The organism is Ornithinimicrobium kibberense (assembly GCF_006519705.1).
GTDB lineage: Bacteria > Actinomycetota > Actinomycetes > Actinomycetales > Dermatophilaceae > Ornithinicoccus > Ornithinicoccus kibberensis.
This window is the reverse complement of record NZ_VFXM01000008.1, coordinates 112,955-170,625: the sequence shown is the minus strand read 5'-3', so window position 1 is coordinate 170,625 and position 57,671 is coordinate 112,955. Positions and strand designations below refer to the sequence as shown.

48 protein-coding genes (2 of these 48 running past the window's edge) are annotated in these 57,671 nt (G+C 73.9%); 16 read left to right on the top strand and 32 right to left on the bottom strand.

Going from position 1 to position 57,671, the window contains the following annotated elements; all coding sequences use genetic code 11:
- Positions 1-452: the 3' portion of a DUF488 domain-containing protein gene (locus FJR00_RS08675; protein ID WP_141338361.1), read on the top strand. The gene continues 115 nt to the left of window position 1, outside the view; only the last 452 of its 567 coding nucleotides appear in the window; its start codon lies off the left edge, out of view; its stop codon occupies positions 450-452.
- On the opposite strand, the gene FJR00_RS08670 is transcribed toward FJR00_RS08675, so the two are convergent.
- From FJR00_RS08670 to icmF, 4 genes are all read right to left on the bottom strand, one after another.
- Positions 388-1,737: a glycoside hydrolase family 32 protein gene (locus FJR00_RS08670; RefSeq protein ID WP_141338360.1), complete on the bottom strand. Its 1,350-nt coding sequence runs from the start codon at positions 1,735-1,737 to the stop codon at positions 388-390. The two genes, FJR00_RS08675 and FJR00_RS08670, sit on opposite strands and share 65 nt — an antisense overlap.
- A complete protein-coding gene (locus FJR00_RS08665; RefSeq protein ID WP_158068647.1) occupies positions 1,724-2,392 on the bottom strand; it encodes a VOC family protein in 669 nt (222 codons plus the stop codon). Before FJR00_RS08665 ends, FJR00_RS08670 begins: the two co-directional genes overlap by 14 nt.
- 48 nt (positions 2,393-2,440) lie before the next feature.
- A complete protein-coding gene (locus FJR00_RS08660) occupies positions 2,441-5,815 on the bottom strand; it encodes a DEAD/DEAH box helicase (RefSeq protein ID WP_202876626.1) in 3,375 nt (1,124 codons plus the stop codon).
- Between the two features lie 67 nt (positions 5,816-5,882).
- Positions 5,883-9,170, bottom strand: coding sequence for a fused isobutyryl-CoA mutase/GTPase IcmF (gene icmF / locus FJR00_RS08655; RefSeq protein ID WP_446685931.1), 3,288 nt, complete (start codon positions 9,168-9,170; stop codon positions 5,883-5,885).
- A gap of 233 nt (positions 9,171-9,403) precedes the next feature.
- On the opposite strand from icmF, the gene FJR00_RS08650 reads away from it, so the two are divergent.
- From FJR00_RS08650 to FJR00_RS08640, 3 genes are all read left to right on the top strand, one after another.
- The gene (locus FJR00_RS08650; RefSeq protein ID WP_141338359.1) at positions 9,404-10,795 is read left to right on the top strand and encodes an ABC transporter substrate-binding protein; all 1,392 of its coding nucleotides are present in this window, start codon (positions 9,404-9,406) and stop codon (positions 10,793-10,795) included.
- A gap of 89 nt (positions 10,796-10,884) precedes the next feature.
- The gene (locus tag FJR00_RS08645; protein WP_141338358.1) at positions 10,885-11,865 is read left to right on the top strand and encodes a carbohydrate ABC transporter permease; all 981 of its coding nucleotides are present in this window, start codon (positions 10,885-10,887) and stop codon (positions 11,863-11,865) included.
- A complete protein-coding gene (locus FJR00_RS08640) occupies positions 11,862-12,809 on the top strand; it encodes a carbohydrate ABC transporter permease (RefSeq protein ID WP_075957994.1) in 948 nt (315 codons plus the stop codon). The genes FJR00_RS08645 and FJR00_RS08640 overlap by 4 nt, the downstream gene beginning before the upstream one ends.
- Positions 12,810-12,819: 10 nt before the next feature.
- Here the strand turns inward: FJR00_RS08640 and FJR00_RS08635 are convergent, their stop codons facing one another.
- Complete coding sequence (locus tag FJR00_RS08635) at positions 12,820-14,238, bottom strand: GH1 family beta-glucosidase (RefSeq protein WP_075957993.1); 1,419 nt, start codon at positions 14,236-14,238, stop codon at positions 12,820-12,822.
- A gap of 43 nt (positions 14,239-14,281) precedes the next feature.
- Between FJR00_RS08635 and FJR00_RS08630 the strand changes: the two genes are divergently transcribed.
- Both FJR00_RS08630 and FJR00_RS08625 read left to right on the top strand, forming a co-directional pair.
- Complete coding sequence (locus FJR00_RS08630; protein WP_337678389.1) at positions 14,282-15,721, top strand: UTP--glucose-1-phosphate uridylyltransferase; 1,440 nt, start codon at positions 14,282-14,284, stop codon at positions 15,719-15,721.
- Positions 15,718-16,491: a helical backbone metal receptor gene (locus FJR00_RS08625; RefSeq protein WP_141338357.1), complete on the top strand. Its 774-nt coding sequence runs from the start codon at positions 15,718-15,720 to the stop codon at positions 16,489-16,491. Before FJR00_RS08630 ends, FJR00_RS08625 begins: the two co-directional genes overlap by 4 nt.
- 19 nt (positions 16,492-16,510) lie before the next feature.
- On the opposite strand, the gene FJR00_RS08620 is transcribed toward FJR00_RS08625, so the two are convergent.
- The 4 genes from FJR00_RS08620 to aroQ are packed head-to-tail and all read right to left on the bottom strand — an operon-like array spanning position 16,511 to position 19,761.
- Positions 16,511-16,912, bottom strand: a complete 402-nt coding sequence (locus FJR00_RS08620; RefSeq protein WP_141338356.1) for a hypothetical protein — start codon at positions 16,910-16,912, stop codon at positions 16,511-16,513.
- A gap of 41 nt (positions 16,913-16,953) precedes the next feature.
- The gene (locus FJR00_RS08615) at positions 16,954-18,438 is read right to left on the bottom strand and encodes an aldehyde dehydrogenase family protein (protein ID WP_075957991.1); all 1,485 of its coding nucleotides are present in this window, start codon (positions 18,436-18,438) and stop codon (positions 16,954-16,956) included.
- A gap of 15 nt (positions 18,439-18,453) precedes the next feature.
- Entirely contained in the window at positions 18,454-19,290 is an 837-nt protein-coding gene (locus tag FJR00_RS08610; RefSeq protein WP_141338355.1) for a DUF429 domain-containing protein, read from the bottom strand.
- Positions 19,291-19,314: 24 nt separating this feature from the next.
- Positions 19,315-19,761, bottom strand: coding sequence for a type II 3-dehydroquinate dehydratase (gene aroQ, locus FJR00_RS08605; RefSeq protein WP_141338354.1), 447 nt, complete (start codon positions 19,759-19,761; stop codon positions 19,315-19,317).
- Positions 19,762-19,917: 156 nt separating this feature from the next.
- Here aroQ and FJR00_RS08600 point away from each other — a divergent pair, with 156 nt between their 5' ends.
- Both FJR00_RS08600 and FJR00_RS08595 read left to right on the top strand, forming a co-directional pair.
- Positions 19,918-21,468, top strand: coding sequence for a sodium-dependent transporter (locus tag FJR00_RS08600; protein ID WP_141338353.1), 1,551 nt, complete (start codon positions 19,918-19,920; stop codon positions 21,466-21,468).
- Positions 21,465-21,647, top strand: coding sequence for a methionine/alanine import family NSS transporter small subunit (locus FJR00_RS08595; protein ID WP_141338352.1), 183 nt, complete (start codon positions 21,465-21,467; stop codon positions 21,645-21,647). The genes FJR00_RS08600 and FJR00_RS08595 overlap by 4 nt, the downstream gene beginning before the upstream one ends.
- Positions 21,648-21,687: 40 nt before the next feature.
- On the opposite strand, the gene FJR00_RS08590 is transcribed toward FJR00_RS08595, so the two are convergent.
- From FJR00_RS08590 to FJR00_RS08575, 4 genes are all read right to left on the bottom strand, one after another.
- Positions 21,688-23,229: a phytoene desaturase family protein gene (locus FJR00_RS08590; RefSeq protein WP_141338351.1), complete on the bottom strand. Its 1,542-nt coding sequence runs from the start codon at positions 23,227-23,229 to the stop codon at positions 21,688-21,690.
- 14 nt (positions 23,230-23,243) lie between these two features.
- On the bottom strand, positions 23,244-24,593 hold the full coding sequence (gene gdhA / locus FJR00_RS08585; protein ID WP_141338350.1) for an NADP-specific glutamate dehydrogenase: 1,350 nt from the start codon (positions 24,591-24,593) through the stop codon (positions 23,244-23,246).
- A 115-nt stretch (positions 24,594-24,708) separates the two neighbouring features.
- Entirely contained in the window at positions 24,709-26,901 is a 2,193-nt protein-coding gene (locus tag FJR00_RS08580) for a DEAD/DEAH box helicase (RefSeq protein ID WP_141338349.1), read from the bottom strand.
- Positions 26,902-27,112: 211 nt separating this feature from the next.
- The gene (locus FJR00_RS08575) at positions 27,113-29,218 is read right to left on the bottom strand and encodes a DNA gyrase/topoisomerase IV subunit B (RefSeq protein WP_141338348.1); all 2,106 of its coding nucleotides are present in this window, start codon (positions 29,216-29,218) and stop codon (positions 27,113-27,115) included.
- A gap of 226 nt (positions 29,219-29,444) precedes the next feature.
- On the opposite strand from FJR00_RS08575, the gene FJR00_RS08570 reads away from it, so the two are divergent.
- Both FJR00_RS08570 and FJR00_RS08565 read left to right on the top strand, forming a co-directional pair.
- Positions 29,445-29,660: a DUF7455 domain-containing protein gene (locus tag FJR00_RS08570; protein ID WP_141338347.1), complete on the top strand. Its 216-nt coding sequence runs from the start codon at positions 29,445-29,447 to the stop codon at positions 29,658-29,660.
- Between the two features lie 105 nt (positions 29,661-29,765).
- A complete protein-coding gene (locus FJR00_RS08565) occupies positions 29,766-30,248 on the top strand; it encodes a DUF456 domain-containing protein (RefSeq protein ID WP_141338346.1) in 483 nt (160 codons plus the stop codon).
- 57 nt (positions 30,249-30,305) lie between these two features.
- On the opposite strand, the gene FJR00_RS08560 is transcribed toward FJR00_RS08565, so the two are convergent.
- From FJR00_RS08560 to FJR00_RS08540, 5 genes are all read right to left on the bottom strand, one after another.
- Positions 30,306-30,776, bottom strand: coding sequence for a DUF3040 domain-containing protein (locus FJR00_RS08560; RefSeq protein ID WP_141338345.1), 471 nt, complete (start codon positions 30,774-30,776; stop codon positions 30,306-30,308).
- Between the two features lie 65 nt (positions 30,777-30,841).
- On the bottom strand, positions 30,842-32,101 hold the full coding sequence (gene dinB / locus FJR00_RS08555; protein ID WP_141338344.1) for a DNA polymerase IV: 1,260 nt from the start codon (positions 32,099-32,101) through the stop codon (positions 30,842-30,844).
- The gene (locus tag FJR00_RS08550; protein WP_141338343.1) at positions 32,095-36,003 is read right to left on the bottom strand and encodes a DNA polymerase III subunit alpha; all 3,909 of its coding nucleotides are present in this window, start codon (positions 36,001-36,003) and stop codon (positions 32,095-32,097) included. The genes dinB and FJR00_RS08550 overlap by 7 nt, the downstream gene beginning before the upstream one ends.
- Positions 36,004-36,112: 109 nt before the next feature.
- Positions 36,113-36,595: an SAV_6107 family HEPN domain-containing protein gene (locus FJR00_RS08545; protein ID WP_181409554.1), complete on the bottom strand. Its 483-nt coding sequence runs from the start codon at positions 36,593-36,595 to the stop codon at positions 36,113-36,115.
- A 91-nt stretch (positions 36,596-36,686) separates the two neighbouring features.
- Positions 36,687-37,049, bottom strand: coding sequence for a DUF6504 family protein (locus tag FJR00_RS08540; protein WP_083664263.1), 363 nt, complete (start codon positions 37,047-37,049; stop codon positions 36,687-36,689).
- Between the two features lie 328 nt (positions 37,050-37,377).
- On the opposite strand from FJR00_RS08540, the gene FJR00_RS08535 reads away from it, so the two are divergent.
- Positions 37,378-38,469, top strand: coding sequence for a polyprenyl synthetase family protein (locus FJR00_RS08535; RefSeq protein ID WP_237770255.1), 1,092 nt, complete (start codon positions 37,378-37,380; stop codon positions 38,467-38,469).
- 30 nt (positions 38,470-38,499) lie between these two features.
- Here FJR00_RS08535 and FJR00_RS08530 read toward each other — a convergent pair whose 3' ends face one another.
- Entirely contained in the window at positions 38,500-38,862 is a 363-nt protein-coding gene (locus FJR00_RS08530; RefSeq protein ID WP_075958919.1) for an Rv2175c family DNA-binding protein, read from the bottom strand.
- Positions 38,863-39,029: 167 nt separating this feature from the next.
- Here FJR00_RS08530 and FJR00_RS08525 point away from each other — a divergent pair, with 167 nt between their 5' ends.
- Together FJR00_RS08525 and pknB are read left to right on the top strand one after the other, a co-directional pair.
- On the top strand, positions 39,030-40,322 hold the full coding sequence (locus FJR00_RS08525) for a LysM peptidoglycan-binding domain-containing protein (RefSeq protein WP_181409553.1): 1,293 nt from the start codon (positions 39,030-39,032) through the stop codon (positions 40,320-40,322).
- A gap of 52 nt (positions 40,323-40,374) precedes the next feature.
- Entirely contained in the window at positions 40,375-42,420 is a 2,046-nt protein-coding gene (gene pknB, locus FJR00_RS08520; protein ID WP_075958917.1) for a Stk1 family PASTA domain-containing Ser/Thr kinase, read from the top strand.
- A 3-nt stretch (positions 42,421-42,423) separates the two neighbouring features.
- Here pknB and FJR00_RS08515 read toward each other — a convergent pair whose 3' ends face one another.
- Genes FJR00_RS08515 through FJR00_RS08500 form a run of 4 tightly spaced genes read right to left on the bottom strand, consistent with a single transcriptional unit; the run spans position 42,424 to position 46,336 of the window.
- Positions 42,424-43,023, bottom strand: coding sequence for a molybdopterin-dependent oxidoreductase (locus FJR00_RS08515; protein ID WP_238330396.1), 600 nt, complete (start codon positions 43,021-43,023; stop codon positions 42,424-42,426).
- Between the two features lie 14 nt (positions 43,024-43,037).
- Entirely contained in the window at positions 43,038-44,099 is a 1,062-nt protein-coding gene (locus FJR00_RS08510; RefSeq protein WP_141338341.1) for a threonine aldolase family protein, read from the bottom strand.
- A complete protein-coding gene (locus tag FJR00_RS08505; protein ID WP_141338340.1) occupies positions 44,100-45,473 on the bottom strand; it encodes a class II 3-deoxy-7-phosphoheptulonate synthase in 1,374 nt (457 codons plus the stop codon).
- A 35-nt stretch (positions 45,474-45,508) separates the two neighbouring features.
- A complete protein-coding gene (locus FJR00_RS08500) occupies positions 45,509-46,336 on the bottom strand; it encodes a lysophospholipid acyltransferase family protein (RefSeq protein ID WP_141338339.1) in 828 nt (275 codons plus the stop codon).
- Between the two features lie 97 nt (positions 46,337-46,433).
- On the opposite strand from FJR00_RS08500, the gene FJR00_RS08495 reads away from it, so the two are divergent.
- The gene (locus tag FJR00_RS08495) at positions 46,434-46,949 is read left to right on the top strand and encodes a hypothetical protein (RefSeq protein WP_141338338.1); all 516 of its coding nucleotides are present in this window, start codon (positions 46,434-46,436) and stop codon (positions 46,947-46,949) included.
- 7 nt (positions 46,950-46,956) lie between these two features.
- Here the strand turns inward: FJR00_RS08495 and FJR00_RS08490 are convergent, their stop codons facing one another.
- The 3 genes from FJR00_RS08490 to FJR00_RS08480 all read right to left on the bottom strand — a co-directional run bounded on the left by FJR00_RS08490 (position 46,957) and on the right by FJR00_RS08480 (position 49,713).
- Positions 46,957-47,658, bottom strand: a complete 702-nt coding sequence (locus FJR00_RS08490; protein WP_181409552.1) for an endonuclease/exonuclease/phosphatase family protein — start codon at positions 47,656-47,658, stop codon at positions 46,957-46,959.
- A gap of 82 nt (positions 47,659-47,740) precedes the next feature.
- A complete protein-coding gene (locus FJR00_RS08485) occupies positions 47,741-48,754 on the bottom strand; it encodes an ROK family glucokinase (protein WP_141338336.1) in 1,014 nt (337 codons plus the stop codon).
- The gene (locus tag FJR00_RS08480) at positions 48,751-49,713 is read right to left on the bottom strand and encodes an ROK family glucokinase (RefSeq protein ID WP_141338335.1); all 963 of its coding nucleotides are present in this window, start codon (positions 49,711-49,713) and stop codon (positions 48,751-48,753) included. Before FJR00_RS08480 ends, FJR00_RS08485 begins: the two co-directional genes overlap by 4 nt.
- A 137-nt stretch (positions 49,714-49,850) precedes the next feature.
- Here FJR00_RS08480 and FJR00_RS08475 point away from each other — a divergent pair, with 137 nt between their 5' ends.
- A complete protein-coding gene (locus tag FJR00_RS08475; RefSeq protein ID WP_141338334.1) occupies positions 49,851-51,659 on the top strand; it encodes an AMP-dependent synthetase/ligase in 1,809 nt (602 codons plus the stop codon).
- Between the two features lie 57 nt (positions 51,660-51,716).
- On the opposite strand, the gene FJR00_RS08470 is transcribed toward FJR00_RS08475, so the two are convergent.
- Positions 51,717-52,016 (bottom strand): hypothetical protein, encoded by a 300-nt coding sequence (locus FJR00_RS08470; RefSeq protein WP_141338333.1) that lies wholly within the window; start codon positions 52,014-52,016, stop codon positions 51,717-51,719.
- 105 nt (positions 52,017-52,121) lie between these two features.
- Between FJR00_RS08470 and FJR00_RS08465 the strand changes: the two genes are divergently transcribed.
- A complete protein-coding gene (locus FJR00_RS08465) occupies positions 52,122-53,876 on the top strand; it encodes a DEDD exonuclease domain-containing protein (RefSeq protein ID WP_141338332.1) in 1,755 nt (584 codons plus the stop codon).
- A 48-nt stretch (positions 53,877-53,924) separates the two neighbouring features.
- Here FJR00_RS08465 and FJR00_RS08460 read toward each other — a convergent pair whose 3' ends face one another.
- From FJR00_RS08460 to qcrC, 5 genes are all read right to left on the bottom strand, one after another.
- Positions 53,925-54,206, bottom strand: coding sequence for an Lrp/AsnC family transcriptional regulator (locus FJR00_RS08460; protein ID WP_075958909.1), 282 nt, complete (start codon positions 54,204-54,206; stop codon positions 53,925-53,927).
- Positions 54,207-54,242: 36 nt separating this feature from the next.
- Positions 54,243-54,578: a metallopeptidase family protein gene (locus FJR00_RS08455; protein WP_075958908.1), complete on the bottom strand. Its 336-nt coding sequence runs from the start codon at positions 54,576-54,578 to the stop codon at positions 54,243-54,245.
- 103 nt (positions 54,579-54,681) lie between these two features.
- Positions 54,682-56,496 carry a cytochrome bc1 complex cytochrome b subunit gene (qcrB, locus tag FJR00_RS08450; protein ID WP_141338331.1) on the bottom strand — a complete coding sequence of 605 codons (1,815 nt, stop codon included), beginning with the start codon at positions 56,494-56,496 and terminating at the stop codon, positions 54,682-54,684.
- Positions 56,493-57,569: a cytochrome bc1 complex Rieske iron-sulfur subunit gene (gene qcrA, locus FJR00_RS08445; protein WP_141338330.1), complete on the bottom strand. Its 1,077-nt coding sequence runs from the start codon at positions 57,567-57,569 to the stop codon at positions 56,493-56,495. Before qcrA ends, qcrB begins: the two co-directional genes overlap by 4 nt.
- 1 nt (position 57,570) lies before the next feature.
- Positions 57,571-57,671 carry the 3' portion of a cytochrome bc1 complex diheme cytochrome c subunit gene (gene qcrC / locus FJR00_RS08440; RefSeq protein WP_141338329.1) on the bottom strand. The gene runs 703 nt beyond the window's last position, so 101 of the gene's 804 nt are visible here — the last part of the coding sequence; the start codon falls outside the window, past its right edge; its stop codon occupies positions 57,571-57,573.

Below are 57,671 nucleotides of genomic sequence, written 5' to 3'. Positions count from 1 at the left end.
ACCCGGGCAGCAGGACCAACCCGGCGGCCAAGCGCCCCGCGCTGGAGGAGACCCTCCGGCAGGTGGGGGTGGCCTACCGGTGGGACGAACGGCTCGGCGGGCGGCGCCGGCTGACCCCCGACGAGCGGGCCGACAACCCCGACGTCTGGTGGCGGGTCGAGCAGTTCCGCGCCTACGCGGCCTGGACGAGGGACCCGCAGTTCCGGGAGGGGCTGGCCGAGCTGCTGCGCGACCTGGGTGGCGACCGGCACGGCCGGACGGCGGTGATGTGCTCCGAGTCGGTCTGGTGGCGCTGCCACCGCCGGATCGTGGCCGACGTCGTCCTGGGCGAGCACGGGGTTGCGGTCGGCCACCTCATGCACGACGGCCGGGTCACCCCGCACACGCTCAGCGAGGGGGCGCGCCCCGGACCTGACGGTCTGCTGGTGTGGTCGGGGGACGCAGCCGGCTGACGTCGACCGCACGCACCTCGACGACCTGCCCCGCAGGACCGGCCCGCCCGGGTCGGACCGTCAGCGCCCACGGCCGGGGGTGACGGTGCGTGGTCGGCGGCCCCTGCGCCGGGTAGACCTCCAGCACGTCCGCGTCGACGAGGACCAGGTCACCGGCCGCCAACGGCACCTCCGGCAGCTCGGCGTGGGTGAGCCGGGCCCCCTCCGCGAGCGCCTCCACCCGCAGGGGCCGGTCGAGCTCCTGGTGCGCCGTCACCTCCTCCGGCGGCCCCAGCGGCAGACCGGCGGCCACCCGCGGGTCGAGCACCAGCCGCACCGCACCCGCGTGCGCCCCGTGGTCGTCGGGGACCACCCGCCGCGGCAGGGTCAGGCAGCCGGCGTGGTCGGGCCCGTCGACAGGCCCGTCGGCAGGCCCGTCGAGGTGCCGGTCCTCCTCGCGCACCCACCCCAGGAGCCAGGCACCGGGGTCGGGGTCGGCCGCGACCTGCGGCGCGTAGAACGAGGTGCCCACGTCCAGCACGGCCACGCCCGACGGCTCGAACCGGGGCGTGCCGTCGTCATCGACCACGTGCCCGCCGACGCCCACCACCTGGGTGAGCCGCCCCCGGTCGTGCAGCGAGAGGACCAGCGACGCCTCCCCGGTCCCGCCGTCGAGCAGGACCAGCTGGGGGCACTCCCACACGTCGGCCGGGCCCGCGGCGGCGAGGTCGGCCCGGTCGCCCCGCAGCCAGACGCCGGCGTAGCGCCAGTCGGCGAGGTCTTCGGCGTCGTAGAGCAGCACCGCCGGTGTCCCGTCGGCCAGCCCGGCCCCCAGCAGGGCCCACCGGCGGCCGGCGTGCTGCCAGACGAACGGGTCGCGCATCACCCGCACGGGCGGTCCGGGCTGCGCGGCGACGACCCGGGGGCCGGACCAGCGCACCAGCTCCTCGTCCCCCCGCCGCAGGCACACCGTGCTCACCTGGGACTCGTCCACCACCCCGGTGTAGAGCGCCACCGCGCCACCGGGCGTCGGCAGCAGCACCCCGCTCCAGCAGCCGAACGCGTCGGGACCGCCCTCGGTCGGACCGAACGCGACCGGGTGGTGCTCCCACCGGACCAGGTCCTCGCTGCTGGCGTGCCCCCAGGCGATCCGGTCGTGCCGGGCCGCCTGCGGGTTGTGCTGGTAGAAGACGTGCCACCGTCCCTGGTGGAACACCATCCCGTTGGGGTCGTTCAGCCAGCCGCTCCGCGGCCTCAGGTGGTATGCCGTGCCCGCCGGCCCGGTCGTCCGCTCACCACCGGTCACGGCAGCACTCCCCCAGCTCGACGAGGCCCTCCGGGCTGTCGAGGACCGCGTGCAGCCGGGGATGGGGGCCGTGGTGCACCTCGACGTCGACGTCGAGGACGGCCAGGGCCCGTTCCACGGCCTGCGGGTCGGGATGGTCGACGGCCAGCTCGACGAGCTCGAGCGTGGGCATCGACCCGTCCGTGGGGTGGGGGCCGTCCCAGGCGATGAGGAAGGGCTGGACGCCGCCGTGCGCAAGGGGCCGGGGCACGGCCAGCCGCCAGGCCAGCCGGGTGCCGTCGGGCAGGTCGCGACCGGCCCGCACCGCGCGTCCCGTGTCCACCCCCGCGGCGGCCGCGGCGGCCAGCGTGGCGTCCAGGTCGCGGGTCCGCACGGCCCACGCGTGCAGCCGGGGCACGAACTCCGCGCCCAGGGCCCCCAGCCCGAGCATCGTCTCCTCCGGCGCGACGGGCGGCTGGTCGGGGTCGGGGGCCAGCAGCTCCAGGTAGCACCGACGCTCCCCCTGCCAGGTCAGCCCGACGAGGGCGTTGCGGGTCCCCCGCCCCGGGTGGCTGCCGCCGGACACCGGCTGGACGCCCGTGCGTCGGGCGAGGTCCAGGACCGCGCCCTCCAGGTGGGGCACGGCCAGGACGAGGTGGTCGAGCGCGGCGGGCATGAGGGCCATCCTGGGCCATCGACCTCGCGACCGCCACCATCGCCGCGCCTATCGCTCCAGCAGCCCGCGGATGTCCTCGGCCGTGATGGTCCCGGAGCGGAACTCCCCGGCGTCGACGACCGTGCGGAACAGGTCGCGCTTGCGCTCCTGGAGGGCCACCACCTTCTCCTCGATCGTGCCGGTGGAGACCAGCCGGTAGACGTTGACCGGGCGGGTCTGGCCGATCCGGTGGGCCCGGTCCACCGCCTGCGCCTCGGCGGCCGGGTTCCACCACGGGTCGAGCACGAAGACGTAGTCGGCCTCGGTCAGGGTCAGGCCGACGCCGCCGGCCTTGAGGCTGATGAGGAAGACCGGGTCGTCGCCCTCGCGGAAGGCCGCGATCCGGGCCGGACGGTCCCGGGTCCGCCCGTCCAGGTAGGAGGTGCCGATCCCGGCCTCGGTGAGGGCCTCCCGGACCAGGCCCAGGTAGCCGGTGAAGCTGGAGAAGACCAGCGCCCGGTGGCCCTCGGCCGCCAGCTCGCGCACCTGGTCGACGAGCACGGCGACCTTGGCCGAGGTGGCCGCCCCGGCGTGCTGCTCGTCGACGAGCCCGGGGTCGAGGGCCAGCTGGCGCAGCATCGTCAGCGCCCGGAAGACGGCCATCCGGTTGCGGTCCAGGTCCTCCAGCAGGCCCAGCACCCGCTGACGCTCCCGCTGCAGGTGCCGGTCGTAGATCTTCTGGTGGGTCGGGTGCAGCGGGACCGGCAGCACCTGCTCGATGCGCTCGGGCAGCTCGGTGGCCACCTCGTCCTTGGTGCGGCGCAGCAGGAACGGCCGCACCCGGCGCCGCAGCCGGTCAAGAGCCTCCGGGGAACGACCCTGCTCGATCGGCCTGCGGTAGTGCTCGGTGAACGCCTCCGGTCCGCCGAAGAGCCCCGGCGCCGCGAGCGAGGTCATCGACCACAGGTCCATGACGGAGTTCTCCAGCGGGGTGCCGGTCAGCACGAACGTCCGTGGGCTGCCCAGCTCCCGCACGGCCCGGTAGGTCACCGACCGGTGGTTCTTGACGAACTGCGCCTCGTCGAGCACCACCCCGCTCCAGGGCAGCGCGCGGTAGTCGGCCGCCTCGAGCCGCAGCAGCGTGTAGGAGGTCACGACCAGGTCGGCCGACCCCACCGCGTCGGCGAGGGGGCCACCGCGGCGCCTGCGGGTCGAGGTCACCGCCGTGGTCCGCAAGCCCGGGGCGAACCGTCGGGCCTCCGCCTCCCAGGTCGCCACCACGCTCGTCGGCGCGACGACCAGCACCGGCCCCTCCGCCAGGTCGCCGCGCTCCTCGGCCCGCAGCACCGTGGCCAGCACCTGCAGCGTCTTGCCCAGCCCCATGTCGTCGGCGAGGATCCCGCCGAGGCGGGCGTCCCACAGGGTGCTCAGCCAGCGGAAGCCCTGGAGCTGGTAGTCGCGCAGGGTGGCGGCCAGCGAGCCGGGCACCTGGGCGGTCCCCCGGTCGGCGTCGCCGAGGTGGCGGAGGGCCTCGACCGAGTCGCGCCAGCGCTGCGCCTGCTCCCCCACGACCCCGAGCTCGACGAGCTCCTCCCACAGCCCTGCCTGGTAGCGGGTCAGCCGCACCGCGTCCGGCCCGTCGGCGTCGGCGAGCGCGCGGGCCTCCTCGATGAGCCTGCGCAGCTGCTGCAGCTCGGGGGTGTCCAGGGAGAACCACGTGCCCGAGGGCAGCATCATCACCGCGTCCCCCCGGACGAGGGCGGCGAAGAGCTCCTCGAAGGGCACGGGTATGCCGTCCACCGTCACCGTCACGTGCAGGTCGAACCAGTCCTGTCCGCCGTCGTCGTCCTCGACCTCGCTCGTGCCGAAGGTGACGACGGGGGCGTCCTGGGCCTCGGCGTAGTCAGGCAGCTGCCCCTCCACCCGCACGACGACGTCGTCGTGGTCCTCGAGGGTCGGCAGGACGGCCGTGACGAACAGCGCGGTGTCCCGCCCGGCGAGGGTGCGCGGCTCGGGCCGCGGCGGGTAGCCCCAGGGGTCGACCAGCACCGGCATGGCGGCGGACAGCAGGTCGCCGACCTCGGCGAGGATGCGGTCCTCGGCGTCGACGGCGCGCGGACCGTCCGCCGGCGAACGTCGCAGCGGCAGGACGACACCGCCCGTGCCGTCCTGACCCTCACCGTCCGTGCCGCCCCGCTCGCCGCCCCCGTCCGGCTCGGTGCGGTAGAGGAAGTTCCAGGCCAGGTCCAGCCGGTGGTCCTCGCCGGGGGTCAGCTCGAGCAGGAGGACCGGCCGGGCCGGCCGCAGGTCCGTCGCCGACCCGTCGGGGGAACGGACCGGGACCGCCCTGCTCAGGTGGGGGAAGTAGAGCGTGCGAAAGCGGTCGACGTCCTCGGGCGGGACCTCGACCGGTCGGTCCCGCTCGAGCAGCGGCAGGAGCAGCTCGGGGATGCTCGTGCGGACCGGCCACAGCCGCAGCCGTCCGTCGGCGTCCACCCGGCCGATGCCGTGCGCCGGCCGCCCCAGCGGGAGCAGGCGCACGTCGTCGGTGTCGTCGCCTTCGTCGCTCGCGTCGTCGCCGTCGCCCTCCACCAGCAGGCGGGGTGCCAGGGTCAGCCGTCCGTCGTCGTCGCGGCGGACGTCGAGGACCACCTCGGCGGACCCCTCGCCCAGCTCGACGGCCGTCAGGCCGGCGCCGGGGACCAGCTCCACGCCCACGCGCAGGCACCGCTCCAGCACCGGCCAGGCGAGCGGCCCCACGTCCCCGAGGGAGAGCTCGGTGGCCGAGTAGTGGCGGTAGGACAGCCCTTGCGCGGCGACGTGCAGCTGGCTGACCGCGGCCCGGTGGACGGGCTCGACCCCGGGGCTGGCCCACGGGCTGGACAGGTCGCGCCAGGTGACGCCCGACCGCGCCCAGCGTCCGCCGCCCCGCAGGCTTCGGCGGACCGGCCGCACGACGAGCCGGGGCGCCTGGTCCCAGACGTCCCGGCCCGAGGGCAGGCTCAGCTCCAGCCCGAGCCGGTGCGTGGCGTCCTTCGGACCCTCGCCGTCGCCACCGCCGCCCGCGGCCGGCGCCCGCACGACCGGGGCGAGGGCCCGCTCCCAGTCGTGCCGGTCGGTGTCCGCGCCCTGCTCCCGCAGCCGGCGCGCGGCGACGAGCAGGACGGCCACGGCGTGCTTGCAGTCGACCACCACGGGGCAGGAGCACCGGCCGAACCAGGCGCCCGAGCCGTCGTCGGGCTCCACGATCGTCTGGTAGAGCCCGCGGGCGGACCCGCTGACCGTCGCCAGCAGCTGGCCCCGCGGACCGGCCACGAGCGTGCGCACCCGGTCGCTGGCGGCATACCCCTCCGCCCGGGACAGGGTGACCACCCCGACGTCGCGCACGAGGCCGTCCCTGCTGAGCTCGAGCACCCAGCGCGCGGGGGTCAGGTCGGTCGCCACCCCGACACCGTAGGGGCTGGGTCCGACAGACCGGGCCGCCCGTCCACAGGCGGCCCGGCCGGCGGCCTCAGACGTTGCGGCGGTACTGCCCGCCCACCTCGAAGAACGCCTCGGTGACCTGCTGCAGGGTGCACACGCGCGCGGCGTCCATGAGCACGGCGAACACGTTGTCCCCGGCCAGGGCGGCCTCCTTGAGCCGGGCCAGCGCCTCGGCCGCCTCGTCGGCGTGCGCCTCCTTGAACTCGGTGACCCGTCGCAGCTGGGACTGCTTCTCGGCCTCGGTGGCCCGGGCCAGCTCGACCTCGACCTCCTCCCGCTCGGACTCCGGCCGGCGGAAGGTGTTGACCCCGACGATCGGCAGCGACCCGTCGTGCTTGCGGTGCTCGTAGAGCAGCGACTCGTCCTGGATCTTGCCGCGCTGGTAGCCGGTCTCCATCGCCCCGAGCACGCCGCCGCGCTCGGAGATCCGGTCGAACTCGGCCAGCACGGCCTCCTCGACGAGGTCGGTGAGCTGGTCGATGATGAACGAGCCCTGGAGCGGGTTCTCGTTCATCGCCAGGCCCCACTCCTTGTTGATGATGAGCTGGATCGCCAGCGCCCGGCGCACCGACTCGGTCGAGGGCGTGGTGATCGCCTCGTCGTAGGCGTTGGTGTGCAGGCTGTTGGCGTTGTCGTAGATCGCGATGAGCGCCTGCAGCGTGGTCCGGATGTCGTTGAAGTCCATCTCCTGGGCGTGCAGCGAGCGCCCGGAGGTCTGCACGTGGTACTTCAGCTTCTGGCTGCGCTCGTTGGCGCCGTACTTCTCCCGCATCGCCACCGCCCAGATCCGGCGCGCGACGCGACCGATGACGGAGTACTCCGGGTCCATCCCGTTGGAGAAGAAGAAGGACAGGTTGGGCGCGAAGTCGTTGACGTCCATCCCCCGGGCCAGGTAGGACTCCACGTAGGTGAACCCGTTGGCCAGGGTGAAGGCCAGCTGGCTGATCGGGTTCGCCCCGGCCTCGGCGATGTGGTAGCCGGAGATGGACACCGAGTAGAAGTTGCGCACGCCGTTCTCGATGAACCACTCCTGGATGTCGGCCATCATCCGCAGCGAGAACTCGGTGGTGAACAGGCAGGTGTTCTGCCCCTGGTCCTCCTTGAGGATGTCCGCCTGCACGGTGCCGCGCACGGTCGCCAGGGCGTGCGCGCGCAGCTCCTCGGCCTCGGCGCCGGAGGGCTCGCGGCCCTCCCGCTCGCGGAAGGCGTCCAGCTGCTGGTCGATCGCGGTGTTGAGGAAGAACGCCAGCACCGTGGGGGCCGGGCCGTTGATCGTCATCGACACCGAGGTCGTCGGCGAGAGCAGGTCGAACCCGTCGTAGAGGACCTTCATGTCGTCCAGGGTGGCGATGGAGACCCCGGAGGTGCCGACCTTGCCGTAGATGTCGGGCCGCTCGCCCGGGTCGCGGCCGTAGAGGGTGACCGAGTCGAACGCCGTGGACAGCCGGGTCGCCGGCAGCCCCTCGGAGAGCAGCTTGAACCGGCGGTTGGTCCGGAACGGGTCGCCCTCGCCGGCGAACATCCGGGCCGGGTCCTCGTTGTCGCGCTTGAAGGAGAACACCCCGGCCGTGTAGGGGAAGGCGCCGGGCAGGTTCTCCCGCCGCCAGAAGCGCACCATGTCGCCGGCGTCGCGGAAGGCCGGCAGGGCCACCCGCGGCACCTTGGTGCCGGAGAGGGACTCCCGGGTGAGCTTCGTGGTGATGTCCCGGTCGCGCACGCGCACCGTGTGCTCGTCCCCGGAGTATGCCGTCACGATCCCCGGCCAGGCCTGCTGCAGCTGGTGCACCTCCTCGGGGAGGTCCTGGCGGGCCTGCTCGAGCAGCTCGTCGACGCCGTGGTCGGTGCGGCCCAGCGCGGCCAGCTCGTCGTCGACGGCCTCCAGCCGCTGGATCCGGGAGGCGGCGTCGGCCCAGCGCTCGGTGTCGGCGTGGTAGCCGCGGATGGTCTCGGTGATCTCGGACAGGTAGCGCACCCGGGTCGGCGGCACCACCTGCCGGATGGTGCTGGAGTGCCGCACGTCCACGCGCGGCAGTGTGCCCTCGGACACCTGCAGCCCGTGCCCGCCGAGCAGCTCGAGCAGGTGCTGGTAGAGCGCGGTGACGCCGTCGTCGTTGAAGGTGGCCGCCGAGGTGCCGAAGACCGGCATGTCCTCGGGCCGCTTGCCGAAGGCCTCCCGGTTGCGGACCAGCTGGCGGCCCACGTCCCGCAGGGCGTCCATCGCCCCGCGCCGCTCGAACTTGTTGATCGCCACCACGTCGGCGAAGTCGAGCATGTCGATCTTCTCCAGCTGCGAGGCGGCGCCGAACTCCGGCGTCATCACGTAGAGGGAGGTGTCCACGAACGGCACGATCCCTGCGTCGCCCTGCCCGATGCCGGGGGTCTCCACGATGACCAGGTCGAAGCCGGCGGCCTTGAGGATGTCGATCGCCGCCGGGACCGCGTCGGGCACCTCCCGGTCCCCGCGGGTGGCCATCGACCGGAACAGCACCCGGTCGCCGTCCAACGCATTCATCCGGATGCGGTCGCCCAGCAGCGCCCCGCCGCCCTTGCGCCGGGTCGGGTCGATGGCCAGCACCGCGACGCGCAGCCGGTCGCCCTGGTCGACCCGGATCCGGCGGACCAGCTCGTCGGTCAGCGAGGACTTGCCCGACCCGCCCGTGCCGGTGATCCCCAGGACCGGCACGGTCCGGGCGGCGGCGGCCTCGGCATACCTGCTGCGGTCCTGCTCGGGCAGGCGCCCGGTCTCGGCACCGGTGATGGCGCGGGCCACGGCGGTCCGCTCCCCCGCCAGCACCGCGTCGACCTCGGCGGCCCCGACCTCCCACAGGTCGTAGTCGCAGTCGGCGACCACCTGGTTGATCATCCCGGGCAGGCCGAGGCGCTGGCCGTCCTCGGGCGAGAAGATCGTCACCCCGGAGCCACGCAGCCGCTCGATCTCCTCGGGCACGATGACGCCCCCACCGCCGCCGACGACCCGCACGTGCCCCGCCCCGGCCTCGCGCAGGCTCTCCACGAGGTACTCGAAGTACTCCACGTGCCCGCCCTGGTAGGAGGAGACGGCCACACCGTTGGCGTCCTCGTCGAGCACGGCGTCGACGACCTCCTGCACGGAGCGGTTGTGGCCCAGGTGGACCACCTCGGCGCCCTGGGTCTGCATGATCCGCCGCATGATGTTGATCGAGGCGTCGTGCCCGTCGAACAGGCTGGCGGCGGTGACGATCCGGACCGGGTTGACCGGCACGTGCCGCTCCGGGGTCGCCGGGGCCGCCTGCTCGGTCTGCTCGTCGCTCGTCCGGACGTCGGTGTCGGTGCTCACGGCCTTCTCCTCGTCGAGTGCGGGGTCCTGCCCCGATGGTAGGGGATGCGCCGCTCCCGGTTGACGTTCGGGTCAACCGGACCCCGGTGCCCGCGACCCGCCCGCAGGCCGCTGAGCAGTGGGGATCGTTACCAGGATGTGACCGCAGGGCCCTTGCCTGCGCGACCGGTCGCTCTGGAATAGTGGCCGTGGAGCGTCCGTTCCGGACCCCGCGAAGAAGGAGAGCTGCAACGATGCGCACGACCCGCAACCCCCGCCGGATGAAGCTGGCCCTGGCGGCGAGCCTCGCCGCCACCCTGACCCTGGCCGCCTGCGGAGGTGACGACGGCGGCGGTGACGCGGGCGAGGACGACGGCGCGACCGCCGGCGGCGACACCGACTGCTCGGCCTTCGAGCAGTACGGCGACCTGGAGGGCAAGTCCGTCTCGGTCTACACCTCGATCATCTCCCCCGAGGACCAGCCGCACATCGACTCCTACATCCCGTTCGAGGAGTGCACCGGCGCCACCGTGGAGTACGAGGGCTCCCGCGAGTTCGAGGCCCAGCTGCTGGTGCGGCTGGAGTCCGGCAACGCCCCCGACATCGCCTACGTGCCCCAGCCGGGCCTGATCGAGCGCATCGCCAACGACTTCCCCGACCAGATCACCGAGGTCGGCGAGCAGGCCCAGTCGAACATCGACGAGTACTACAACGAGGCCTGGCGCGGCTACGGCAGCGTCGACGACACCCTCTACGGCGCTCCGCTGGGCGCCAACGCCAAGTCGTTCGTCTGGTACTCCCCGTCGGCGTTCGAGGAGAACGGCTACGAGATCCCCGAGACCTGGGACGAGCTCATCGCCCTGAGCGACCAGATCGTCTCCGACCACCCGGACGTCAAGCCGTGGTGCGCGGGCATCGAGTCCGGCGGCGCCACCGGCTGGCCGGCCACCGACTGGGTCGAGGACGTCATGCTCCGCACCGCCGGTCCGGAGGCCTACGACCAGTGGGTCGAGCACGAGATCCCCTTCGACGACCCGCAGGTCGTCGAGGCCGTCGACACCGTCGGCGAGATCCTGCGCAACCCGGACTACGTCAACGGCGGCCTGGGCGAGGTCCAGTCCATCGCCACCACCCCGTTCGGTGAGGCGGGGCTGCCCATCCTCGACGGCTCCTGCTTCCTGCACCGCCAGGCGTCCTTCTACCAGGCCAACTGGCCCGAGGGCACCACCGTGGCCGAGGACGGCGACGTGTTCGCCTTCTTCCTGCCCGGGCAGAGCGCCGAGGACCGCCCCGTCCTGGGCGCGGGCGAGTTCACCGTCGCGCTGGCCGACCGGCCCGAGGTCGCGGCGCTGCAGGCCTACCTGACCAGCCCGGAGTGGTCCAACGAGAAGGCCAGGGTCACCGGCCCCGGCTGGGTGTCGGCCAACTCCGAGCTCGACCCGGCCAACCTGGAGTCGCCGATCGACCAGCTGGCCTACGAGCTGCTGACCGACGAGAACGCCACCTTCCGCTTCGACGCCTCCGACCTCATGCCGGCCGCGGTCGGTGCAGGCACCTTCTGGTCGGAGATGACCGCCTGGATCGCCAGCGGCAAGGACACCCAGGAGGCCCTCTCGGCCATCGAGAGCTCCTGGCCCTCCGAGTGACCCACCGGCGGTCGTGACCGGGTGAGGGGTGGGGCGCACGCCGCTGCACCCCTCACCCGGTCGCGCCGCCTGCGAACGAAGGAACCGCAATGGACTACCTCCTCGGAGCCGACTCCTCCACCCAGAAGCTCGTCGTGATGGTCGTGGCCATCCTGCTCTTCGTCGGCGTCATGGCCCTGGTGCTCTTCGTCGCCGAGCTGCCGAAGATGCCCCGGTGGGCCACCGTCGCCTTCTTCCTCGGCCCGGCCCTGCTGCTCATCGCCTTCGGCCTGGTCTACCCGGCGATCAACACGGTGCTGAGCTCGTTCAAGAGCCCCAACCTGCAGGAGTGGGTGGGCACGGACAACTACGTCGAGGTCTTCACCAACCCCTCGATGAGACGGGTCCTGCTCAACACCCTGCTGTGGGTGCTGCTGGTCCCGACCGTCTCCACGGCGATCGGCCTCGTCTACGCCGTGCTCGTGGACCGCACCCGGTTCGAGAAGCTGGCCAAGACGCTGGTCTTCCTGCCGATGGCCATCTCCATGGTCGGGGCGAGCATCATCTGGAAGTTCGTCTACGACTTCAAGCCGGCCAGCCGGCCGCAGACCGGCCTGGCCAACCAGTTCCTCGTCTGGCTGGGCCTGGACACCCAGCAGTTCCTGCTCAACTGGCCGTGGAACACGCTCTTCCTCATCGCCGTCATGGTCTGGATCCAGGCCGGCTTCGCGATGACGGTGCTGTCGGCCTCGATCAAGGCGATCCCGGACGACATCATCGAGGCCGCCAAGCTGGACGGCGCGAGCAACTTCCGGATGTTCCGGTCGGTGACCGTCCCCTCCATCCGCCCGGCCCTGGTCGTGGTCCTCACGACCGTGGCCATGGCCACGCTGAAGGTCTTCGACATCGTGTACTCGATGACCGGCGGCAACTTCGGCACCTCGATCGTGGCCAACGAGTTCTACATCCAGACCTTCCGCACCGCCCAGCGCGGCGTCGGCGCCACCCTGGCCGTGCTGCTGTTCGTCATGGTCGTCCCGATCGTGGTCTACAACGTGCGCCAGATGAAGCTTTCCGAGGAGCAGCGATGACCAGCAACGCCCCGGTCGCCCCGGTCAAGGACCTCGACGGCGACGGACGCTCCGAACCGGTGCGCCCCCGCAAGCTCACCAAGGCCGAGAAGCGGGCGATCGACACCAAGAACCGGCTGTCCTCACCCTGGGCCTCGGCGATCGCGATCGTCATCGCGCTGCTGTGGACGGTGCCGACCTTCGGCCTGTTCGTCACCTCGTGGCGACCGCCCGCGGACATCCGCACCAGCGGCTGGTGGACCTTCTTCGGCGACCCGGAGGTGACGACCGAGAACTACGTCGAAGTCTTCACCGGCGGCAGCACCGACTTCGCCTCGGCGTTCATCAACACCGTGGTCATCACGCTGCCGGCGGTGATCATCCCGATCACGCTGGCGCTGCTGGCGGCCTACGCCTTCGCGTGGATGGAGTTCCGCGGACGCAACATCCTGTTCGTGGCGGTGTTCGCCCTGCAGATCGTGCCGATCCAGGTCACCCTCATCCCCCTGCTGACGCAGTACAACAACTGGGGCCTGGTCGGATCGTTCTGGCCGGTGTGGATCTCGCACACGATCTTCGCCCTCCCGCTGGCGATCTTCCTGCTGCACAACTTCATGATGGACATCCCCCGGACCCTCATCGAGGCGGCCCGGGTGGACGGTGCCGGGCACGTGAAGATCTTCTTCCAGGTGCTCCTGCCGCTGCTCGTGCCGGCGATCGCCGCCTTCGGCATCTTCCAGTTCCTCTGGGTCTGGAACGACCTGCTCGTCGGCCTGGTCTTCGGCTCCGGCCCGGACGTCTCCCCGCTGACGGTCCGCCTGGCCGACCTGACCGGCACCCGCGGCACGGCCTGGCACCTGCTGTCCTCCGGCGCGTTCGTGGCGATGGTCGTCCCGGTGACGGTCTTCCTGCTCCTGCAGCGCTACTTCGTCCGCGGCCTGCTCGCCGGCGGCGTCAAGGGCTAGGGCCCGGGGTTCAGGTCCCGGGAAGGACGCCGGTCGAGGCGAGCCGCGCCCACCAGCGCGCGCTCGCCTTCGGCGTGCGCCGCTGCGTGTCGTAGTCGACCCGCACGATGCCGAACCGCTTGGCGTAGCCGAAGGCCCACTCGAAGTTGTCCATCAGCGACCAGACGAGGTAGCCGCGCAGGTCGGCCCCCTGCTCGATCGCCTCGTGGGCGGCCCGCACGTGCGCGTCCAGGTAGGCGATGCGTTCCTGGTCGTCGACGAACCCGTCCGCGTCCGGCCGGTCGTCGCAGGCCATCCCGTTCTCGGTGACGACCATGGCGATCCCGCGCGGACCGGTGTAGTCCCGCTGCAGCCGCAGCAGCAGCTCGCGCAGGGCGTCGGCCGAGATCTCCCACCCCATGTCCGAGACGGGTATGCCGCGACGCACCGCCCGCACGTGCTCGGAGCCGACGTTGGGCGAGGGCTCGTCGAAGGCGCGGGCCTGCCTCGCCGCCTCGGCTGCCCGCTCCGGGTCCGGTCCGGTCACCGCCTGGGTGGCGTAGTAGTTGACCCCGAGGACGTCGATCGGCGTGGCGATGGTCTCCAGGTCCCCCTCCTGCACCAGGTCCTCCGGCCAGACGTCGGCCAGGTCCGTCAGCACGTCCTGCGGGTAGGCGCCCCGGGTGACCGCCTCGACGAAGAACCGGTTGGCCGTCCCGTCGACACGGCGGGCGGCGTCCCGGTCCCCCTCGCGGTCCGGGTCCAGCGGCACGGTGTCGGTGAAGTTCAGCGTCAGGCCCAGGCTGGCGTCGGGGTCGCGCTCGCGCAGCGCCCGGACCGCCTGCCCGTGGGCCAGCAGGAGGTGGTGGGCCGCCCGCAGGGAGGCGACGGGGTCGGCCTGCCCGGGGGCGTGGTGGGCGCCGGCGTAGCCGTGGAAGGCCGCGCACCACGGCTCGTTGAGGGTGGCCCAGTGCCGCACCCGGTCGCCGAGGGCGTCGTGCACCGCGAGCGCGTAGTCGACGAACCGGTCCGCGGTCTCGCGGGCCGGCCAGCCTCCGCGGTCCTCCAGCGCCTGCGGCAGGTCCCAGTGGTAGAGCGTCAGCCACGGCGTGATCCCGCGGTCCAGCAGCGTGTCGACCAGCCGGGCGTAGAAGTCCAGCCCCTGCCGGTTGACGGTCGTGCCGTCCGGCACCACCCGGGCCCACGAGATGGAGAAGCGGTAGGTGCCCAGGGACAGCTCCCGCATGAGGTCGACGTCGTCCTCGTAGCGGTGGTAGTGGTCGCAGGCCACCGATCCGTCCTGGCCCTGCCACACCGCCCCGGGCTGCCGGGCGAAGACGTCCCAGATCGAGTCGGCCCGGCCGTCCTCGGAGGCCGCCCCCTCGATCTGGTAGGCCGCGGTGGCCGCGCCCCAGCGGAAGCCGTCGGGAAACTGCACCTGTGCGTTCATGCGTCCCATCCTGTCGCATCGACTCCCGTGGCAGGCTGGGACCGTGGCAGAGACGACGGACGACGGGAAGAACGCCGACCACCCGGGCCGGGCCGAGGCGGTGGCCCGGATGCGGGCCGCGGGGGTGAACGAGCCGGCGGTGCGGGCGTTCGTCCGGCACCACGAGGCCCTGGTGTCCGGAGCGACCGGGCTCGTGCGCGAGGCCGACGTCGAGCCGGCCTCCCCGCAGGTCTTGCTGGACGACCTGCCCGACGACCCCGACGCCGGCCGCGCCGCGCTCGACGCGACGGCCGTAGCCGTGCTCAACGGCGGGCTGGGCACCTCGATGGGCCTGTCCGTCCCCAAGTCGCTGCTGCCGGTGCACGACGGCCTGACCTTCCTGGACGTCACCGTGCGCCAGGTGCTGGCGCTGCGCGAGGCGACGGGGGCCCGGCTGCCGCTGCTGCTCCTGGACAGCTTCGCCACCCGCGACGCCACCCTGGCGCGGCTCGCGGCATACCCGGACCTGGCCGTGGACGGCCTGCCCCTGGACGTCCTGCAGAGCCGGGAGCCCAAGCTGCGCGCCGACGACCTCTCCCCCGTCGACCACCCGGGCGACCCGCGGCTGGAGTGGTGCCCGCCGGGGCACGGCGACCTCTACCCCACGCTGGCGGCCTCCGGGGTGCTCGACGCGCTGCTCGAGCAGGGCTACCGGCAGCTGTTCGTCTCCAACGTCGACAACCTCGGCGCGGTGCCCGACGCCCGCCTGGCCGCGTGGTTCGCCGCGGAGGGCGCCGGCTACGCCGCCGAGGTCTGCCCCCGCACCGAGATGGACCGCAAGGGCGGCCACCTCGTGCGGCGGCGGGCCGACGGGCGGCTGCTCCTGCGCGACACCGCCCAGACCGCCGAGGAGGAGCTGGTCCACTTCACCGACGGCGACCGGCACCCCTGGGCGCACACCAACAACCTGTGGCTGGACCTGATCCGGCTGCGGGAGCTGCTGGAGCGGCACGGGGGGTCGCTGCCGCTGCCGCTCATCCGCAACCCCAAGACGGTCGATCCGACCGACCCCACCTCCACGCCGGTCGTCCAGGTCGAGAGCGCGATGGGCGGGGCGGTCGAGCTGTTCGACGACGCCGTGGCCGTCGGGGTGGGCCGGGACCGGTTCGTGCCGGTCAAGGGCACCGACGAGCTGCTCCTGCTCCGCTCGGACGCGTATGCCGTGGGGCCGGGCACGGGGTACCGCCTCGTCGCGCAGGCCGACCCGCTGCCCGTCGTGACCCTCGACCGGCGGCACTACCGCTTCGTGCACGACCTGGACGCCCGGTTCCCCGCGGGGGCGCCGTCTCTGCGGGAGGCGGCCGGCCTGGAGGTGGAGGGCGACTGGACGTTCGGGGCCGACGTGGTCGTCCGCGGACGGGTGCGGCTGGCCGACGAGGGCGGGGCCCGGCGGGTGCCGGACGGGACCGTGCTGGAGGGGTCCTCGGCGGAGGGGGCCCCGTGAGCCGGGTCGTGGTCGACGACCTGGGCGCCGAGGTCGCGCTGCCGGACGGGCCGGTGACCCGGGTGGTCTCGCTCGTGCCGTCGCTGACCGAGGCCGTGGCCGTGACGCGGCGGGAGGCGCTGGTCGGGGCGACCGACTGGTGCACCCACCCGCAGGACCTGGACGTGACCCGGGTCCGCGGCACGAAGAACCCCGACCGGGCCGCCGTGGCGGGGCTGCACCCGGAGCTCGTCCTGGCCGTCCAGGAGGAGAACCGCGAGCTGGACGTGCGGCGGCTGCGCGCGGCCGGGGTGCCGGTGTGGGTCGGCGTCGTCGAGTCGGTCGACCAGGCGGTGGACGCCATGGAGCGGATCTTCGGCGAGGTCCTGGCGTGGGGCGTCCCGGACTGGCTGGCCCGGGTGCGGGAGCTGTGGGCGCAGGCGGGCGGCTCCCCGCCGGCGCCGCGGGCCCGCGTGGCGGTGCCGGTCTGGCGGGACCCGTGGATGGTCGTCGGCTCGGCCACCTTCACCGGGGACCTGCTGGCGCGGGCGGGGCTCATCAATGTCTTCGCCGACCACCCCGAGCGCTACCCCGCCCTGCCGGTGGAGGAGGTCGACGGCGCCGGGGCCGACGTCGTGCTGCTGCCCGACGAGCCTTACGAGTTCACCGCCGACGACGGGCCGGAGGCGTTCGGGCGCACCCCGACCCGGCTGGTCAGCGGCCGGCTGCTCACCTGGTACGGCCCCGCCATGGCGCAGGCGTGGGACCACCTGGCCGCGGTGGAGGTCTGAAGCACGGCCGGGGAAGGGCTCAGTGCCCCTGGAGGCGGGCCGGGTCGATCCGCTCCAGCCGCATGCCCGGCTTGCGGACCGCGAGGGTCCCCAGGGCCACGGCCGCCAGGAGGAAGAGCACGCCGACGACGATGTGCACGAGCCGCAGCTCCATCTCGCCGAGCGCGACCTGGGCGACGGCGAGCACGAGGACGCCGACCGCGTGCATGAACAGGCCCTTGTTGGCCGAGGCCCGCATCCAGACGAAGGCCACGACCGCGGTGACGAGGGCGACCACGACCGTGGTGTTGCCGATCGTCCCGTGGGCGCCCACCCAGGTGCCCCCGACGAGAAGGAACCCGAGGACGGCCTGCAGCACCCCCAGAAGGGCGGTGAGGACGGCGGTGATCTTGAGCAGGACCAGGGTGGTGTCGGACGTCATACCTCCCAGTGTCCCAGATGCGGGACGTGTCACCGGCCGCCTCAGAGGCGGACGTTGACCTGCTGGATCTGGGTGAACCCCTCGAGCATGCCCTCCAGGGAGAACTCCCGCCCGTGGCCGCTGGACTTCATCCCGCCGTAGGACTGGCCGACCTGCTGGCCGCCGCCCTGGTTGACCTGCACCCAGCCCGACTCGATCCGGTGCGCGGTGCGCAGCGCGGCGGAGACGTCGCGGGCGAAGACGAACGCCGCCAGGCCGTAGGACGTGTCGTTGGCCATCCGCACGACCTCGTCCTCGTCGCGCCAGCGCAGCACCGACAGCACCGGGCCAAAGATCTCCTCCCGGGCGATCCGCCAGTCGTTGGACACCTGGGACAGGATCATCGGCGCGTGGTAGAAACCGGGCTCCCCCACCTGCAGGGCGGGGCGCCCGTCGTAGGCGACGTGCACGCCCTCGGTGGACAGGCCGTCCTCGACGTAGCCCTGCACCCGGTCCCACTGCCGCTGGTTGATGATGCAGCCGATGTCGGTGGCCTCCTCGCGGGGGTCGCCGACCGTCAGCCGGGAGACCCGGTCGACCAGCTTCTCCAGGAAGCTGTCGTGCACGTCCTCGTGGAGGAACAGCCGGGAGCCGGACGTGCAGCTCTGCCCCTGCCGGGCGAACCGGGTGGCCAGCAGCACCTGCTCGACCACCTCGTCGGTGTCGGAGTCGGGGAAGACGATGCAGGGCGACTTGCCGCCCAGCTCGAGGGAGACGTGGGCCAGCCGCTCCCCGGCCCGGGCCGCGACGCCCGCCCCCGTGACGGTGGAGCCGGTGAAGGAGACCTTGTCGACGTCGCCGTGGGTGACGAGGGCCTCGCCGACCTCGGGGCCGTAGCCGGTGACGACGTTGATCGCCCCGGGCGGCAGGTGCCGCTGGCAGACCGCGGCCAGTTCCAGGATCGTCGTGGGCGCGTCCTCGGCGGCCTTGAGCACGACCGTGTTGCCGGCGACCAGGGCGGCCGGCAGCTTGAAGGCGGCGATCATCAGCGGGGAGTTCCACGGCAGGATCGCCGCGACCACGCCGAGCGGCAGCCGACGGGTGTAGGACAGCGCGTCGTCGCCCGTGGGCAGGGTCACCCCCTTGGTCTCCCCGGCCAGCCCGGCGAAGTAGCGGAACGCGGTGACCAGCAGGGCCGCCTCGGGGCGGGCCTGGGTGCGGATCGCGTTGCCGGTGTCGACCGCGGTGAGCCGGGCCAGGTCCTCCACGAGGGGCTCGAGGTCGTCGGCGATCCGCAGCAGCGCCCGCTGCCGCTCGACGAAGGGCAGCGCGGCCCAGCCGGGGTATGCCGCGCGCGCGGCCCGGACCGCCCGGTCGGCGTCCTCGGCGCGCCCCCGGGGCACGCGGGCCACGACGCGGTGCCGGTCGATGGGGGTGATGACGTCGATCGTCTCCCCCGACGCGGCGGGCACCTCCTCGCCGCCGATGAGCATCCCGTAGTCGCGGGGCCGGTCGGTCTCGAGCGTGGGGAAGGGCTGCGAGGTCATGCGGTGCTCCTGGGGTCAGACGTGGATGGCGGCCGGGATGCCGTCGGAGAAGGTCTGCGGGTCGTCCGGGAAGGTGCGGGCCGAGCCGGTCTTGACCCGGTGGGCGGTCCACGCGGCGGCGCAGGCGTCCAGCATGTCGTCGGTGCCCACGCCGGTGGGCGCGGTGGTCGGCACGTAGATCCCGTGCCGGGCCAGGACCTCCCGGCGCTCGGCCGAGCCCTCGGCGGTCCGCTTCTTCGACGCGACCGGCGCACCGGCCATCTGCGCGAACGAGGCCTCCGGGTGGCACTCGGCGACGAGGAAGGACAGGTCCTGGCGGACCCAGGCGTCGACCTCCTTGATCCGCCGCCGCAGCTCGAAGGCCTGCTGGGAGACCCCCGACCCGACCTTCTCCCGGTTGACCGCGTTGGCCTGGCCGTAGGACTCGGCGTAGACGGCCTCGCGCACGGGCGTGGTGAACACCGAGGAGGACTTGCCGGGCAGGAACGCCCGGGTCTGCACGTCGGCCTCGCGGCGGGCGTCGTCGGGCAGACCGATCGGGATGTCCACGGCCACGACGGCCACGTCGCCGGCCTTCTCCACGACCTCGGCGACGCTGGCGCCGGTCAGCAGCATGGGGGTGCCGTGGCCCGAGGCGTCGAGCAGCGCGCCGACCCAACCGCCGCGGGAGACGTCCACGCCCAGGACCGGCAGCGAGGCGTCCGGCGTCGAGGGGCGCCTGCCCGGGCGCCCCGAGGGCATCGCCGCCGTCGCCGGCCGGGGCCGCGCGGGGGCACCGCCCCTGGCCTGCTCACCCCCGGCCTTCGCGCCGCGCTTGCCGGTCAGCTGCTGCCACCACTGCGTCAGACCCATGAGGACACGATAGGCGCCGGCCGGTCAGCCGCCGTAGCGGGTCGCCAGCAGCTCCACGGCCCACCGGTAGCCGTCGACGCCAGCGCCCGCCACGACCGCCTCGGCGACCGGTGAGAGGTAGGAGCGGTGGCGGAAGGGCTCGCGGGCGTGCGGGTTGCTCAGGTGCACCTCGACGACCGGCAGCCGCACGGCCTTGACGGCGTCCAGCAGCGCCACGGAGGTGTGCGTGTAGGCGCCGGCGTTGAGGACCACGCCGACGACGTCGCCGGCGGAGCGCGCCTCGTGCAGGGCGTCGACCAGCCCGCCCTCGTGGTTGGTCTGCCGGCAGGTGGCCTCCAGCCCATGGCGCCGGGCCTCCTCGCGGCAGAGGTCGTCGACGTCGGCGAGCGTGGCCGACCCGTAGATCTCCGGCTCCCGGGTGCCGAGCAGGTTGAGGTTGGGGCCGTTGAGCACGAGGATCCGCCGGGTCATGGGACCAGCGTGGCACAGGGGACGGGCGTGGCCACTACCCAACCGCGCGGATGTGGACTAGGTTGCCAACCGTCCGGGCCTGCCCCGGCAGCGGGGCGGGCGCCGCCCGACCTGCGGCACGTTCATACCGCACCATCCTTTCCAAGGAGGTCCGCCGTGGCTGGCACGAACACCGCCCCGGCCGCCGAGCAGCGCGACACGTGGACCCACAACACCGGGTTCATCCTCGCGGCGATCGGCTCGGCCGTCGGCCTGGGCAACATCTGGCGGTTCCCGGGGGTCGCCTACGAGAGCGGGGGCGGGGCCTTCCTCATCCCCTACCTCCTGGCGCTGCTGACCGCCGGCATCCCGATCCTGTTCCTCGACTACGCGATCGGCCACCGCTACCGGGCGGCCGCCCCGCTGGCCTACCGGCGGATGGCCAAGCCGGCCGAGACCCTGGGCTGGTTCCAGATCGGCCTGTCGTTCGTCATCGCGGTCTACTACGCCGCGGTGGTCGCCTGGTCGTTGAGCTACTTCGTCTACGCCTTCGACCTGCGGTGGGGCGAGGACACGCTCGGCTTCTTCACCGGCGAGTACCTCCAGGTCGGCGACCCGGAGATCTCGACGACGATCGTCTCCTCCGTGGCGATCCCCCTCGTGCTCGTGTGGGCGGCGATCCTCGTCGTGCTGGCCCTGGGCGTCAGCCGCGGCGTGCAGCGGGTCAACGTCATCTTCATCCCGCTGCTGGTCGTGGCCTTCCTGGGCCTGGTCATCCGCGCCCTGACCCTGCCCGGCGCCGCCGACGGGCTCGACGCACTGTTCACCCCCAACTGGTCGGCGCTGCTGGACCTGAACGTGTGGATCTCGGCGTACGCGCAGATCTTCTTCTCGCTGTCCATCGCCTTCGGCATCATGGTCACCTACGCCTCCTTCCAGCGGCGCAAGGCGAACATGACCAGCTCGGGCCTGGTGGTGGCGTTCGCCAACTCCTCCTTCGAGATCCTCGCCGGCATCGGCGTCTTCGCCACCCTGGGCTTCTTCGCCCACCAGCAGCAGGTGGCCGTCGCCGACCTCGAGGGGCTGACCGGTCCGATCCTGTCCTTCGTCACCTTCCCGGCGGTCATCTCCGAGATGCCGGGCGGGAACATCTTCGGCGTGGTGTTCTTCGCCGCGCTGGTCCTGGCCGGCTTCACCTCGCTCATCTCGATCCTGCTCGGGGTGGCCGCCTCGATGCAGGAGAAGTTCGGGCTGGGCCGGCGCACCGCCGCGCTCGCGGTCGCCGTCGTCTCGGCGTCCATCTCGATCGCCCTGTTCTCGACCACCTCGGGCCTGCTGGCCCTGGACACCGTCGACCAGTTCGCCAACAACGTGGGCATCGTCCTGTCGGCGATCGTCATGACGGTGGTCGTGGTGTGGGTGTTCCGGCGCGGTGAGGTGCTGCGACAGCACCTCAACGCCGTGTCCACCTTCAAGGTGGGCCGCGTCTGGATCTTCCTGCTCGGCCTCCTCGTGCCGGCCTTCCTGGTCGTCATGCTGGTACAGAAGCTGATCACCCTGGTCACCGAGGGGTACGAGGGCCTGCCAGGCTGGTACGTCGGCCTCTTCGGCTGGGGCATGCTCGCCCTCGTCATCCTGGCCGCGGTGGTGCTGACGGCCCTACCCTGGAAGGGCCGGGACGACCCGGACTTCCGTGCCTGGCCCGACCTGGAGGAGGAGAAGCGATGACCACGTCCGCGATCGTCATGATGCTCGTGGCCATGGTCGTGGTCTGGGGAGGGCTGACGGCGAGCATCCTGTTCCTGCGCAGCCGCCCCGAGGTGACCGACGGCCTGCACGAGGACCCCGACCTGGTCCGCGACGACGAGCGGCGCGAGCACGAGCCGCACCCCTTCCGCGACACCTGAGCCGCCGCGCCGGCGTCCCCGCTTGAACCGCCCGCCCGGGTCAGTCCTCCAGGACGGCCCGGGCGGCGTGGTACCCGCCCAGGCCGCTCACCCCGCCGCCTCGGCGGGAGCCCGCACCGGCCAGCAGCACCCCGGGGTATGGGGTGTCCACGCCCCACCGGCGGGCGGGGGTGTCCAACGGGGCCTCGTCGTCGGCCCACGGCCAGGTCAGCGGCGCGTGGAAGATGTTGCCGCCGGGCATGGCCAGGGCGTCCTGCAGGTCCCGCGTGGTCTTCGTCTCCACGCAGGGCCGCCCGTCCCGGTCGCGCAGGACGACGTCCTCGACCGGCTCGGCCAGCACCGAGGACAGCGAGTCCAGCGTGGCCTGCTGCAGCTGCTCGCGGGTCACCTGGCCGTCGTCCAGCAGCCGGTCGGGCGTCTGCAGGGTGAACACGGTCAGGGTGTGGGCGCCGGAGGCCCGCAGCTGCGGCGACAGGATCGAGGGGTCGGTCAGGGAGTGGCAGTAGATCTCCGCCGGCATCGGGTCCGGGACCCGCCCGGCCAGGGCCGCGGCGTAGGCCTCCTCCAGCTGGCCGTAGGTCTCGTTGATGTGGAAGGTCCCGCCGAAGGCGGCGGCCGGGTCCACGGACCGGTCCCGCAGCCGGGGAAGCCGGGAGAGCAGCAGGTTGACCTTGACCTGGGAGCCCTCGACCCGCTCGTGCGGGGCACCGACCAGGTCGGCCAGCACCGACGGTGCCGCCGCCCACAGCACCCGGCCCGCGGTCGCCCGGTGCTCGACGCCGGCGTCGTCGACCCAGGTGACCGCGCCGTCCTCCACCCCGGTGACGGTGGCCCCGGTGCGCAGCTGCGCGCCGGCGGAGCGGGCGGCCCGCTCCAGCTCGCCGGAGACCTGGCCCATCCCGCCGACGGGCACGTCCCAGTCCCCCGTCCCGCCGCCGACGACGTGGTAGAGGAAGCAGACGTTGTGGCGCAGGTCGGCCTCGTGGGCCGAGGCGTAGGTGGAGATGAGCCCGTCGGTGAGGACGACCCCGCGGACCAGGTCGTCGGCGAAGGTGGCCTCGACGACCTCGCCGAGCGGCCGGTGCAGGAAGTCGCGGACAAGCCCCGGGTCGCCCACGCGCTCGGCCAGCTCGGTCGCCCGCGGCAGCGGCTCGGTCATCGTCGGCCAGACGGCCTGCGCCAGCCGGCCGACCCGGTCGTAGAACGCCTCCCACCGGGCGGCGTCGTCCGCCGCCCCGACCGCCGCGAACGAGGCGGCGGTGGCCCGCGGGTCGCCGTTGTCGATGAGCAGCCCGGTGTCCCCGCCCGGCACGGGCGTGTAGGAGGAGTAGCGCCGGCGGGCCAGGTCCAGCCGCAGGCCGAGGTCGTCGACGATCCGCCGGGGCAGCAGGCTGACCAGGTAGCTGTAGCGCGACAGCCGGGCCCCGACGCCCTCGAACGCCTCGGCCGAGACGGTGGCCCCGCCGAGGGCGTCCTGCCGCTCCAGCAGCAGCACCGAGCGGCCCGCGCGGGCCAGGTAGGCCGCGGCGGTCAGGCCGTTGTGGCCCCCGCCGACGACCACGACGTCGTGGCTGGTGGTCACCGCGGGCCCCTTCCTCAGATGACGCCCATGGCGAGCATGGCGTCGGCGACCTGGGTGAAGCCGGCGGCGTTGGCGCCGAAGACGTAGTCGCCGGGCCGGTCGTAGTCCTCGGCGGTGGTGACGACCCGCTCGTGGATGCGGCGCATGATCTCGGCCAGCCGCTCCTCGGTGTGCTCGAAGGTCCAGGAGTCGCGGGAGGCGTTCTGCTGCATCTCCAGCGCGGAGGTGGCCACGCCGCCGGCGTTGACCGCCTTGCCCGGTCCGAAGAGCACCCCGGCCTCGGCGAAGACCCGGACGGCGCCGGGCGTGCAGGGCATGTTGGCCCCCTCGGCGACGATCTCGGTGCCGTTGGCCGCCAGCACCCGGGCCGCGTCCTCGTCCAGCTCGTTCTGCGTCGCGCACGGCAGGGCCACGTGGCAGGGCACGTCCCAGACCCGGCCGCCCTCGACGAAACGGGCGGAGGGCCGGGCCTCGGCGTAGGCCGCGATCCGCTCGCGGCGGTGCTCCTTGACGTCCTTGAGCAGGTCCAGGTCGATCCCCTGCTCGTCGACGACGTAGCCGGAGGAGTCGGAGCAGGCGAGCACCTTGCCGCCGAGCTCGTGCACCTTCTCGATCGCGTAGATCGCCACGTTGCCCGAGCCGGAGACGACCACGTCGTTGCCCTCGAAGCCGACCCCGGCGTGCCGGGCCATCTCCTGGGCGAAGTAGACGGTGCCGTAGCCGGTGGCCTCGGTGCGAGCCTGCGACCCGCCCCAGGCCAGGCCCTTGCCGGTGAGCACGCCGCCCTCGTAGCGGTTGGTGATCCGCTTGTACTGCCCGAACAGGTAGCCGATCTCGCGCGTGCCCACGCCGATGTCCCCGGCCGGGACGTCGGTGTACTCGCCCAGGTGGCGGTACAGCTCGGTCATGAACGACTGGCAGAAGCGCATGATCTCGGCGTCCGAGCGGCCCTTGGGATCGAAGTCCGAGCCGCCCTTGCCGCCGCCGATCGGCAGCCCGGTGAGGGCGTTCTTGAAGATCTGCTCGAAGCCGAGGAACTTCACCGTGCCCAGCAGCACGCTGGGGTGGAAGCGCAGGCCGCCCTTGTAGGGGCCCAGCACCGAGGAGTACTCCACCCGGAAGCCGCGGTTGATCTGCACCTGTCCGGCGTCGTCGGTCCACGGCACCCGGAAGATGATCTGCCGCTCCGGCTCGCACAGCCGCTCGATGACGCGCTCGGCCAGGTAGTGCGGGTGGCGCTTGACCACCGGCCCGAGGGAGCCGAGGACCTCCTCGACGGCCTGGTGGAACTCGTGCTCCCCGGGGTTGCGGCGCAGCACCTCACGGTAGGCGTGCTGCAGGGCGGGGTCGATGGAGTCGGACATGGAGCCTCCGGTCGGGTCGGTCGGACGGCCGCCGCCCGGGCAGGGGACCCGGGGCGCGGCGACCGCCCGACATCTTATGCCCGTGGGTGCATAGGTATGCCCTCGCCCCGCCGGGTCAGCGCGGGGACCAGTCCCGTCGCCCGTCGCCCCTCGGCGCGTCGGGGTCGCGACGAGGCCGCCCGCCGGAGCGGTCGCCGCCGTCGCGGCCACGGCTCCCGCCCTTGTAGCCGCCGCGGCCGCCCTGGCCGCCGCGCGCTCCATACCCCCCGCGTCCTGCGGGGCGTCCGCCCCGGCCGGCGGGACGGCGCGGCCGCAGGACCGCGTCGAGGGCCGACTGCGGGATCGGCTCCCCCTCGGCGACCCGGCCGCCGGCGGTCTCGATGATCGCGGTGTCCTCGGGGGCGACGGTGCGCGGGTCGGTCTGCACCCCCGCGGCGTCGAGCAGCCGGCCGACCTGGCGCTTCTGGTGCGGCAGCGCCAGCGTCACGACGACGCCCTCGTCCCCGGCGCGCGCGGTGCGGCCCGAGCGGTGCAGGTAGTCCTTGTGGTCCGCGGGGGGGTCCACCTGGAGCACGAGCGAGACGTCGTCGACGTGGATGCCGCGGGCGGCGACGTCGGTGGCGACGAGGACCGGCAGGGTGCCGCCCTTGAAGGCGTCGAGCACCCGGGTCCGCTGGGCCTGGTTGAGCCCGCCGTGCAGCGCCGCGGCGAAGACGCCGGACTCGCGCAGCTGCAGGGCCACGCGGTCGGCCCCCAGCTTGGTGCGGCAGAAGACGATGGTGCGGCCGGGCCGGTTGGCGATCGCCGCCGTGATCGGCCGCTTGTGGTGCGGGTGCACGAGGAAGAGGTGGTGCTCCATCGTCGTCACGCTGGCGGCGACGTCGTTGGTGGAGTGGGTCACCGGGTCCTTGAGGTAGGTCTTGGCCACCTGGTCGACCCCGTGGTCCAGCGTCGCGGAGAACAGCAGGCGCTGGCCGTCGGTCGGGGTCAGGTCGAGGATCTGGCGGATCGCCTCGACGAAGCCCATCTCGGCCATGTGGTCGGCCTCGTCCAGGACGATCATCTCGACCTCGGACAGGTCGGCGGCCGACCGGTCGATGAGGTCGATGAGCCGGCCGGGCGTGGCGACGAGGACGTCGACGCCGCGGTCGAGCGCGGTCAGCTGCGGCGTGTAGGACATGCCGCCGGCCACGAGGACGAAGCGCTTGTCGATCGCCCGCATGAGCGGGGCGAGGGCGTCGACGATCTGCATCGCCAGCTCGCGGGTCGGGGTCATGATGACCGCGCGGGGCCGGTGCGGGACCGCGCGGGGGCGGCCCGCGAGCCGGTGCAGCATCGGCAGCCCGAAGGCCATCGTCTTGCCGGACCCGGTCTGGCCGCGGCCGAGCAGGTCCCGGCCGGCGAGCGCGTCGGGGATGGTCGCCGTCTGGATGGGGAACGGCTGGGTGATGCCGGTGCGGGCCAGGGCGTCGACCAGCTTGGGGTCCAGGCCCAGGGCGGCGAAGCCGTTGTCCTCGGTCACCTCGGCCTCGACCTGCTTCGCGGCGCTGGCGGCCAGGTGCTCCTGGTATGCCGCCTCGGCGGCCTCGCGGTCGTCGTCGCCGTGGTGCTCCTGGACGGGGGCGGCATCACGACGCCGGTCCTGCCAGCCGCGGTCGTCGCGCCGGCGGTTCTCGTCCCAGCTGCGGCCCTCGTGACGGCCGCGCTCGGTGCTGCGGCCCTCGCGCTCCTCGCGGTGGGCACGCCAGGTGTGCTCGCGGGGACCGCGGCGGTCCTCACGGGCGTCCCGCTCGCGACGGTCGTCCCGGCGGTCGTCGCGCTGCTCGTCCGCCCAGCGGGGCCGGTCGTCGCGGCGTGGGTAGCCGCCGCCGCTGCGGTCGTCGCGACCGCGGTAGCCCCCGCCCTGACGCTCGTCCCGGCCTCGGTAACCGCCACCCGGGCGGTCGTCCCGGCGGGGGTAGCCGCCCTGACGGTCGTCGCGGCCGCGGTAGCCACCCTCGCGGTCGTCGCGGCCACGGTAACCACCCCCGCGCTCGTCGCGGCCGCGGTAACCACTGCCCTGGCGGTCGTCCCGGCGGGGGTAGCCGCCCTGACGGTCGTCGCGCCGCGGGTAGCCGCCGGTGCGCCGGGCCCCGTCGGCGGACGGCTCGTCCCGTCGCTCGGGACGGTCCCCGGACGGGCGCTCCCGGCGGCCCTTGAGCTGGGCCCGGGCCTGCTTCTCGCGGGCCATGCGGGCGGCCTTCTTCTGGGCTGGGGTGTGGCGGGGCTTCTTGGCTCCGGAGGCACCGGTACGGACAGGCTTGGCCATGGGGTCACTGCTTTCGTCGGATCGTCGAGGGTGGTGCTCGCCTCGACGCCTAGAAACGCGCGACCGGACCAACCTCCAGGCGCTCACGTGGCGCCCGTACGTCCCCCGGGGCCGGATCGCCCTCAGGGTCTGAGCTGCCGCTCCTCGCAGACGGAGGGCGGCGGACGTACAAGTCTAGCGGACGCGGGACCCTCCTCCCGACGGGTGCCCCTCAGGCGTCGATCCGCTCCCGGTCGAGCTGGTCGGCGGACCCGACGATGAAGTCCTTGCGGGGCGCCACGTTGCTGCCCATGAGCAGGTCGAAGACGCCGTCCGCGCGGGCGGCGTCGGCGAGGGTGATCCGCCGCAGGGTGCGGTGCCGGGGGTCCATCGTGGTCTCGGCCAGCTGGTCGGCGTCCATCTCCCCCAGTCCCTTGTAGCGCTGCATCGGCTGCTTGACGGTGCGGCCCTTCTTCTGGAGCGCGGCCACCGTCCGGCGCATCTCCGGCTCGGTGTAGGTGTAGAGGTACTCCTTGCCCGCCCGTCCGCGCCCGCCGGTGACCTCGATCCGGTGCAGGGGAGGCATCGCGGCGTAGACGCGGCCGGCCTCGACGAGCGGGCGCATGTAGCGGAAGAACAGCGTCAGCAGCAGGGTGCGGATGTGGGCGCCGTCGACGTCGGCGTCGGTCATGATGATGACCTTGCCGTAGCGGGCCATGTCGAGGTCGAACGAGCGGCCCGAGCCGGCCCCGATGACCTGGATGATGGCGGCGCACTCGGCGTTGGAGAGCATGTCCGAGACCGAGGCCTTCTGGACGTTGAGGATCTTGCCGCGGATGGGCAGCAGCGCCTGGTGGTCGCTGGAACGGGCCAGCTTGGCCGTGCCCAGGGCGCTGTCGCCCTCGACGATGAACAGCTCGCTGCGCGCGGTGTCGTTGGTGCGGCAGTCGGCCAGCTTGGCCGGCAGCGAGGAGGACTCGAGCGCGTTCTTGCGGCGCTGGGTCTCCTTGTGCAGCCGGGCCGAGATGCGCGACTTCATCTCCGAGACCACCTTGTCCAGCAGCAGGCTGGCCTGGGCCTTGTCGCCCCGGTGGGTGGAGGTCAGCCGCTCGGTCAGGCCCTTCTCCACGACCCGGGAGACGATGGCCCGCACGGCGCTGGTGCCGAGCACCTCCTTGGTCTGCCCCTCGAACTGGGGCTCGGCGAGCCGGACGGTGACGACCGCGGTGAGGCCGGCGGTGATGTCGTCCTTGTCGACCTTGTCGTTGCCCACCTTCAGCCGGCGGGCGTTGACCTCCAGCTGCTTGCGGAAGACCTTCATCAGCGCCTGGTCGAAGCCGGCGACGTGGGTGCCGCCCTTGGGCGTGGCGATGATGTTGACGAAGCTGCGGCTGGTCGTCTCGTAGCCCGTCCCCCAGCGGACCGCCACGTCGACCTCGCACTCGCGCTCGACCTCGGTGGAGACCATGTGGCCCCGGTCGTCCAGCACCGGCACGGTCTCGGTGAAGCTGCCCGAGCCCTGCAGCCGCCAGACGTCGGTGAGCGCGGCATCCGGGGCGAGGTACTCGGCATACTCGGTGATCCCGCCCGAGTAGGCGAACACCTCCTCGTGGGGGCCGTCCTCCCCGGCCGTGCCGGGCAGCCCGCGCTCGTCCCGGACGACCATGGTCAGCCCGGGGACGAGGAAGGCGGTCTGCCGCGCCCGCGAGACCAGCTCGTCGTAGGTGAAGCTGGCGTCCTTGACGAAGATCTGCGGGTCGGCCCAGTAGCGGACCCGGGTGCCGCTGCGGCCGGCCCTTACCTTGCCGGCGACCTGCAGCTCGCTGCTGCGCTCGAACGGCGTGAACGGGGCGTCCGGCGACGGTGCCCCGCCCTGGTCGTCGAAGACGCCCGGCTCCCCGCGGCGGAAGCTCATCCTGTAGGTCTTGCCCTTGCGGTCGACCTCGACGTCCAGCCGCGAGGACAGGGCGTTGACCACCGAGGCGCCGACCCCGTGCAGACCCCCGGAGGCGGCGTAGGAACCGCCGCCGAACTTGCCGCCGGCGTGCAGCTTGGTGAAGACGACCTCGACCCCGGAGAGCCCCGTGCGCGGTTCGATGTCGACCGGGATGCCCCGGGCGGTGTCGCGCACCTCGACCGACCCGTCGGCGTGGAGCACGACCTCGATCCGGTCGCCGTGACCACCCAGCGCCTCGTCGACGGAGTTGTCGATGATCTCCCACAGGCAGTGCATCAGGCCCCGGGAGTCGGTGGAGCCGATGTACATGCCGGGCCGCTTGCGGACGGCCTCCAGGCCCTCGAGGACCTGCAGGTGCCTGGCCGAGTAGTCCTGCGCCACGGGTGGTTCTCCTTACGGGGACGGGTCGTGCGCAGCCTAGCCGCGGCGTCCGACGCGCCCGGTCAGGCGCGACGGGCCCGGGGATGCGGGCCTGCATTCCCGGCTACGCGCTGAGCGAAACACCCCTCGCCCGGGGCACAAAGTCCCGGCCACGGGACGTTGTCGTGCTTGACTGAGAGGCACCAGGAGGGGACCGACCACCCTGGGGCCAGGAGAGGAGACCGACGTGAACGCCACGCTGACCCCCGAGCTGACCGCTTCCGACCGCTGCGACCGTTGCGGTGCCCAGGCCTACGTGCGTGCGCGCCTGGGTGACGGCCTCGAGCTGCACTTCTGCGCCCACCACGGCCGCGAGCACCTCGACAAGCTGCGCCACCTGCAGGACGTCGACATCCTCGACGAGACGCACCGGCTGCACGCCGAGGAGAGCCCGGTTCTCTGAGCCACCGCGGTCGCGACGACCGCACGCGGACCGCCCGCGCACGCCCCGAGCGTGCGCGGGCGTCCTGCGTCCCGGGCCCTCCCCTGGCTGGCAGACTGGCTGCCCATGACCGTGCTGGAGATCGTGCTCGCCCTGCTCATGGCCGTCGGCGTGCTCGGCATCGTCGTGCCCGTCCTGCCCGGTCTGCTGCTCGTGGTCGTCGCGGTGCTCATCTGGGCGCTCGAGTCGCCGAGCACGAGCGGGTGGGTGGTGCTGGGCGTCACCCTGGTGCTGTTCCTGGCCGGGACGGCCCTGCAGTGGCTGGTCCCCGGTCAGCGCATGCGGCGGGCGGGGGTGGGCACCAGCACCCTGGTGGCCGGCGTGGTCGCGGCGATCGTGGGCGCGTTCGTCATCCCCGTGGTGGGGCTGTTCGTCGGGTTCCCGGTGGGAATCTTCCTCATCTCGCTGGCCCGCACCCGGGATCGCACCGAGGCCTGGTGGGCCACCCGCCACGCGCTGCGGGCGGTGGGGACGAACATCCTCATCGAGCTGGCCACGGCCTTCGCGATCATCGCGGTGTGGGCGGTGACGGTGCTCTTCGTGCGCTGACCCTGGGGGGCCGGGCCGGGTGCGGCGGGCGGGCCTGGGCCTGGTGCGCCGGGCCGCTCAGAAGGGGCCCTGCTCCTTGCGGCGGTCCCACTGCTGCTCCATGCGGTCCATGAACGAGCCGCCCTTGGGTCCGCGGGGTGCCTTCGGTCCACGGCCACCGCCACCACCGCCACCACCGCCCCGACCGCCCCGTCCGGGGCCGCCGCCGCGCGGCCTGCCGTCGGGACCGACGGCGGTGAGGGTGGGGCCGGCGGCATGGCCCGGCGTCGCCGCCCACGCACCGCCCAGCACCATCGCCAGGAAGCCCACGGCACCGACCCAGATCATCTGCGACATGACGCCGACGACGACCAGCGCGAGCCCGCCGACGGCGGCGAGGACCCCCAGGGCCATGCGGCGGCGGTCCAGGCCCCGCCCGCCACCGCGGGACGCGGTGCTCTTCAGGGTCGTGGCCAGGCGGGGATCCTCGGCGTAGAGCGCCTTCTCCATCTGCTGCAGGACGCGCTGCTCGTGTTCGGAGAGGGGCACGGGGACCTCCGGTGGTGGTAAGGCGGGCCTCGGCCGGGGTGCTGCCGACGCCCATGTCTTGGGGATCAGGATATGACGCCAACGCGCGAATCACTAGCGGGAGTTCCCGCACGCCCCGACGGAGGGGTCGGACGGCGCGCGGGGACGTCCCGGGGACGCTCCGGGAGCAGGCTCGCGGGGCGGACCGCGTGCCGGCCGAACCGGGCCGCGGCGCGGTCCACGGCCCGTTCGGCCTCCCGCCACCCCTTCTCCGGCTCGTCCAGCCGGCCCTGGACGAGCGTGGTCCCGGCGTCGGTGATCCCCTCGACCCGCACGCCGAGCATCCGGACCCGGGCCCGCTGCAGCCCGAGCGCGTCGTAGAGCGCGCAGGCGGTGGCGTGCACGTCCCGGGTCACGTCGGTGGGCACCGCGACGGTGCGCGAGCGGGTGATCGTGGTGAAGTCGGAGAACCGGACCGTGAGCACCACGGTGCGGCCCAGGACGCCGGCGTGCCGCATCCGGCTGGCGGTCCGCTCGGCCAGGTGGAGCAGCTGGCGACGCACCACCACCGGGTCGTCGACGTCGTGGGCGAAGGTCTCCGAGGACCCCACGCTGCGCTCCCGGCGCGCCGGGGTGACCGGGTCGTCGTCGCGCCCCCAGGCCAGGTCGAGCAGCCGGTGGGCCGTCTGCTCCCCGAACGCCCGGCGCAGGGTCGCGACCGGCACGTGGGCCAGCTGGCCCACCGTGTGCAGCCCGAGCCGGTGCAGCTCGGACTCGGTGGCCTCCCCCACGCCCCAGAGGGCACCGACCGGCAGCGGGTGCAGGAAGGGGACCACCTCCCGGCGGGAGACCAGCCGCATCCCGTCGGGCTTGGCCGCCCGGGAGGCCATCTTGGCCACTGTCTTGGTCGGTGCCCCGCCCACGGAGCAGGTCAGCCCCTGCTCGTCGGCGACGGTGTCCCTGATCCACTGGCCGATCTGCCGGGGCGTCCCCCACTGCCGGGCGGTGGCGGAGACGTCGAGGAAGGCCTCCTCCATCGACACCGGCTCCACCCGGGGGGTGACCTCGGCGAAGACCGCCATCACCGCCTCCGACACCCGGGCGTAGCGGTCGTGGTCGGGGCGGACGACGACCGCCGCCGGGCACAGCCGGCGCGCGGTGGCCATCGGCATCCCCGAGCGCACCCCGAACGCCCTGGCCTCGTAGGTGGCCGAGAGCACCACGCTGCGCCATCCTCCGCCGACGACCACCGGCCGGCCGCGCAGCTCGGGCCGGTCGAGCAGGGACACCGCGGCGTAGAAGGCGTCCATGTCCACGTGCAGGACGTCCACCGTCGGCCTCACCATCCCGAGCTCCCCGGGCTGGAGTGCCACAGCTTGGCCGCGGGGGTTCCCCGGGCGTGGCCGCCGGCGGGCCGGACGTCGGCGTAGGGCGACTGCCGGAACCCCGAGGCGTGCACGAGGACCCGTCGGTCGGGCGCGGCGCCGTCGGCGGCGGCCGCCAGCGCCCGGGCCTGCTCCTCGACGGCGGCCATCGCCGCGCGCACCCCCTCGACCCCGTCCCGCTCCCACGCCTGGGACAGGGGGCCCAGCTCCCACGCCCCGGTGGCGCGGACCGAGACCCCGCGCGGCCCGGTGCGACGCACCACCCCGCGCACCAGCAGCAGCCAGGAGTGGAAGATCGTCGTGGCGTACGGACCCTGCACGTCCTCGAAGAAGGTCGCGTCGGCCGGGCCGGTCCCGTCGTCGAGGGTGAGGAAGACCACCCGGCGTCCGGAGCGCACGGGCGGGGTCTGGGTGGCCACCTTGGCCCCGGCCAGCAGCACCTCGGCGGCGTTGCGCCGGGAGAGCAGGTCGCGGGACCGGGTCACCCCCAGCTCGGCCAGCATGGGTCCGTAGGCGGCGACGACGTGCTGGCTGACGTCCAGGCCGAGGACCTCCAGCTCGGCGTGCAGCTGCTCGGCCGGGGTCATCTCCGGCAGCCCGCTGCCCACGACCGTCGGCTCGTCGCCCAGGTCGAGGGCCAGCTGGGTGGCGGGCCCGGCCTGCTCGTGCCAGCCGCGCCGCCCCACGGCCTGGGCCCGGGTGCGGGCGGCGACCTCCCCCTCGACCACGGGCGCCGGTCGCCGGCGTCCGGCGCGGCTGCGTCCCGAGGCGGTGTCGACGTGCCGGCTCCACCGGTCCAGCTCGCGCACGTGCAGCAGCAGGTCACGGCGGGTCAGCCCGCCCCGCCCGGCGGCCCGGCGACCCACCCGGTGCAGGGCGTCGAACCCGCCCGCGAGGACGAGCCGTTCGGCCGTGGGCCGGCTGGGCCGCGCCCGCTGCCACAGGTCCGACAGCGAGGAGTAGGGCTGCCCGGCGACGATCCGCCGCACCTCGTCCTCGCCGATGCCCTTGACGTCGGCCAGCGAGAGCCGGATGCCGTAGCGGTGCGCCCGCCGCTCCACCGCGGCCATCACCCGGTCGACCCGGTCGGGACCCCGGCCCAGGACGGGCCGCGCACCGCCCCGGACGTCCTCCTCCGCGACGTTCCCGTCGCCGGCTCCGCCCTCCGCGCCGACCCCGGCGGTTCCGTCCTCCGCGACCCGCTCCACCCGGTAGACGTCGGTGGAGGCGTTGACGTCCAGCCCCAGGACGTGGACCCCCATGCTGCGGGCCTCGTCGAGGATGAGCCGCTTGGGGTACATGCCCGGGTCGTGGGTGAGCACCCCGGCCAGGAACGCGGCCGTGTGGTGTGTCTTCAACCAGGCCGACTGGTAGGTCGGCAGCGCGAACGCCGCCGCGTGCGCCTTGCAGAAGCCGAACGAGGCGAACGCCGCGAGCACCTCCCAGATCCGGTCGACGTCCTCGGGGCGGTAGCCGCGGTCGGCCGCCGCGGCCCGCCACCACAGCTCGACCTCGGCCTGGCCCTGCGGCGTGCCCATGGCCCGGCGCACCTCGTCGGCCTGCGCCAGGCTGACCCCGGTGGTCTCGGCCACGATCTGCAGCACCTGCTCGTGGAAGACCACGACCCCGCAGGTCTGCTCCAGGTAGGGCTCGAGACTGGGGTGCAGGTACTCCGGCTCGCCCCACCCCTGCCGGGCGTGCAGGAAGGGACGGATCATGTCCGACTTGACCGGCCCGGGCCGGAACAGCGAGATGTCGATGATGATGTCGGAGAAGGTCTCCGGGGCGAACTTGCCGACCAGCTCACGCTGGCCGGGCGACTCGATCTGGAAGCAGCCGAGGGTCCGCGTGGACTGGATCAGGGCGTAGGTGTCCTCGTCGTCCAGCGGTACCTGGGCCCGGTCGTCCAGGTCGACCCGGACCTCGTCGACGCGGGCGACCTCCTGGACGGCGTGGGCCATCGCCGACTGCATCCGGATGCCGAGCACGTCGAGCTTGAGCAGCCCCATCTCCTCGACGTCGTCCTTGTCGAACTGGCTCATCGGGAACCCCAGCCAGCTGGCCTCCACCGGGGTGCGGTCCAGCAGGGCGGTGTCGGACAGGATCACCCCGCACGGGTGCATCGCGATGTGCCGGGGCAGCCCGTCGAGGGACTCCACCAGCTCCAGCAGCAGCTGCATCCGGGGGGCGTCCAGGCCGGCGGTGCGCAGCTCGGGCAGGTCGCGGACGGCGGCCCGGGCGTCCCGGGCGCGCACGTGCGGGAACGCCTTGGCCAGCACGTCGACCTCCCCGGGCGGCATCCCCAGGGTGGCGGCGACGTCGCGGACGGCGTGCCGCACCCGGTAGGTCTCGGCCATCGAGACGGTGGTGACCCGCTCGGAGCCGAACCGCTCCAGGATGCGTTCGTACATCTCGGTGCGCCGGGCCGACTCGACGTCGATGTCGATGTCGGGCAGCTGCGCGCGCAGCGGCGAGCAGAACCGTTCCATCAGCAGCCCGTGCTCCATCGGGTCGACGCCGCTGATGCCGAGCAGGTAGGTCACCAGGCTCCCGGCCCCCGAGCCCCGGGCCGCGACACGGACCCCGTGGTCGCGGATGAGGTCGCACACGGCGGCGACGGTGAGGAAGTAGGTGGGGTAGCCCAGCCCGGCGATCACGCCCAGCTCCTCGTCCAGCCGGCGACGGACCCGCTCCAGGTATGCGGTGCCCGCGCCGGGGTAGCGGGCCGGCACCGCGTCGGCGCACCGCCGGGTCAGGACCTCGTGGGCCTGGCCGACCCCGGCCACGCCGAGCACCTGCGGCTCGGGCAGGTGGACCGACCCGATGCCCAGGTCGGAGCGGGCGTCCTGGGAGCACTCGCCGGCCAGCGCCAGGGTGTCCCTCAGCAGCGTCCAGGCGTCGGCACCGGCACCGGCCGCCTCGGCCAGCGACCGGGCACGCGCGTGCATGGTCGCGGTGGTGGCCAGGTGGCCGGCGGTGCTGACCCGGTCGAGGTGACGCTCGTCGAGGGCGACCATCCGGCGGGCGGCGTCGAGGACGTCGACCACCCGGGCCTGCTCGGGGACGGCGTGCCGGACCGCCGCCGTGAGCACGGCGGGGACGTCGCACTCGCGGGCCAGCGCCCAGGCGCGGGCGGCGTGCCCCAGGCTGCCGGGGGTGCCCTCGGGGCCGCCGTGGACGACGAGCTCGACCCGCAGCGCACCCGGCGGCAGCAGGCGTTGCCACGCCTGCAGCCGGGCCCTGGCCAGGTCGCGGCGCCGGGCCAGCACGGCGCGGCCGACGTCGGAGTCCGGCCCCAGGAGCACCACCACCGGCGCGACGCCGTCGACGGGGGCGGCCGCCCGGGCGAGGAGGTCGGGCCGGGTGCGCGGCGCCCCCCGCTCCCCCGCGAGGTGGGTCTGGGTGACCAGCCGGCACAGCCGTGCCCACCCGGTGCCGGGGGCCAGCCCGGGGCGCTGGCCCCGGGCGAGGACGACGACCCGGGGCCGCTGGTCGTCCACGAGGCTGCCGCCCTTGGCCGGGGAGGCCCGCCCGGGGGCCCCCAGCTCGATCCGGGCCGGGCCGGACAGGTCGTCGTCCGACCGTCCACGGGCGTCGGGCCCGGATACGGCTCCGGTGCCGGGCCCGGCACCCTGCCCCAGGGCCAGGTCGACCCCCAGCACCGGGGTGAGCCCGGCCGCCGAGCAGGCCCGGACGAACCGGACCGCGCCGTAGAGCCCGTCCCGGTCGGTCAGGGCGAGCACGGACTGGCCCAGCTCGACCGCCCGGTCCACCAGCTCGTCCGGGTGCGAGGCGCCGTAGCGCATCGACGCGCTGGAGGCCACGTGCAGGTGGACGAAGTCGTCGGGCGGGGGGACGGGCATGGGGATCACGGGTCCTGTCACGGGAAGGGGTGGGACGCACCGGCACGGGGGCCGGGAAGTGTCTGCGGGCCCGGCCGGCCAGACGAGGCTCGGCCGGGCCGGACGGGGCTCAGCTCGGCCGGACGGGGCTCAGCTCGGCCGGCAGCGGCAGGCCGCACGGCAGGTGCAGGCTGGCCCGGACCAGCTCCAGGAACCGCTCGCCGGAACGGACCAGGTCGTCGGCGTCGCGCGCGGTCACCACGTCGGCACCGCGCTCCAGCGCCAGCCGCCGGCGGCCGGACCCGGCGAAGAAGACGGCCCACTCGGTCAGCTCCGGCGCCACCGTGGGCAGCACCTCCCACACGCTGCGCGGCCTGGCCCGCCGGCTCGGCGCGCTGCGGGCCGCCAGCAGGGCCGCCCCCGCCCGCAGCGCGGCCAGGTGGGCCTGGGTGTAGCGCTCGGACGCCGTGCCGCTGTGGCAGGCCAGCAGCAGCCCGCCACGGGCCCGGTCCAGCAGGTCCAGCACGGTGCCGGCGGTGCCGGTCGGCCCGTCCGGCTCCGGGGAAGGTCCTCGGACGGTCTCGCTGGTGGTGCCGATGGTGGTGGTGCTCATGGTGTTCTCCTCGTCTCGTCGTCGCCGTGGGGTGGTGCTCGTCGTGTCGTCGTCGTGCTCGTCGTCGTGGTGCTCGTCGTCGTGGGCGCCGTCAGTCGCTGACCCGTTCCAGCCGCCACCGCTCGTCCTGCACCAGGTCGTAGACCCCCTGCCCGAGGGTCCGGCCGGCCGAGGCCTCCACCCGCCACACCTGCTGCTCGAGGACCTCCGCGGACGGTCCGCCCGAGACCCCCTCCTCCTGCCGGCGCCACCACGGCACCCGCTGCGTCCACTGGGCCAGGACGCCGCGCACCACGTGGACCCGGCCCTGCCACAGGAACGTCGTCGGGACGTGCGTCGGGCCCCCGTCCGGGCCGGTCAGCGTCCCCCGGCGCCACCCCGGCTCGAGCCGGACCCGGTGCTCCTCCGGGTCGCCCAGCCTGACCTCGACCTGGTCCTGGTACCACCTGCTCATCGACCTACCTCCGCCCATGTGTTCGAACCCGTGTTCGATACGGACAAATGTACGAGCCAGCACCGACAAGCTCAACCCCTCCGGTGCCCGCCCCGGACGATCCCCAGGTGGGAGGCGCACCACCGGTCCGACCGACCGACCCGTCCGGTCCCCTGTGGACGAAGGACCCGGGCCGGACCCCCGGTCCGGGCAGGATGGCCACCGGCCCGGGCCAGGGGCGGGGATGGCCCGGGCCGACGGGGGCCGTCCGGGGCCGGGCACCCCCGCGCCACCCGTTAGGCTCGTCGGGACGGACGGACCCCCGGTCCCCGAGCTGAGGAGATCACCCGTGGCGCACGCCCACCCGTTGGACGGCGTCGACCTGCGGCCCCGTGTGCAGCGGGCCCTGGACGACCACCTCGCGCACCAACGGGAGGTGCTGGCCGAGCTCGGCGCACCCATGGGCCCGCTGGTGGACGCGGTCGCCGACCTGCTCGCCGGCGGGAAGCGGCTGCGGGCGGCCTTCCTCTACTGGGGCTGGCGCGCCGCGGGGCGTCCTGACGACGAGGCCGCGGTCCGGGCCGCGAGCTCGATGGAGGTCTTCCAGGCGGCCGCGCTCCTGCACGACGACGTCATGGACAACAGCGACCGACGCCGGGGACGACCCACCGCCCACCGCGCCTTCGCCACCCAGCACCGCGGGCAGGCCTGGAACGGCGACCCCGAGCGGTTCGGCCACGCCGCCGCGATCCTCGCCGGCGACCTGTGCCTGAACTGGACCGACGAGCTCTTCTCCACGAGTGGCCTGCCCGTCGACGCCCTGACCCGGGCCCGCCCCGAGTTCGACCGGATGCGGACCCAGCTCATGGGCGGCCAGTTCCTCGACATGCTCGAGGCCGTGGTGGGGTGGGCCGACCTGGGCTACGCCGAACGGGTCGAACGCTCCCGCACGGTCATCCGCTACAAGAGCGCCCGCTACTCGGTGCAGCAGCCCCTGCTCGTCGGCGCCCGCGCGGGGGACGCCGGCCCCGGGCTCCTGGCCGCGCTCGCCGAGTACGGCGCCCAGCTGGGCGAGGCCTTCCAGCTGCGGGACGACGTCCTGGGCGTCTTCGGCGACCCCGGGCACACCGGCAAGCCCGCGGGGGACGACCTGCGGGAGGGCAAGCACACCGTGCTCGTGGCGCACGCGCTGGAGCTGGCCGACGAACCGGGGGCCGAGCTGCTCGCCGCCAGCCTGGGCGACCCCGACCTCGACGAGGCCACGGTCGAGGCCTGCCGGCGGGTGCTGCGCGACAGCGGCGCCCTCGCCCGCACCGAGGAGATGATCGACGCCGCCGCGCGGGCCTCCCTGGAGGCCCTGGGGTCGGCGCCCGACCTGGACGACGTCGCCGCGGCGGCCCTGGCCGAGCTGGTCGTCATCTGCACCGACCGGCACCTCTGAGCCCGGGCCGGGCCGGTCGCCCCCTCCTGGCTAGAAGGCTTCCTCCTGGGCCCGACGCCGGACCTCGGTCTTGGCCCCGGCGTGCAGCGAGGCGACCGGGCTGCCGCCGGGCAGGCTGTCGTCGGGCCGGTGCAGCCACCCGATGATCTCCTCGTCGCTCATCCCGCCGTCGGCGAGCACGGTGATCGTGCCCCGCAGCGGGCCCAGGGGACCGTCGTCGTCGAGGAAGCCGGCGGGGACCATGACGGCGTTGTTCGGCCCCCTGCGCAGCCCGATCAGCTCACGGTCCTGCAGCCAGCGCCGCACGGTGAGCAGGGGAGCGCCCGTCCGCTCCATGATCTCGGGGACGCTGAGCCAGTCGTCGGTCGGAATTACATCGGTGCCATTTACCACATCTTCTAGTCAATCACATGGATCGACACGCCGTCAGGGTGGTGCGGCGTCCCGGAAGCGAGTACTGTCCCTCGTGCCTCAGTGTTCACGGTCCTTCCCCTGGGTCCCTGCACACCCTGTGGCACCGGTCGTCCCACCCGCACTCCCCTGTCCCGGAGGTCTCCCCCGTGAGCCCGCTCTTCGCCGCCATGCCACCTGCCGACCTGCCGGCCATGGCCTACGCCCCCACCGCCCTGCACACCTCCGAGCTGACCACGGCGACAACGACCAGGACCACCTACACCGTGCGCTCGGGCGACACGGTCTACGGCATCGCCGCCCGGCACGGCGTCAGCCCGGAAGCGGTCGTGCGGGCCAACGGGCTGAGCCAGGGCGGCCGGTGGATCCTGCCCGGGGCCACCCTGGTCATCCCGCGCGAGGGGGCCGCGGTGCCGGCACCGGCTCCGGCGCGGAGCACCCCCCGGGCCGCCTCCGGCACGGTGACGGTCCGCTCCGGGGACACCCTGTCGCAGATCGCCCTGCGTCACGGGACCACCGTCGAGGCGCTCGTGTCGGCCAACAGCATCACCAACTCCCGGCTCATCTACCCCGGCCAGGTCCTCACCCTGCCGGGTTCCTCGACGGCACGGACCTCGACCTCGAGCACCGCCGACCGTCCCAAGCCGTCGCCGAAGACGTCGTCCCCCACCACGTCGGCCCCGAAGGCGTCGTCCTCCTCGGCCGGCGGCACGGTGACCGTGCGCGCCGGCGACACCCTGTGGGGCATCGCCCACCGCAACGGCACCACGGCCTCCGCCCTGGCCGGGGCCAACGGCATCTCCAGCTCGGCCTTCATCCACCCCGGACAGACGCTGCGCCTGCCCGGCACCGGGGGTTCCGGCCAGGCCGCCCCCGCTCCCGCCCCCTCCGCCCCGAAGAAGGCCGCTCCCACCCGGGCCTACGACGAGAGCTCGGTCGGCGACTACCGCAAGGGCGAGAAGGTCGAGGACACCTTCCTGCACTACCGCTACAGCGACGGGGTGGCCCGGTCCGCCGCGGCCAACCGGGACTACCTCGCCGGAGTCGAGGTGCCCTCCGCGGCCCAGATCAAGGCGTTGATCACCGAGACCAGCCGCCGGCACGGCGTCGACCCCACGCTCATGCTGGCGCTGTCCTACCAGGAGTCGGGCTGGAACCAGCGGGCCGTCTCGCCCGCCAACGCCATCGGCGCCATGCAGGTCATCCCCAGCTCGGGCGAGTGGGCCAGCTCCCTCATCGGGCGCGAGCTGAACCTGCTCGACCCGGAGGACAACGTCGAGGCCGGGGTGGTCATCATGCGCACGCTGCTGCGCGCGGCCGACACCCGCGAGGACGCCATCGGCGGCTACTACCAGGGCCTGGCCAGCGTCCGCGAGCACGGCCTGTTCCCCGACACCGAGCAGTACGTGCGCAACATCACCGCCCTCATGAAGCGCATCTGAGCCCCGGCCCGACCTCCCACGGTCGGGGCCTCGTGCTCCGTACAGTGGCGACGTGAGCACGTCCACCGACCACGACCACGTCCTCGGACGGGTCGTCGACGCCCGCTACCGGGTGGAGGACGTGCTCGCCACGGGCGGGATGGCCACCGTCTACCGGGCCCGCGACCTGCGCCTGGACCGCCCGGTCGCGCTCAAGGTCATGCGCCCCGACCTGGCGGCCGACGAGCAGTTCGTCGGCCGGTTCGTCGTGGAGGCCCGCACCGCCGCCCGGCTCTCCCACCCGCACGTGGTCCCGGTCTACGACCAGGGCCGGGACGACGGCGTCGTCTTCCTGGCGATGGAGCTGGTGGAGGGCCGGACCCTGCGCGACGTCATCGACGAGCACGCGCCGCTGTCCCTGCGGGCCGCGCTCCGCCTGGTCGAGCCCGTCGTCCAGGCGCTGGCCGCCGCCCACGAGGAGGGCCTCGTCCACCGGGACGTCAAGCCTGAGAACGTCCTCCTCGGCCGCGGCGGCACGGTCAAGGTGGCCGACTTCGGCCTCGCCCGGCTGGACGTGGCCGACGCAAGGACCACCGAGGTGCTCTGGGGCACGGCCGCCTACCTCGCCCCGGAGCAGGTCGAGCACGGGCGCGCCGACGCCCGCACCGACGTGTATGCCGTGGGTCTGCTCCTCCTCGAGCTGCTCACCGGCCGCAAGGCCTTCCCCGGCCAGGACCCCCTGCGGGTGGCCTACGAGCACGTGCACGTCGGCGCCCCCCGCCTGCGCGACCTCGTGCCCTCGGCCCCGGCCTCCGTGGAAGACCTCCTCCTGCGTGCCTCGGCGACCGAGCCGGCCGACCGGCCGCCCGACGCCGGCTGGCTGCTCACCGAGCTGCGCTCGCTGCGCCGGAGCCTGTCGGACGAGGAGCTCGACGCCGTCCCGGCGCTGCCGCCCTCCCCGCCCGACGCCACCGTCCCGGTCGCCGTCCGCGCCGCGTCGGGCCCTCCCGGGACCGGCCGCACGCCGACGGACCCGGCGGACGCGACCCAGGTCATGGGTCTGCAGCCGGCGGACGCGACCCGGCAGATCACCGGGGCGCCCGAGGGCCACTACGCCCGGACCCGCGGCAACCGTGCCCCCAGGCCCGCCCGTCGCGGCGCCCGCGGCACCGACCGGGGCGCGACGGCATACCCTCCGACGGCCGGGACCGACCGGAGGCGGCGGCGGGGAGGGGCCGCCGCCTGGGTGCTCGCGCTGCTGCTCCTCGTGCTGGGTGCCGGCGGGGCGTACGGCTTCTGGTACCTCACCGAGGGGCCGGCCGTGCACTCGGCGATGCCGACCGTCGTCGGGCTGACCGAGGACGAGGCCCGCGCCGCGCTGGACGCGCGCCAGCTGGACCCGGTGGTGGAGCGCGACTTCTCCGAGGAGGTGCCCGCCGGGACCGTCGTCTCGGCCGACGCCGCCCCCGGCAGCGAGCTGCGGCACGGCACCGACGTGCGGCTCGTGGTCTCCCAGGGCCCGGAGAGGTATGCCGTGCCGCGCCTGGTCGGGCTGACCGTGGACGAGGCGACGCAGGCGCTGGAGGAGGCCAGTCTGCAGCTCGGCGGGCGCACCGGCCGGTTCGACGAGACGGTCCCGGCGGGGACGGTCCTGGCCTCCGACCCCGACGTGGGCACGCAGCAGCCGCCCGGGACCGCCGTGGCCGTCGTCGTCTCCGACGGCCCCGCGCCGGTCGACGTCCCCGACGTGACCGGGCGGACCGAGCAGGAGGCCCGGGACGCGCTCACCGGCGCCGGGCTCCTCGTCGAGGTCTCCCCCGACCGCGTCTTCGACGACGAGGTGCCCGAGGGCGCGGTCGTCAGCCAGTCGCCCGGCCCGGCGCAGGTCGAGCGGGGCACGACCGTGCGGCTGGTCCTCTCCCAGGGCCCCGAGCTGGTCGAGGTGCCCGACGTCGTGGGCCGGCAGTTCTCCACGGCGGAGGAGGAGCTGACCGGGCTGGGGCTGACGGTCGTGCGCGAGGACGTGCGCGGCGGGTTCTTCGGCACCGTCCGCGAGCAGTCCGTCGAGCCGGGCACCGAGGTGGCCCCGGGGACCGAGGTCGTGCTCGCCGTCGTGTGAGCCTCAGCCCTGGTGGGCCCAGCGCTCCTCGAGGGCCACCCGGCCGCGGGGGTGCCAGCCCCGGGCCTCCCAGTAGCCCTGCTGCGCCGTGTGGTGGTAGCTGATCTCGGCGATCCACTTCGGCGCCTTGAACCCGTAGAGGTGCGGGAGCACGACCCGCGCGGGCCAGCCGTGCTCACGGGTCAGCGGCTGCCCGTCGACGTGCGTGGCGAGCAGGGCGTCGGGGGCCAGCAGGTCCTCCAGGAGGACGGCCGAGGAGTAGCCGCGGGAGGCCGCCAGCAGCACGTGGTGGGCGCCCTCCTCCGGCGGTGCGGCCGCCACGACGTCGGCCAGCCGGACGCCGCCCCATCGCAGGCCGGTCACGCTGTGCCGGTCGACGCAGTGCAGCGCGGCGGCCACCTCGACGAACTTCATCTGTGCCAGCATGCCCCGGTCCAGGACGGTCAGACCCCCGTCGGCGGTGGCACCGCGCACGGTCAGCCGCCAGCGTTCCCCGTCGACCTGGGGGACCTTGCCGTAGTGCGAGGCCAGCCAGCGACCAGCCGGCCGCTGGCCGGGCGGCAGGTCGGGCCACGGTCCCGCACCCGTGCCGTCCCCCGTCACCCTGGACCCTCCGCTCAGGCCGGCCCGCGGCGCAGCAGCCCGGCCAGGACGTCCACCGCGGCGTCGGTCGTCGGGTCGTCGACGTCCAGGTGCCAGACGTAGCGTGCGTGCCGCGGCCCGGTCGGGTAGCCCAGCACGCCGGCCTCGCCGGCCGCGGCGACCAGGCCGGGGCCGGTCCAGCCGGCGGCGCCGACGTCCAGGACGAGGATGTTGGTCTCGACCGTGCCCGGCTGGACCGTGCCGGGGGCCGCCTGGGCCAGCGCCTCGGCGGCCCGGCGGGTGCGGGCGTGGTCCTCGGCGAGCCGCTCGACGTGGTGCTCCAGGGCGTGCAGCCCGGCGGCCGCGAGGATGCCGACCTGGCGCATGCCCCCGCCCAGACGCTTGCGCCATACCCGGGCCTGCTGGATCCGCTCGGCGTCCGCGGCCAGGACCGACCCGACCGGTGCACCCAGCCCCTTGCTGAGGCACACCGAGACGGTGTCGGCGCACGCGCCGTAGTCCGACAGCGGCGTGCCGGTGGCCACGTGCGCGTTCCACAGCCGGGCGCCGTCGAGGTGGACGCCGACGCCGACCTCGGCGGTGGCCTCCCGCAGCCGCCGCATGTCGGCCAGCGGCTGGACGGTGCCGCCGCCGAAGTTGTGCGTGTTCTCCACGACGACGCAGGCGGTGCTGACCTGGTAGGCGCCCCCGTCGGGGACCATGACCGACAGCGCGGTGTCGACGTCGAGCAGCCCGCGGTCGGCCACCCAGCTGCGGGTGGTGATGCCGGAGAACGCCGCGGCGGCGCCCAGCTCGGCGCGCAGCACGTGCGCCAGGGAGTCGGTGACCACCTCCTGGCCGGGGCCGGCGTGCAGCCGCAGGCCGACCTGGTTGGCCATCGAGCCGGTGGGCATGAAGAGCGCGGCCTCGTGGCCGAGCAGCTCGGCGACCCGGGCCTCCAGCCGGGCGACCGTGGGGTCCTCGCCGTAGACGTCGTCGCCCACCTCCGCGTCCACCATCGCCGCGCGCATGGCGGGGGTGGGCCGGGTGAGGGTGTCCGAGCGCAGGTCGGCGACGACGGGGGTGGGGGCGGCCATCTAGTGGACGCCCCGCTCGAGCATCTCGGCGACGACGAAGGCCAGCTCCAGGCTCTGCTGGTGGTTCAGCCGCGGGTCGCACAGCGTCTCGTAGCGCAGGCCCAGGTCGTCCAGGTCGACGGGGTGGACCCCGCCGACGCACTCGGTGACGTCGTTGCCGGTGAGCTCGACGTGGATGCCGCCGGGGTGGGTGCCGGCCTCGGCGTGCGCGGCGAAGAAGCCGCGCACCTCCTCCACGACGTCCTCGAACCGACGGGTCTTGTGCCCGCTGGGGGAGGTGAAGGTGTTGCCGTGCATCGGGTCGCACACCCAGCTGACCCGGTGGGCCTCCTCGCCGAGGGAGGTGAGCAGGGCCGGCAGCACGTCGCGGATCTGGTCCGCGCCCATCCGGGTGATGAAGGTCAGCCGGCCGGGGGTGCGCTCGGGGTCGATCTTGTCCATGAGGGCCAGCACGGTGTCGCGGTCGGCCGTCGGGCCGAGCTTGACCCCGACCGGGTTCTGCACCCGGGAGACGAAGTCGATGTGCGCACCGTCGAGGTCACGGGTGCGCTCGCCGACCCAGACGAAGTGGCTGGCGGTGTCGTAGAGCAGCCCGGTGCGGTGGTCGCGGCGCACCATCGGCCGCTCGTAGTCCAGCACCAGCGCCTCGTGGGCGGAGAAGAACTCCACCCGGCGCATCTCCTCGGCGTCGGCGACGCCGGAGGCCTCCAGGAAGCGGACGGCCCGGTCGATCTGGTGGGCCATCTGCTCGTAGCGCTTCTGCGCGGGGCCCTGGATGAAGCCCTTGTTCCAGGCGTGCACGCTGCGCAGGTCGGCGAACCCGCCGCTGGTGAAGCCGCGCACGAGGTTCAGCGTTGCCGAGCTGGCGTGGTAGGCCCGCAGCAGCCGGTCGGCGTCGTGGCGCCGCGCCTCGGGGGTGAACTCGAAGCCGTTGACCATGTCGCCCCGGTAGGCCGGCAGGGTGACCCCGCCGCGGGTCTCGTCGTCCCGGCTGCGCGGCTTGGCGAACTGCCCGGCCATCCGGCCGACCTTGACGATGGGCGTCCCGGCGCCGTAGGTGAGCACGACCGCCATCTGCAGGATCGTCTTGATGCGGTCGCGGATGTTGGGGCCGGTGACGTCGGCCAGGGTCTCGGCGCAGTCGCCGCCCTGCAGGGTGAAGGCCCGGCCCGCGGCGACGGCGGCCATCCGCTCCCGCAGCAGGTCCGCCTCGCCGGCGAACACCAGCGGCGGATAGGTCCCCAGCACCGAGAGGACGTGCGCGAGCTCGGCCGGGTCGTAGCTGGGCTGCTGCTTGGCCGGGAGGTCGGGCCAGTCGATGGCGGCCCCGGGGGCCGCGGTCAGGCCGGTGGTGTCGGTGCTCACCCGCACCATGGTAGGAGACGCGGGGAGGTGGGTATGACGTCGCGTCAGGCGGGTGGCTGCTCGTCGTCGTGCCGGGGCCGGCGGGCGGAGAGGCCCTCGCGGGCCCGGTCGGCGGCCTCGGTGAGCCCGGCGCGGGCCCGCTCCCGGGCCTGCTCGATGTTCTCCCGGGCGTGCTCCAGGCCGCCGCGGGCGCGGTCGGCGAGGCGCTTCTTGACGGCGGAGGCGTACTCGTCGACGTAGTCCTGCCCGGAGAGCCGCTGCAGCTCGCGCATGACGTCGTCGGTGATCTCGCGCAGGGCCTCGTGGTTCTCGGTCTGGCCGGCGTACTGGGGGTAGTGCAGCGGCCGGCCGATCCGGATGCCCACCTGGACGACGTTGGGGATCCGCTGGCCGGTCGGCTGGGCCTTGTCGGTGTCGATCATCGCGCAGGGCACGATCGGGACGTCGGCGGCGACCGCGAGCCGGGCCATCCCGGTCTTGCCGCGGTAGAGCCGACCGTCGGGGGACCGGGTGCCCTCGGGGTAGATGCCGAACAGCTCCCCCCGGCGCAGCACCTCCAGCCCCTTCTCCAGGGCCACGAGGGAGGCCTTGCCGCCGGAGCGGTCGATCGGGATCTGGCCGGTGGCAGTGAAGAACTGCCGGGTCAGCCAGCCCTTGACCCCCCGGCCGGTGAAGTACTCCTGCTTGGCCGGGAAGGTGACCCGGCGCTCGACCATGAGCGGCAGGAAGATGGAGTCGGAGAAGGACAGGTGGTTGCTGGCCAGGATCGCACCGCCGGTGGCGGGGATGTTCTCCCGGCCCTCGACCCAGGGGCGGAAGACGACCCGCACCGCAGGGCCGACGACGATGTGCTTGAGGATCCAGTAGATCACGGTGCTCTTCTCCTGCCGACGGTCAGCGCACGCACTCTACCGGTGAGCGGGCACCGTGCGAGGATGAGCACGTGCTCCCGACCGTCAGCAGGCGCCCGTGACCGACCCCGGCCACCCGCCCGAGCCCGAGGGGCCCGACGACGTCGACCGGCGCTTCCGCGAGATCGTCGCCGGCCTGGGCACGGACCTGCCCGAGGGACCGGCCCGGCCCGAGCCGCCGCCGACGGGCCGCTTCGGACCGCCGGACCGGGTCAACCCGCCCCCGTCGCAGGTCCCGCCCCGCCCCCGGCCCCCACGTCGGGGCGTGCCGGAGGCCGGGGGGCCGCCCGAGGGCATGGCGACCGACTTCCGGTCCTACTCCCCGCCGGAGGAGGACGACCACTTCGTGCCGCCGCCCGTCCCGCCGCTGCCGGTCGGCGACCTGCACTTCTGGGCGATCCTCGTGGGCCTGGTCGGCGGCCCGCTCCTCGTGGTGCTCTCCGCGGTGGTCCCGGTGCTGGACACCCGGTGGGCCGGTCCGGGCGCGGCGCTGACGGTGGCCGGGTTCGTGCTGCTCGTGCTGCGTCAGCCCCGGGACCGGGGTCCCGGCGGCGACTGGGGCGCCCAGGTCTAGCGGCGTCTCAGAACGTCAGGTCGACCCAGACCGGCAGGTGGTCGGTGGCCTGCTCCAGCGGTGCGTCCGCCACGAGCCGGGGGTCCCCGGGGACGGCCGTGCGGTGGCCGCGGGCGAAGATCGCGTCGATGCGCCGGTGCGGCTTCTGCGCCGGGAACGTGGGCCGGTCGTCGCTGACCTCGGTCAGCGCCCCGGACAGCACCCCCCAGGCGCGCCCGTCCGCCTCCTCGTTGACGTCGCCGCCGACCACGAGCGGCCCGCCGGCCAGGTCGGGCGCCGCCGCCAGCTCGGACAGGACCGTGCGGACGTGGTCGACCCGCTGGTCCTCCTTGAGGGAGAGGTGGACCGAGACGACGGTGACCGGCTCCAGCCCGACCGCCTGGACCCTGGCGACCGTCCAGCTGCGGGGATTCTCCCCCAGACCCACGCGCAGGCGGCGGTCCTGAGAGTCGGTCGCGCGCACCCGCAGGCTGGTCATCATGCCGGTGCCGCTGACCAGCCGGGTGCGCCCCGACCACAGCAGCCCGGTCCGGCGGGCGAACGCGCTGATCGCGTAGTCCGACCCGGGGTAGCGCGGCACCTCCTGCAGCAGCAGCACATCGGGGTCGACGGCGCGGACGACGGCGGCGGCCGCCCTGGCGTCGTCCTTGAGGCCGCGCAGGTTGTAGCTGGCCACGCGCAGGCCGGCGCGCTCGGTGTTCTCGGGCATGGTGCCCATTCTCCGGTATGCCTTCGCGCGCCCGGGCGCCCACCCTGCCCCGGGTGCCCGGGCAGGGGCCCAGGAAGGGCGCTCAGGCAGGGATCGTCGAGGCGCGGGCCAGGTCGGCGGCCCCGACCAGGCCGGCGCCCACGCCCAGCTCGGCGGCCAGCACGGGCGGCACCGGCCGGTGGCCGCGGCCGACGAGGCGGCGGGCCAGGGTCTCCCGGGCGGGGCGCAGCAGCAGGTCCCCGGCCTCGCTGGCCCCGCCGCCGACGACGACCGTGCCGGGGTCGAGCGCGGCGACGAGGTTGGCCAGGCCGGTCCCCAGCCACCGGCCCACGTCGGCGAGCAGCTCGGCGGCCACCCGGTCCCCCGCCAGGGCGGCCGCGGTCACGTCCTCGCCCTGCAGCCGGTCGAGGTCGCCGCCGCACCGCTCCGTCACGGCGTCCAGGTCGGGGGCCCCGGCGGCGAGCAGGTCCAGCGCCTCGCGGCGCAGCACCGCGCCGGAGGCGTACTGCTCCCAGCAGCCCCGGTTGCCGCACTCGCAGGGTCGACCGTCGGGGACCAGGACCATGTGGCCGAACTCCCCCGCCAGCCCGTGCCGTCCCCGGTCCAGCCGGCCCTCCCGCACGAGCGCACCGCCGATGCCGGTGCCCAGGGTCACCACGAGCAGGTGGCTCTCCCCGCGGCCGGCGCCGAACCGGTGCTCGGCCCAGGCCGCCGCGTTGGCGTCGTTGTCCACGACCACGGGGCGGTCCAGCCGGGCGCGCAGCCGGTCCTGCAGCGGCTCGTCGCGCCAGGACAGGTGCGGGGCGAAGACGACCCGCCCGGCGTCCGCCGCGACGAACCCGGCCGCACCGACACCGACCGCGACGACCTCCCGGCCGGCGGCGGCCGGGGACCGGAGCAGCTCCTCGACGGCCGCCACGACCGCGTCCTCGACCACGCGGGCCGCGGTCGTGCGGTCGGGGGTGTCGTGCCGCACCTGGGTCACGACCCGGCCGGCCGGGTCGACCAGGCCGGCCTTGATCCGGGTGCCGCCGACGTCGACCCCGACCGCGAGCGCGTCCCCGTCGGGCCGTGGCCCGGCGGCCCCGCCGGTCACGTCCCGGCGGCGGCCAGGTCGGCCGCGCCGATCATGCCGGCGGCGTTGCCCAGCTCGGCGCGCACGATCGGGATGATCTCCCGGTGCCCCCGGCCGGTGAGGTGCCGGCCGAAGGCGTTGCGGGCCGGCTCGAGCACCAGGTCGCCCGCGGCGCTGACCCCGCCGCCGACGACGATGAGCGCCGGGTCGAGCACGGCGGCCAGGCTGGCCGCACCCTCACCGGTCCACCGGCCGACGTCCTCGAGCAGCTCGGTGGCGGCCGGGTCGCCCTCCTGGGCGACCTCGGTGACCAGCTGCCCGGTGAGCCGGGCGGGGTCGCCGCCGCACCGGTCCGAGAGGGTGCCGGCGTGCGGCGAGCCCCCGGCGACGAGGGCCCGGGCCTCGCGCACGAGGGCGCTGCCGGAGGCATACATCTCGAAGCAGCCCTTGTTGCCGCACCCGCACCGGTGCCCGTCGGGGACCACCCGCAGGTGACCCACCTCGGCCGCCATGCCGTGGGCCCCGCGCATGAGCACCGAGTCGACGATGATGCCGCCCCCGACCCCGGTCCCCAGGGTGAGCAGGAGCATGTCGTCGACGTCCCGGGCCGCGCCGAACCGGAACTCCCCCCAGGCGGCCGCGTTGGCGTCGTTCTCGATGACCACGGGCAGGCCGACGAGGTCCTCGAGGCGGGCCTTGAGGGGTTCGTCGCGCCAGGCCAGGTTGGGGGCGAAGACGACCGTCTCCCCCGCCTGGTCGATGAAGCCGGCGCAGGCGGCGCCCAGCGCGGCCACGCTCCCGCCGTCCGCGGCGACCGCCCGGTGCAGCTCCTCGGTGACGTCGGCGACCGCGCGGGCGATGAGGTCGGGGTCCTGGGCGGGGGTCTCCCGCCGCGCCTGGTGCAGCACCCGGCCCTGTCCGTCGACGGCGCTCGCCGCGATCTTGGTCCCGCCGATGTCCACTCCGACGCAGATGCCCAACGCCCGTCCCTCTCCTCGTCCGGTCCTTGTGCGGTCCTCGTCGCAGCCTATGCCGTGTGCTGCCCGGGACGCCTCCGGGGCGCGAGTAGGGTGGGCCGCGCACCTCCCCCGACCCCGTTGCGACGAGGAGCCCGCCCGTGCAGGACGTCACCGTCCCCCCGCTCATCCCGCCCACGACCGAGGGCAGCATCTCCACGTATGCCGTGGAGTGGGCCGAGCGCGAGCCCTCGCGGGTGATGATGAGCCGGCCCGGGCCGGACGGCTGGGACGAGGTGACCGCCGCGCAGTTCCGCTCCGACGTCGACGGGCTGGCCCGGGGCCTGGTGGCCGCCGGCATCGAGACCGGCGACCGCGTCGCCGTGATGAGCCGCACCCGCTACGAGTGGACCCTCGTCGACTTCGCGCTGTGGAGCGTGGGCGCCGTGCCGGTGCCGGTCTACGAGACCAGCTCGCGGGACCAGGTCGAGTGGATCGTCCAGGACTCCGGCGCGGTGGCGATGATCGTCGAGGACCAGCACCTGCTCGGCGTGGTCTCCTCGGTCCGGGAGTCCCTGCCCACGCTGCGCGACGTCTGGTGCATCGACGGCGGGTCGCTCGACGAGCTGGTCGCCGCCGGGCAGGACGTGCCGGTGGCGGAGGTCGAGCGGCGGCGGGCCGCGCTCGTGCGGGCGGACCTGGCCACGATCATCTACACGTCGGGGACCACCGGACGGCCCAAGGGCTGCGAGCTGACGCACGACAACTTCATGGGGCTGGCCGAGAACGCCGCGGAGCGCCTGGCGGTCGTCATCAAGGCGCCGGAGGCCTCGACCTTGCTGTTCCTGCCGTTGGCGCACGTCTTCGCCCGGTTCATCCAGGTGGTCTGCGTGCACGCCGGGGCCCGCCTGGGCCACACCCCCGACCCGAGGACGGTGCTGACGGACCTGGCCGGCTTCCGCCCCAGCTTCCTGCTGTCGGTGCCGCGGGTGTTCGAGAAGATCTACAACTCGGCCGAGCAGAAGGCCGAGGCCGGGGGCCGGGGGCGGATCTTCCGGTGGGCCGCCCGCGTGGCGCAGGACTACAGTCGGGCCCAGGACGGCGGCCGCGTGCCGGTGGCGCTGAAGGCCCAGCACGCCCTGGCCGACACGTTGGTCTACGGCAAGCTGCGCGCGGCGATGGGCGGCAAGGTGGACTACGCCATCTCCGGCGGGGCCGCGCTCGGGGAGCGGCTGGGGCACTTCTACCGCGGGATCGGCGTCCTGGTCCTCGAGGGCTACGGCCTGACCGAGACCACCGCCCCCGCCACGGTCAACACGCCCGACATGATCCGGATCGGCACCGTCGGGCGTCCCTTCCCAGGGGTGTCGGTGCGGATCGCCGACGACGGCGAGGTCCAGGTCAAGGGTGTCAACGTCATGCGTGGCTACCACGACGACCCGGAGGCGACGGCCGAGGTCCTGCGGGACGGCTGGTTCCGCACCGGCGACCTCGGGGAGCTGGACCAGGACGGCTTCCTGCGGATCACGGGGAGGACCAAGGAGCTGCTCGTCACCGCCGGCGGCAAGAACGTCTCGCCCGGCCCGCTCGAGGACCGGCTGCGGGCCTTCCCGCTCGTGTCGCAGTGCATGGTCGTGGGCGAGGGACGCCCGTTCGTGGCCGCCCTCATCACCCTCGACGAGGAGATGCTGCCCACCTGGGCGGCCGCGCACGGCCTGGACGGCCTCACGGTCGAGGACGCCCGCACCCACGAGGCGGTGCGCGCGGAGGTGCAGAAGGCCGTGGACGCGGCCAACGACACCGTCAGCCGGGCCGAGTCGATCCGCACCTTCACCATCCTCGGGGAGGACTTCACCGCCGAGAACGGCCTGCTCACCCCGTCGATGAAGCTCAAGCGCGGGCGCATCACCGACAAGCTGCAGGACGAGATCGACGCGCTCTACACCCGGTCGGCACCCCGGCGCGGCTGAGGTCAGGGCGGTCACGGCCCGGGCGGTCGCGGCCGGGACTGGTGCGGCCAGGACGGCTCAGCCGGCGGCCCAGCGGCGGTCGTCGACGAGCTCGGCCCGGGCCGCGGACGCCTCCTGCGGCGTGACGAGTCCTGCCCGGACGAACGCGCCGACGGCGGCCAGCTCGTCGCTGTCCAGCCGGACGCCACGGGGGCCGGGGTCGTCCGGGGCCATCGGGACGTCCTGGACCTCCTGGGCCTGCGGCGTGGTGACGGTGGGCGTCTGCAGCCACACGGCGCCCAGGACGGGGACGAAGCAGTCACCGCAGTGACGGCCCCGCACCGGGCAGGTCTGGCAGTCGATGGTGGTCGTGGTCATGTGGTCCACCTCCTCGTCCTCGACGCTAGGGGCGGGGTCCGACATACCCCGCTCCAGCGTGTCGGTGGAGGGGGTCTGTCGGAGCCGGCGTCTACGTTCGGGGACATGCAGATGGTGCAGGCGACGTTCGAGGACCTGGGGGTTCCCCTGGCCGACGTCACCTTCGTCGTCGTCGACCTGGAGACCACCGGGTCCTCCCCCGCGGGCTCCCAGATCACCGAGGTCGGCGCGGTGAAGGTGCGCGGCGGTGAGGTGCTGGGCGAGTTCCAGACGCTGGTGCGGCCCGCGTCCCCCATCCCGCCGTTCATCAGCGTCCTGACCGGCATCACCAACACCATGGTGGCCGACGCGCCCCCGATCCGCACCGTGCTGCCGCAGTTCCTCCAGTTCGCCGCCGGCTCGGTCCTCGTGGCCCACAACGCCGGCTTCGACGTCTCCTTCCTCAAGGCGGCGGCCGCCGAGACCGGGCACCCCTGGCCGGGCTTCGCGGTGATCGACACCGTCCGCCTGGCCAGGCAGCTGGTCCACAAGGACGAGGCGCCCAACCACAAGCTGGCCAGCCTGGCCAGGCTGTTCGGCGCCGCCACGACGCCCGACCACCGTGCCCTCCACGACGCCCGCGCCACCGTCGACGTGCTCCACGGGCTCATCGAGCGCGTGGGCAACCTGGGCGTGCACACCCTGGAGGAGCTGCAGTCCTACAGCTCCCGGGTCAGCACCGCGCAGCGGCGCAAGCGCTTCCTCGCCGAGGCGATGCCGTCGGCACCCGGGGTGTACGTCTTCCGGGACGCCCGCGGCGAGCCGCTCTACGTGGGGACGGCCTCGGACCTGCGCCGGCGCACCCTGACCTACTTCACCGCGTCCGAGACGCGCCGCCGGATGGCCGAGATGGTCGGGCTGGCCGAGTCGATTACCCCGATCGTGTGCGCCACCCGGCTCGAGGCGCAGGTGCGCGAGCTGCGCCTCATCGCCGAGCACAAGCCCCGCTACAACCGGCGGTCCCGGCACCCGGAGAAGGCGATGTGGGTCAAGCTGACCGCCGAGCCCTTCCCCCGCCTGTCCATCGTCCGGACGGTGCGGGCCGACGACGCCCACTACGCCGGGCCCTTCACCAGCCGACGGACGGCCGAGGCGGCCGTGACGGCCGTGCACGAGGTGGTGCCGCTGCGGCAGTGCACCGCACGGCTCGCCGCCCGCGCCGCCCAGACGTCGGCGTGCGTGCTCTTCGAGATGGGCCGCTGCGGCGGGCCGTGCGTGGGCGCCCAGTCGGTCGAGGACTACGCCGAGGTCGTCCGCCGGGCCGGCGAGGCGCTCACCGGCAGCTGCCGGGACGTGATGGGCTCGTTGCGGGCGCGGCTGGACGCCCTGGCGGAGCAGGAACGCTTCGAGGAGGCCGGGACCCTCCGCGACCGGATGATGGCGCTGGTCAGGGCCGCGGCGCGGGCCCAACGACTGCGACCGCTGACCCAGACGGCCGAGCTGGTCGCAGCCCGCCCCCGCGACGGCGGGGGCTGGGAGGTGGTGTGCGTGCGGCACGGCCGTCTGGCGGGCACCACGACCACCCCCGCCGGGGCCGACCCGATGCCCTACGTCGAGGCCCTGCGACAGACCGCCGAGGTGGTGAGCGGACCGGGGGCGCTGCCGGAGGAGAGCGAGCTGGTGCTCGGCTGGCTGGAGAAGCCGGGGACCCGCCTGATCGATCTGCAGGGGACGTGGACGTGCCCCGTCGACGGAGCCGGCGCCTCCCGGGCCGAGCTGGAGCCGCAGGCCAGCTCCTGGGGCGACCCGGACCACCTCGACCCGGCCCCGGGGCGGCCGTGGGACCGCCCGGCCGGGGCGGTGGCCGGCGTCCCGGGCTGAACGGGCCGGTCGGACCCTCCGGCGCTCAGGCCGGCGTGGCCAGGGACGTCAGCCGTCGAGGCCCAGGTCGAAACCGGCGTCGAGGTCCTCGTCGGAGTAGGTGCGGAAGGCGATGTGGGTGCTGGTCTCCAGGACGCCGGCGACCTTGTTGAGCCGGTCGGCGATGACGTCGTGGAAGTCCTCGTGGCGGGAGACCCGGGCGACGGCGATGAGGTCGACGTCGCCGGTGACGGAGTAGACCTCGCTGATGCCCTCGATCGCGGCGATCTCCCGCGCCGCCTCAGGGATGCGGGCCACTTCTGCCTTGATGAGGACGATCGCCGAAATCACCAGGCCACTGTAGCGCCCGGGCCGTCGGCCGGTGCCTCAGCCCCAGCCCAGCTCGTGCAGCGCCTCGTCGTCGATGCCGAAGTGGTGGGCGATCTCGTGGACGACGGTCACCGCGATCTCGTCGAGGAGGTGCTCGCGGTCCTCGCACATCCGCACAAGCGGCCCGCGGAAGATCGTGATCCGGTCGGGCAGGGTGCCGCCCCAGGACAGGTCGCGCTCGGTCAGCGGCACCCCGTCGTAGACGCCCAGCAGCTCGGGGTCCTCCGGCGGGGGTTCCTCCTCGACGAGGAAGACGACGTTGTCGAGCTGGTCCATCAGCTCGACCGGGACCAGGTCGAGGGCGTCGCCGACGGCCTCCTCGAACTCGGTCATCGTCAGCGCGGCCGGGTCACCGCCCAGGTCGCCCTCCGCCGCGCCCGACGACGGCGCCCCGTCCTCCGGGAGGGGGACGGGGCGCTCGTCGGGTGCGTGCTCGTCAGCGACGACGACCGGCTCCGATGCTGTCGTCCTCGACGTGCCCGCTGACCGGGGCGCCGGGGATGTCGGAGACGGACTCGGAGTGCTGCTCGATGCCGGCCGCGGCCTCCGGGGTGTCCAGCGCCTCGTGCTCGCCGTGGTGGTGGGCCGCCGCCAGCTCGGCCGGGGTGACCGGGGCGATCGTGTCCTTGTAGTAGAACCGCGACAACGCGTTGCGCAGTCCGGAGCCGCCGCCGGGACGGCGCACCCCGTGCTCGTCGACACCGCCGGCCTCGAGGCCGAGCGGACGGTAGGTGTCGTGCTGCACCAGGGCCCAGCGCTCGTACTCGTCCATCGGCTCGTGGACCTCGAAGAACCGGCCCTCGGGGGTGCGCACGATGCGTCCGGTCTCGTGCCCGTGCAGGACCTTCTCCCGGTCGTGCCGCTGCAGCGACAGGCAGATCCGCTTGGTCAGGAAGAACACGATGACCGGCAGCACGAAGAACATCAGCCGGAAGAACATGGTGATGTCGTTGATCGACAGCTGCAGCTTGATCGCCAGGATGTCGTTGATCGTGGCCAGCGCCAGCACCAGGTACATCGAGATGGCGGCCAGGCCGACCGCGGTGCGGGTGGGGGCGTTGCGCGGGCGGTCGAGCAGGTGGTGCTCGCGCTTGTCGCCGGTGATCCAGGCCTCGACGAAGGGGTAGATGCCCAGGATCAGCCACACCAGCGGGAGCAGGAGCAGCGAGCCCAGGAAGATGTTCATGCTCCAGGTGGTGCCGAACAGCTCGAACTCCAACCAGCCAGGCAGCAGCCGCAGCGCACCGTCGGAGAACCACATGTAGAAGTCCGGCTGCGAGCCGGCCGTGACCTGGGTCGGGTCGTAGGGCCCGTACACCCAGACCGGGTTGATCTGGACGAGGGCCGAGACCAGGGCGGTGATGCCGAAGACGACGAAGAAGAACCCGCCGGCCTTGGCGGCGTACACCGGCATGACCGGGAAGCCGACGACGTTGTTGTTGGTCCGGCCGGGCCCGGGGTACTGGGTGTGCTTGTGGATGACCACGAGCGCCAGGTGGGCCACGAACAGGCCGACGAGGATCGCCGGGATGAGCAGCACGTGCACGATGTACAGCCGCGGGATGATCGCCTCGCCGGGGAACTCCCCGCCGAAGACGAAGAAGGTCATCCAGGTGCCGATGACCGGGGCGGACATCATGAAGCCGTTCATCGCCCGGATACCGGTGCCGGAGAGCAGGTCGTCCGGCAGCGAGTAGCCGGCGAAGCCCTCGATGGCCGCCAGCAGCGACAGGACCACGCCGATGACCCAGTTGATCTCGCGCGGCTTGCGGAAGGCGCCGGTGAAGAAGACGCGGGCCGCATGCAGCGCGATGCCGACGATGAAGAACAGGGCCGACCAGTGATGCAGCTGCCGCATGAGCAGGCCGCCCTTGACCTCGAAGCTGATGTCCAGCGTCGAGGCGTAGGCCTCGGACATGCCGACGCCCTTGAGCGGGACGTAGGCACCGTCGTAGGTCACGTGGCCGAGGCTGGGCACGAACCAGAAGGTGAGGAAGGTCCCGGTGATCAGGGCGATGACCATGGAGTACATGGCCACCTCGCCCAGCAGGAAGCTCCAGTGGTCGGGGAAGACCTTCTTGAGGCCGAAGCGCATGGCCTTGGCCAGGCCGGTCCGGTCGTCGATCGGGCCGAGCGCCCGGGGGAAGCGGGCGTCCGCCGAGGCCTGGTTGGTCGGGTCGATCGCCGTCGTCGTCGAGGCGCTCTCCGTGCGCAGGTGGTCGGCCCCCTGCGGGACGTGGGTGGCGCTCATGCGTCGTCTCCCTTCAGGAGGCCGGGACGCTCACGCTCGAAGAAGCTGACGCCGACCGGCTCGCGGAAGCTGTCCGCGGCGACGAGGTAGCCCTCGTCGTCGATGGTGATCGGCAGCTGCGGCAGCGGCCGCCGCGCCGGACCGAAGATGACCTCGCAGTCGTTGGTCATGTCGAAGGTCGACTGGTGGCACGGGCACAGCAGGTGGTGGGTCTGCTGCTCGTAGAGCGCCACCGGGCAGCCGACGTGCGTGCACACCTTGGAGTAGGCGAAGACCCCGTCCACGCCCCAGTCGAGCTGCTTCTGGCTCTGCACCACCGAGGGGTCGAGGCCGACCACGATGACCTGGGCCTCCGCCTTGACGATGAGCAGCTCGTCGGCGGGCAGGTCGTGCGCCGCCTCGCCGACGTAGCCCTCTGGCATGACGTGGAAGACCGACCCGCGGGTCACGTCCGCGGCCCGGATGGGAGTTCCGGACGGGTCGATCATCAACCGCATGCCCGCCTCCCAGACGGTGTCGTAGAGCTCGCCACGCGGACGCGGCCCGAGACCTGCGACGACGGGCACCACCAGGGGAAGGGCGAACAGGCCCAGCGCCCCGCCGGCGGAGCCGAGGATCGCGGTGCGGCGGTTCAGCTGGGAACTGCGCCACCCGTGCGAGAGGGTCTGCGCCACGGCCTGACGGTCTTCGTCCGGGGAGGTCTGGGGGTGCCGCTCCTCGACCTGCTCGACGTCGGGCATGAGCGTCTTGGACCAGTGGATGGCCCCGAGGCCGATGCCGAGCAGGGACAGGCCCATCGTCAGGCCGAGGACGACGTGGAAGAGGTTGACCTCGCCGATGCCGATGATCGTCCCCTTGAGCTCGGGGTCGATCGCGAAGTAGGCGACGAGGAACAGGATCGAGGAGATCGCCGAGATCGTGAACAGCACCACGACCTGGGTCGCGGCCCGCCGAGCGGCCTTCTCGTCGACGTCCGCGCGTCGCGGCACGTGCGGCGGCAGGCCCGGGTTGGTGAAGCGGTCCTGGGGCGCGGTGCCGCTCAGGGCCGGCAGGTCGTTGTCGTGGGTCGCCACCTCAGGCCGCCTTCCGTCCGATCCAGATCGCTGCCGCGATCATCACACCGATGCCGATGGTCCACACGAACAGCGCGTCCCCGGCCGGGCCGACGCTGCCCA

Excerpts from the sequence above, each read along its gene's own strand:
- aroQ (WP_141338354.1), bottom strand. The coding sequence starts at position 19,761 with ATGACCCGGCGGATCCTCGTGCTCAACGGCCCCAACCTCAACCTGCTC.
- FJR00_RS08465 (WP_141338332.1), top strand. The coding sequence starts at position 52,122 with ATGCAGATGGTGCAGGCGACGTTCGAGGACCTGGGGGTTCCCCTGGCC.
- FJR00_RS08645 (WP_141338358.1), top strand. The coding sequence starts at position 10,885 with ATGGACTACCTCCTCGGAGCCGACTCCTCCACCCAGAAGCTCGTCGTG.
- FJR00_RS08565 (WP_141338346.1), top strand. The coding sequence starts at position 29,766 with ATGACCGTGCTGGAGATCGTGCTCGCCCTGCTCATGGCCGTCGGCGTG.
- FJR00_RS08490 (WP_181409552.1), bottom strand. The coding sequence starts at position 47,658 with ATGCCCGAGAACACCGAGCGCGCCGGCCTGCGCGTGGCCAGCTACAAC.
- FJR00_RS08540 (WP_083664263.1), bottom strand. The coding sequence starts at position 37,049 with ATGAGCAGGTGGTACCAGGACCAGGTCGAGGTCAGGCTGGGCGACCCG.
- FJR00_RS08665 (WP_158068647.1), bottom strand. The coding sequence starts at position 2,392 with ATGCCCGCCGCGCTCGACCACCTCGTCCTGGCCGTGCCCCACCTGGAG.
- FJR00_RS08470 (WP_141338333.1), bottom strand. The coding sequence starts at position 52,016 with ATGACCACGACCACCATCGACTGCCAGACCTGCCCGGTGCGGGGCCGT.
- gdhA (WP_141338350.1), bottom strand. The coding sequence starts at position 24,593 with ATGTCCGACTCCATCGACCCCGCCCTGCAGCACGCCTACCGTGAGGTG.
- FJR00_RS08595 (WP_141338352.1), top strand. The coding sequence starts at position 21,465 with ATGACCACGTCCGCGATCGTCATGATGCTCGTGGCCATGGTCGTGGTC.
- FJR00_RS08550 (WP_141338343.1), bottom strand. The coding sequence starts at position 36,003 with ATGCCCGTCCCCCCGCCCGACGACTTCGTCCACCTGCACGTGGCCTCC.
- qcrB (WP_141338331.1), bottom strand. The coding sequence starts at position 56,496 with ATGAGCGCCACCCACGTCCCGCAGGGGGCCGACCACCTGCGCACGGAG.
- FJR00_RS08620 (WP_141338356.1), bottom strand. The coding sequence starts at position 16,912 with ATGACGTCCGACACCACCCTGGTCCTGCTCAAGATCACCGCCGTCCTC.
- dinB (WP_141338344.1), bottom strand. The coding sequence starts at position 32,101 with ATGGTGAGGCCGACGGTGGACGTCCTGCACGTGGACATGGACGCCTTC.
- FJR00_RS08640 (WP_075957994.1), top strand. The coding sequence starts at position 11,862 with ATGACCAGCAACGCCCCGGTCGCCCCGGTCAAGGACCTCGACGGCGAC.
- FJR00_RS08510 (WP_141338341.1), bottom strand. The coding sequence starts at position 44,099 with ATGGCCGCCCCCACCCCCGTCGTCGCCGACCTGCGCTCGGACACCCTC.
- FJR00_RS08615 (WP_075957991.1), bottom strand. The coding sequence starts at position 18,438 with ATGACCTCGCAGCCCTTCCCCACGCTCGAGACCGACCGGCCCCGCGAC.
- FJR00_RS08455 (WP_075958908.1), bottom strand. The coding sequence starts at position 54,578 with ATGACCGAGTTCGAGGAGGCCGTCGGCGACGCCCTCGACCTGGTCCCG.
- FJR00_RS08505 (WP_141338340.1), bottom strand. The coding sequence starts at position 45,473 with ATGGTGCGGGTGAGCACCGACACCACCGGCCTGACCGCGGCCCCCGGG.
- FJR00_RS08610 (WP_141338355.1), bottom strand. The coding sequence starts at position 19,290 with ATGGGTCTGACGCAGTGGTGGCAGCAGCTGACCGGCAAGCGCGGCGCG.
- FJR00_RS08580 (WP_141338349.1), bottom strand. The coding sequence starts at position 26,901 with ATGGCCAAGCCTGTCCGTACCGGTGCCTCCGGAGCCAAGAAGCCCCGC.
- FJR00_RS08545 (WP_181409554.1), bottom strand. The coding sequence starts at position 36,595 with ATGAGCACCACCACCATCGGCACCACCAGCGAGACCGTCCGAGGACCT.
- FJR00_RS08650 (WP_141338359.1), top strand. The coding sequence starts at position 9,404 with ATGCGCACGACCCGCAACCCCCGCCGGATGAAGCTGGCCCTGGCGGCG.
- FJR00_RS08635 (WP_075957993.1), bottom strand. The coding sequence starts at position 14,238 with ATGAACGCACAGGTGCAGTTTCCCGACGGCTTCCGCTGGGGCGCGGCC.